General features: G+C 39.2%; 48 protein-coding genes (1 of these 48 running past the window's edge). 29 read left to right on the top strand and 19 right to left on the bottom strand.

The window, feature by feature from the left end; all coding sequences use genetic code 11:
• The first annotated feature begins 151 nt into the window (after positions 1 to 151).
• Both CAL6303_RS30515 and CAL6303_RS25015 read left to right on the top strand, forming a co-directional pair.
• Positions 152 to 298 carry a hypothetical protein gene (locus tag CAL6303_RS30515; RefSeq protein ID WP_158333184.1) on the top strand — a complete coding sequence of 49 codons (147 nt, stop codon included), beginning with the start codon at positions 152 to 154 and terminating at the stop codon, positions 296 to 298.
• Between the two features lie 96 nt (positions 299 to 394).
• Entirely contained in the window at positions 395 to 2569 is a 2175-nt protein-coding gene (locus tag CAL6303_RS25015) for a glutamine synthetase III (RefSeq protein ID WP_015200630.1), read from the top strand.
• Positions 2570 to 2671: 102 nt separating this feature from the next.
• On the opposite strand, the gene malQ is transcribed toward CAL6303_RS25015, so the two are convergent.
• A complete protein-coding gene (gene malQ / locus CAL6303_RS25010) occupies positions 2672 to 4198 on the bottom strand; it encodes a 4-alpha-glucanotransferase (protein ID WP_015200629.1) in 1527 nt (508 codons plus the stop codon).
• Between the two features lie 147 nt (positions 4199 to 4345).
• Here malQ and CAL6303_RS25005 point away from each other — a divergent pair, with 147 nt between their 5' ends.
• The 7 genes from CAL6303_RS25005 to CAL6303_RS24970 all read left to right on the top strand — a co-directional run bounded on the left by CAL6303_RS25005 (position 4346) and on the right by CAL6303_RS24970 (position 9225).
• Positions 4346 to 5365: a serine/threonine protein kinase gene (locus CAL6303_RS25005; RefSeq protein ID WP_015200628.1), complete on the top strand. Its 1020-nt coding sequence runs from the start codon at positions 4346 to 4348 to the stop codon at positions 5363 to 5365.
• A gap of 176 nt (positions 5366 to 5541) precedes the next feature.
• A complete protein-coding gene (locus tag CAL6303_RS25000) occupies positions 5542 to 6993 on the top strand; it encodes a serine/threonine-protein kinase (RefSeq protein ID WP_015200627.1) in 1452 nt (483 codons plus the stop codon).
• A 297-nt stretch (positions 6994 to 7290) separates the two neighbouring features.
• The gene (locus CAL6303_RS30920; RefSeq protein WP_203225940.1) at positions 7291 to 7791 is read left to right on the top strand and encodes a hypothetical protein; all 501 of its coding nucleotides are present in this window, start codon (positions 7291 to 7293) and stop codon (positions 7789 to 7791) included.
• Positions 7792 to 7801: 10 nt separating this feature from the next.
• Complete coding sequence (locus CAL6303_RS24985) at positions 7802 to 8251, top strand: XisH family protein (RefSeq protein WP_015200625.1); 450 nt, start codon at positions 7802 to 7804, stop codon at positions 8249 to 8251.
• Positions 8239 to 8562, top strand: a complete 324-nt coding sequence (locus CAL6303_RS24980; RefSeq protein ID WP_015200624.1) for a XisI protein — start codon at positions 8239 to 8241, stop codon at positions 8560 to 8562. The genes CAL6303_RS24985 and CAL6303_RS24980 overlap by 13 nt, the downstream gene beginning before the upstream one ends.
• 77 nt (positions 8563 to 8639) lie before the next feature.
• Complete coding sequence (locus CAL6303_RS24975; RefSeq protein ID WP_041740910.1) at positions 8640 to 8903, top strand: hypothetical protein; 264 nt, start codon at positions 8640 to 8642, stop codon at positions 8901 to 8903.
• Positions 8887 to 9225, top strand: a complete 339-nt coding sequence (locus tag CAL6303_RS24970) for a type II toxin-antitoxin system RelE/ParE family toxin (RefSeq protein ID WP_015200622.1) — start codon at positions 8887 to 8889, stop codon at positions 9223 to 9225. Before CAL6303_RS24975 ends, CAL6303_RS24970 begins: the two co-directional genes overlap by 17 nt.
• Before the next feature lie 200 nt (positions 9226 to 9425).
• Here CAL6303_RS24970 and CAL6303_RS24965 read toward each other — a convergent pair whose 3' ends face one another.
• Positions 9426 to 10037, bottom strand: a complete 612-nt coding sequence (locus tag CAL6303_RS24965; RefSeq protein ID WP_015200621.1) for a Uma2 family endonuclease — start codon at positions 10035 to 10037, stop codon at positions 9426 to 9428.
• Between the two features lie 420 nt (positions 10038 to 10457).
• On the opposite strand from CAL6303_RS24965, the gene CAL6303_RS24960 reads away from it, so the two are divergent.
• Positions 10458 to 11255, top strand: coding sequence for an endonuclease/exonuclease/phosphatase family protein (locus tag CAL6303_RS24960; protein WP_015200620.1), 798 nt, complete (start codon positions 10458 to 10460; stop codon positions 11253 to 11255).
• A gap of 19 nt (positions 11256 to 11274) precedes the next feature.
• Here the strand turns inward: CAL6303_RS24960 and CAL6303_RS24955 are convergent, their stop codons facing one another.
• The 4 genes from CAL6303_RS24955 to CAL6303_RS24940 all read right to left on the bottom strand — a co-directional run bounded on the left by CAL6303_RS24955 (position 11275) and on the right by CAL6303_RS24940 (position 17132).
• Positions 11275 to 14697: a carboxypeptidase regulatory-like domain-containing protein gene (locus CAL6303_RS24955; RefSeq protein WP_015200619.1), complete on the bottom strand. Its 3423-nt coding sequence runs from the start codon at positions 14695 to 14697 to the stop codon at positions 11275 to 11277.
• A 194-nt stretch (positions 14698 to 14891) separates the two neighbouring features.
• Complete coding sequence (locus tag CAL6303_RS24950) at positions 14892 to 15758, bottom strand: molecular chaperone (RefSeq protein ID WP_015200618.1); 867 nt, start codon at positions 15756 to 15758, stop codon at positions 14892 to 14894.
• A gap of 76 nt (positions 15759 to 15834) precedes the next feature.
• Entirely contained in the window at positions 15835 to 16389 is a 555-nt protein-coding gene (locus tag CAL6303_RS24945; RefSeq protein WP_015200617.1) for a hypothetical protein, read from the bottom strand.
• A 167-nt stretch (positions 16390 to 16556) separates the two neighbouring features.
• On the bottom strand, positions 16557 to 17132 hold the full coding sequence (locus tag CAL6303_RS24940; RefSeq protein WP_015200616.1) for a hypothetical protein: 576 nt from the start codon (positions 17130 to 17132) through the stop codon (positions 16557 to 16559).
• Between the two features lie 933 nt (positions 17133 to 18065).
• Between CAL6303_RS24940 and CAL6303_RS24935 the strand changes: the two genes are divergently transcribed.
• Complete coding sequence (locus CAL6303_RS24935; RefSeq protein ID WP_041740909.1) at positions 18066 to 19547, top strand: sensor histidine kinase; 1482 nt, start codon at positions 18066 to 18068, stop codon at positions 19545 to 19547.
• Between the two features lie 50 nt (positions 19548 to 19597).
• On the opposite strand, the gene CAL6303_RS24930 is transcribed toward CAL6303_RS24935, so the two are convergent.
• A complete protein-coding gene (locus tag CAL6303_RS24930) occupies positions 19598 to 20668 on the bottom strand; it encodes a tetratricopeptide repeat protein (RefSeq protein WP_015200614.1) in 1071 nt (356 codons plus the stop codon).
• An 85-nt stretch (positions 20669 to 20753) separates the two neighbouring features.
• On the bottom strand, positions 20754 to 21386 hold the full coding sequence (locus tag CAL6303_RS24925) for a hypothetical protein (protein ID WP_015200613.1): 633 nt from the start codon (positions 21384 to 21386) through the stop codon (positions 20754 to 20756).
• A gap of 203 nt (positions 21387 to 21589) precedes the next feature.
• On the opposite strand from CAL6303_RS24925, the gene CAL6303_RS24920 reads away from it, so the two are divergent.
• The 6 genes from CAL6303_RS24920 to CAL6303_RS24890 all read left to right on the top strand — a co-directional run bounded on the left by CAL6303_RS24920 (position 21590) and on the right by CAL6303_RS24890 (position 28112).
• Complete coding sequence (locus CAL6303_RS24920; RefSeq protein WP_015200612.1) at positions 21590 to 22186, top strand: hypothetical protein; 597 nt, start codon at positions 21590 to 21592, stop codon at positions 22184 to 22186.
• A gap of 1694 nt (positions 22187 to 23880) precedes the next feature.
• Positions 23881 to 24399 carry a phycocyanin subunit beta gene (locus CAL6303_RS24910; RefSeq protein WP_015200609.1) on the top strand — a complete coding sequence of 173 codons (519 nt, stop codon included), beginning with the start codon at positions 23881 to 23883 and terminating at the stop codon, positions 24397 to 24399.
• A gap of 95 nt (positions 24400 to 24494) precedes the next feature.
• A complete protein-coding gene (gene cpcA, locus CAL6303_RS24905) occupies positions 24495 to 24983 on the top strand; it encodes a phycocyanin subunit alpha (protein ID WP_015200608.1) in 489 nt (162 codons plus the stop codon).
• Positions 24984 to 25684: 701 nt separating this feature from the next.
• Entirely contained in the window at positions 25685 to 26455 is a 771-nt protein-coding gene (locus CAL6303_RS24900; protein WP_015200607.1) for a phycobilisome linker polypeptide, read from the top strand.
• Positions 26456 to 26667: 212 nt separating this feature from the next.
• The gene (locus CAL6303_RS24895) at positions 26668 to 27537 is read left to right on the top strand and encodes a phycobilisome linker polypeptide (protein WP_015200606.1); all 870 of its coding nucleotides are present in this window, start codon (positions 26668 to 26670) and stop codon (positions 27535 to 27537) included.
• A 323-nt stretch (positions 27538 to 27860) separates the two neighbouring features.
• The gene (locus tag CAL6303_RS24890) at positions 27861 to 28112 is read left to right on the top strand and encodes a phycobilisome linker polypeptide (protein ID WP_015200605.1); all 252 of its coding nucleotides are present in this window, start codon (positions 27861 to 27863) and stop codon (positions 28110 to 28112) included.
• Between the two features lie 122 nt (positions 28113 to 28234).
• Here the strand turns inward: CAL6303_RS24890 and CAL6303_RS24885 are convergent, their stop codons facing one another.
• The 3 genes from CAL6303_RS24885 to CAL6303_RS24875 form a co-directional block, all read right to left on the bottom strand.
• A complete protein-coding gene (locus CAL6303_RS24885; RefSeq protein WP_015200604.1) occupies positions 28235 to 30373 on the bottom strand; it encodes an Rne/Rng family ribonuclease in 2139 nt (712 codons plus the stop codon).
• Between the two features lie 1106 nt (positions 30374 to 31479).
• Positions 31480 to 34071 carry a TIGR03960 family B12-binding radical SAM protein gene (locus tag CAL6303_RS24880; protein ID WP_015200603.1) on the bottom strand — a complete coding sequence of 864 codons (2592 nt, stop codon included), beginning with the start codon at positions 34069 to 34071 and terminating at the stop codon, positions 31480 to 31482.
• A gap of 158 nt (positions 34072 to 34229) precedes the next feature.
• Complete coding sequence (locus tag CAL6303_RS24875) at positions 34230 to 34553, bottom strand: STAS domain-containing protein (protein ID WP_015200602.1); 324 nt, start codon at positions 34551 to 34553, stop codon at positions 34230 to 34232.
• 499 nt (positions 34554 to 35052) lie between these two features.
• On the opposite strand from CAL6303_RS24875, the gene CAL6303_RS24870 reads away from it, so the two are divergent.
• The 3 genes from CAL6303_RS24870 (at position 35053) to CAL6303_RS24855 (ending at position 38591) form a co-directional block, all read left to right on the top strand.
• Positions 35053 to 35247, top strand: coding sequence for a hypothetical protein (locus tag CAL6303_RS24870; protein WP_015200601.1), 195 nt, complete (start codon positions 35053 to 35055; stop codon positions 35245 to 35247).
• 411 nt (positions 35248 to 35658) lie between these two features.
• Entirely contained in the window at positions 35659 to 37287 is a 1629-nt protein-coding gene (locus CAL6303_RS24860) for a cation:proton antiporter (RefSeq protein WP_015200600.1), read from the top strand.
• 23 nt (positions 37288 to 37310) lie between these two features.
• Positions 37311 to 38591: a voltage-gated chloride channel family protein gene (locus tag CAL6303_RS24855; protein WP_015200599.1), complete on the top strand. Its 1281-nt coding sequence runs from the start codon at positions 37311 to 37313 to the stop codon at positions 38589 to 38591.
• 181 nt (positions 38592 to 38772) lie between these two features.
• Here CAL6303_RS24855 and CAL6303_RS24850 read toward each other — a convergent pair whose 3' ends face one another.
• A complete protein-coding gene (locus tag CAL6303_RS24850; protein ID WP_015200598.1) occupies positions 38773 to 40701 on the bottom strand; it encodes a transglycosylase domain-containing protein in 1929 nt (642 codons plus the stop codon).
• Between the two features lie 171 nt (positions 40702 to 40872).
• On the opposite strand from CAL6303_RS24850, the gene tyrS reads away from it, so the two are divergent.
• The 4 genes from tyrS (at position 40873) to CAL6303_RS24830 (ending at position 44135) form a co-directional block, all read left to right on the top strand.
• Entirely contained in the window at positions 40873 to 42069 is a 1197-nt protein-coding gene (tyrS, locus tag CAL6303_RS24845; RefSeq protein WP_015200597.1) for a tyrosine--tRNA ligase, read from the top strand.
• 9 nt (positions 42070 to 42078) lie between these two features.
• Positions 42079 to 42798, top strand: coding sequence for an orotidine-5'-phosphate decarboxylase (pyrF, locus tag CAL6303_RS24840; protein WP_015200596.1), 720 nt, complete (start codon positions 42079 to 42081; stop codon positions 42796 to 42798).
• Between the two features lie 84 nt (positions 42799 to 42882).
• Entirely contained in the window at positions 42883 to 43491 is a 609-nt protein-coding gene (locus CAL6303_RS24835) for a hypothetical protein (protein ID WP_238993740.1), read from the top strand.
• Positions 43492 to 43700: 209 nt separating this feature from the next.
• Entirely contained in the window at positions 43701 to 44135 is a 435-nt protein-coding gene (locus tag CAL6303_RS24830) for a hypothetical protein (protein ID WP_015200594.1), read from the top strand.
• Positions 44136 to 44351: 216 nt separating this feature from the next.
• Here the strand turns inward: CAL6303_RS24830 and CAL6303_RS24825 are convergent, their stop codons facing one another.
• Complete coding sequence (locus tag CAL6303_RS24825; RefSeq protein ID WP_015200593.1) at positions 44352 to 44741, bottom strand: RidA family protein; 390 nt, start codon at positions 44739 to 44741, stop codon at positions 44352 to 44354.
• A 187-nt stretch (positions 44742 to 44928) separates the two neighbouring features.
• Here CAL6303_RS24825 and CAL6303_RS24820 point away from each other — a divergent pair, with 187 nt between their 5' ends.
• A complete protein-coding gene (locus CAL6303_RS24820; protein ID WP_015200592.1) occupies positions 44929 to 45690 on the top strand; it encodes a hypothetical protein in 762 nt (253 codons plus the stop codon).
• A gap of 87 nt (positions 45691 to 45777) precedes the next feature.
• On the opposite strand, the gene CAL6303_RS24815 is transcribed toward CAL6303_RS24820, so the two are convergent.
• Positions 45778 to 46209 carry an NUDIX domain-containing protein gene (locus CAL6303_RS24815; RefSeq protein ID WP_015200591.1) on the bottom strand — a complete coding sequence of 144 codons (432 nt, stop codon included), beginning with the start codon at positions 46207 to 46209 and terminating at the stop codon, positions 45778 to 45780.
• Positions 46210 to 46476: 267 nt separating this feature from the next.
• On the opposite strand from CAL6303_RS24815, the gene ppk1 reads away from it, so the two are divergent.
• Positions 46477 to 48651: a polyphosphate kinase 1 gene (ppk1, locus tag CAL6303_RS24810; protein WP_015200590.1), complete on the top strand. Its 2175-nt coding sequence runs from the start codon at positions 46477 to 46479 to the stop codon at positions 48649 to 48651.
• A gap of 605 nt (positions 48652 to 49256) precedes the next feature.
• On the opposite strand, the gene CAL6303_RS24805 is transcribed toward ppk1, so the two are convergent.
• From CAL6303_RS24805 to CAL6303_RS24790, 4 genes are all read right to left on the bottom strand, one after another.
• Positions 49257 to 51788 carry a fimbria/pilus outer membrane usher protein gene (locus CAL6303_RS24805; RefSeq protein ID WP_015200589.1) on the bottom strand — a complete coding sequence of 844 codons (2532 nt, stop codon included), beginning with the start codon at positions 51786 to 51788 and terminating at the stop codon, positions 49257 to 49259.
• Positions 51789 to 52097: 309 nt separating this feature from the next.
• Positions 52098 to 52853 carry a molecular chaperone gene (locus CAL6303_RS24800; RefSeq protein WP_015200588.1) on the bottom strand — a complete coding sequence of 252 codons (756 nt, stop codon included), beginning with the start codon at positions 52851 to 52853 and terminating at the stop codon, positions 52098 to 52100.
• 39 nt (positions 52854 to 52892) lie between these two features.
• A complete protein-coding gene (locus CAL6303_RS24795) occupies positions 52893 to 53312 on the bottom strand; it encodes a hypothetical protein (protein ID WP_041739956.1) in 420 nt (139 codons plus the stop codon).
• A 308-nt stretch (positions 53313 to 53620) separates the two neighbouring features.
• Positions 53621 to 54118, bottom strand: coding sequence for a hypothetical protein (locus CAL6303_RS24790; RefSeq protein ID WP_015200586.1), 498 nt, complete (start codon positions 54116 to 54118; stop codon positions 53621 to 53623).
• 876 nt (positions 54119 to 54994) lie between these two features.
• Between CAL6303_RS24790 and CAL6303_RS24785 the strand changes: the two genes are divergently transcribed.
• Positions 54995 to 55408 (top strand): response regulator transcription factor, encoded by a 414-nt coding sequence (locus tag CAL6303_RS24785; RefSeq protein ID WP_015200585.1) that lies wholly within the window; start codon positions 54995 to 54997, stop codon positions 55406 to 55408.
• 524 nt (positions 55409 to 55932) lie between these two features.
• On the opposite strand, the gene CAL6303_RS24780 is transcribed toward CAL6303_RS24785, so the two are convergent.
• Positions 55933 to 56304: a DUF2809 domain-containing protein gene (locus tag CAL6303_RS24780; RefSeq protein WP_015200584.1), complete on the bottom strand. Its 372-nt coding sequence runs from the start codon at positions 56302 to 56304 to the stop codon at positions 55933 to 55935.
• 130 nt (positions 56305 to 56434) lie between these two features.
• Between CAL6303_RS24780 and CAL6303_RS24775 the strand changes: the two genes are divergently transcribed.
• Positions 56435 to 56671 (top strand): hypothetical protein, encoded by a 237-nt coding sequence (locus tag CAL6303_RS24775; RefSeq protein ID WP_015200583.1) that lies wholly within the window; start codon positions 56435 to 56437, stop codon positions 56669 to 56671.
• A gap of 42 nt (positions 56672 to 56713) precedes the next feature.
• Positions 56714 to 57671 carry the 5' portion of a metallophosphoesterase family protein gene (locus CAL6303_RS24770; protein WP_015200582.1) on the top strand. Its footprint extends 47 nt past the window's final position, so 958 of the gene's 1005 nt are visible here — the first part of the coding sequence; it begins with the start codon at positions 56714 to 56716; its stop codon lies beyond the right edge, outside the window.

The raw sequence follows: 57671 nt of genomic DNA, 5'->3' as shown, positions 1-57671 counted from the left end.
TTGTGTGGCTTCACCTAACAGATGCGATCGCTAAGTAGAATGTACCGAACTTAAAGACGTAATAATTACCGATGCTAATATTTTCAAAACCCTCTAGTTCAATATTGAAGCAGACGATAAAAAACTCGATCGGCTAAACTAGATTAGCCAGTTGGCTTTAAAGTGGGCAAATTTATTGGAATCTCCATATTCGCATTTTACATTGCCAAAATTTGGTAAAAATCTCCGAATTTTAGCTTGGGCAGTATTAAGCGACTATGATCTCAGCACCACAACTGCATCGCGCAAAGAGTCGTGATTTGCAGGACAAATAACTTAATCGTAGAAATTTTCTTTGTTTATCAGATTCAGATGATATCTGAATTCCATTTTTATTTACTGAGGAAAAACAACCATGAGTGGTAATGAATCGCGCTTTCAGGCAATTTGTCAAATTACCGATCGAGAAAAGCTACCGCCTAAAGTTCCCAACCGTCTAGAAGAAATGTGGGCAAGCGATGTGTTTACCCTAAACAAAATGCAAGCATGTTTGCCTAAAGATGTCTTCAAATCCTTGAAAAAGACGATTCAAACTGGTGGCAAGCTAGATGTTTCTATCGCTGGGATCGTTGCGGCAGCCATTAAGGACTGGGCAATTTCCAAAGGGGCGCTTTATTATGCCCACGTATTTTATCCAATGACCAACATTACCGCTGAGAAGCATGACGGTTTTATCTCCGTTCAAGGTGATGGCACGGCAATCACAGAATTTTCTGGCAAATTGTTAGTGCAAGGTGAACCCGATGGTTCTTCCTTCCCCAATGGTGGTATTCGCTCTACTGCTGCCGCACGGGGCTACACTGCATGGGACATCACCAGTCCGGCATACGTGATGGAGACAGATAATGGTGTCACGCTGTGCATTCCCACTGTATTTATTTCTTGGACAGGTGAAGCCCTAGATAAGAAAACCCCTTTGTTGCGTTCTAATGCGGCGATGAACAAAGCTGCAACCCGTTTGCTAAACCTGCTGGGACATTCAGAAGTTGCACCCGTAAACTCTAGCTGTGGTGCAGAACAAGAGTATTTCTTGGTGGATGCTCACTTTGCCCATAGCCGTCCAGATTTATTACTAACAGGAAGAACCCTATTTGGGCGACCTTCGGCGAAAGGACAACAGTTTGACGATCACTACTTCGGAGTGATTCCAGAGCGCGTCCAAGTCTTTATGCAAGACGTAGAAGAAAGACTTTATCGCCTGGGTATCCCCGCCAAAACCCGACATAACGAAGTTGCCCCCGGACAATTTGAGATTGCACCATTTTTTGAAGCGGCAAACGTTGCTAGCGATCATCAACAGATGACCATGACAATTCTCCGAAATACGGCAAAGAAACACGGTTTTGTTTGTTTACTACATGAAAAACCTTTTGCTGGCATCAATGGTTCTGGGAAACATGTTAACTGGTCAGTTGGTAATGCCACCCAAGGAAATCTACTCGATCCTGGCACAAACCCCCACTCAAATCTCCAATTTTTACTATTCTGTGGTGCTGTAATTCGCGGGATTCACAAATATGGTCCTCTGTTGCGGGCTGTAGTTGCCACCGCTAGTAACGATCACCGTTTGGGTGCCAATGAAGCCCCTCCAGCAATTATCTCAGTTTATCTAGGTTCTCAGCTAGAGGATGTATTTGAACAAATTAAGCGGGGAGATGTTAAAAGTTCTGCCAATGCTGGGGTAATGGATCTAGGTGTAGCCACATTACCACTATTTGAAAAAGATCCAGGCGATCGCAACCGGACTTCACCCTTTGCTTTTACAGGGAATCGCTTTGAATTCCGGGCTGTGGGTTCTGGACAATCTGTTTCTGGTCCCTTGGTGGCGATGAATACGATTTTGACGGATTCTCTCACTTGGGTAGCAGATCAGTTAGAGGCACAATTAGGAAAGGGAAATGATCTAAATACTGCTGCCTATAGTATCCTCAAATCAGTAATGGAAGATCACGGTGCAGTGGTTTTTGGTGGGAATGGATATTCTGAAGAATGGCACAAAATGGCAGTTGAAGAACGTGGGTTATTGAATCTGCGGACTACTGCTGATGCGTTGCCGATTTTGAAGGAAAAGCACATTGAAGAATTGTTTGAAAAAACAGGTGTACTTACTGCTACTGAGTTAGAAAGTCGCTTTGAAGTGTACTCAGAGCAGTACATTAATGTGATCGAAATGGAAGCTAAACTGGTAATTAGTTTGGCAAAAACAGTGATCTATCCTGCGGCAGCTCGTTACTTATCAGAACTTGCTAGTACCATTGCTAACCTCAAACAAATTGGGATGGTGTTTGAAGCAGAAACTGCTGAAACAGTTGCTTCTCAAACCAAACTGATGATTGATACCGTCAGCAAACTAAGCAATGTTTTGGATAAGCACGATTTTTCCAGCGTTGAAGAACACATGCAGCATTGTGCACAAACAATTCGTCCACTGATGGATCAAGTTCGTGAATATGCTGATGCTTTGGAAGGAAATGTTGCAGATGATTTGTGGCCCCTACCAAAATATCAGGAGATGCTATTTATTAAGTAATAAATCTTGATAATGTCTAGATTTTGGCTTAATTAGCCCGTAATTGAGCTTGTAGTTATCTTTTGGTGGTAACTACAAGCTCAATGTCTATTTGACTATTAATTAAGATTTTTCTTCAGTAGTTCGCCGACGGGGTGCGCGTCCATATATCCTAGTTAGATTCTGTAAGCGATCGCATAAACCATCGCTGAGGCTATCTGGGTGATATCTCCATTCCCAGTTACCTTCTGGTTTTCCTGGAAAATTCATTCGCGCTTCTCCACCCAAGGATAAAATATCCTGAAAGGGAATAATTGCTTGGTTGGCAATGGAACTTAATGCCATACGAATTAAATCCCAATGGACACCATCGTTACTAATGCCACCTAGATATAATTCCAAATTGTATTTTTCATGATCACTAGCTGTATTAAACCACCCAATTGTAGTGTCATTGTCATGGGTTCCAGTATAAACAACCGAATTTCGTCCATAATTAAACGGTAAAAACTCATTACCAGGATCCGAACCAAAAGCAAACTGCAAGACTTTCATCCCTGGAAACTCAAACTTATCTCGCAAAGCTTCCACATCGGGTGTAATAATCCCCAAATCTTCAGCTAAAACAGGTAGTTTTCCCAACTTATCGCGGATAGTTTCAAATAATTGATCTCCAGATGCCTTCATCCATTTACCATTTTCCGCCGTTTCTTCCCCACGGGGAACAGCCCAAAAAGCTTCAAATCCGCGAAAATGATCAATGCGAATAATATCAACATAATCCAGCATCGCCTCAAAGCGCTTCACCCACCAAGCAAAATCTTGTTTTTCCAACTCTTCCCAGTGGTAAACTGGATTTCCCCAAAGTTGACCAGTTGCACTAAAGTAGTCAGGTGGCACACCAGCCATTAATTCAACTTCACCAGTCTTTTCATTCAAACAAAATATATCTGGATTTGACCACACATCAGCACTATCGTGTGCTACATAAATAGGTATATCACCAATAATTTTAATACTATGTTCATTGGCATAATCTTTGAGTTGTGACCACTGTAAGAAAAACTCAAATTGCAGAAATTTGTAATAGAAAATATCATCACTCAGTTCCTGAGTAGCTGCCTCAATAGCTTCTGGTTTGCGCTTGGCATACTTTGTCTCCCACTGATACCAACTAGCACCTTGATGGGCATCTTTGAGCGCCATAAACAAAGCATAATCATCTAACCAATATGCCTTAGCTTCGCAAAAAACAGCAAAATCTTGGCGTTGTTCTGGTGTTGCCAGATTTTTAAAATTCTCAAAAGCCAGCTTTAACAATCTAACTTTAATAGTAATAGCTTGTTCGTAATTTACCTTTTCAATCGAAAAATCTGGTAAATTACCGAAATCCCAATCAGCCAGTAAATTTTGTTCCTTTAGCAAATCTGGGCTGATTAAAAAAGGATTTCCCGCCATCGCCGAGTAACACATATACGGAGAGTTTCCGTAACCTGTCGGTCCCAATGGCAACACCTGCCAATATTGCTGGTCACTATTTTTGAGAAAATCAATAAAACTCCGGGCTGGATAACCCAAATCCCCAATTCCGAAACGACTGGGAAAACTTGTTGGGTGTAGCAGAATACCGCTGGATCTAGGAAAAGGCATAAGTAATCAGAGGAAGCAATCTCATCGAATTTAACATGGAATAGGAAGTTAATTTTATAGGAGTGATTCCATACCGAGATTTACCAGGCTACTTCCACAGGATTACTATGTGTCAAAATAACTCTAGTTTTTGCTGGAGTTGATGGGATGGCTTGGGATAAAGATAAGCAACTACAAGGTGGGAAGTATACGATCGAAGAGGTACGCAGACGAGGACGTTTCAGTATTACCTATCTTGCCAGAAATATTCAGGGAAATTTAGTTATTATTAAAACCCTTGATGATGTGTTGATACATCAACCTGGTTTTCAGGATTTGCAAGAAAGCTTTGTCAAAGAAGCAGTGCAATTATCTAGCTGCAAACATCCCAATATTGTGAAGCTTTTAGAACTGCCATTTCTAGAGGATAAATTGCGCTGTTTGGCACTGGAATACATTGATGGGGAAGATTTACAAAGAAGATCCCAAAATCTTCTCCCAGAAGCAAAAGCACTCAAATACATCCGGCAAATTGGGTTAGCTTTGGAAGTTGTACATCAAAATAATTTGGTACATCGGGATGTCAAACCAGCGAATATTATGATTCGTGGTGGTTCCAGCGATGCAGTATTAATCGATTTTGGTTTAGCACGGGGATTTGATTACAAAAAATTAAGCGTCAGTGCCGATCAAGTGGCAGAACCCGGTTACACACCGCCAGAATTGTACTCCCAAACGGTGGAAATTGGAGCCTATACGGATATTTATTCCCTCGCAGCGACACTTTACAACCTGCTGACGGGACAAATACCAACCAATGCTAAAGAACGCTTGCAAAATAATACACCGCTAAAAGAACCGCAAGAATGGAATCCCCAAATTAGCGACAAAACCAATTCCGCGATTCTCCGAGCGATGGAAATGAAGTGCGAAAAGCGTCCTCAATCTATTCAAGCATGGTTCGATCTACTCGGATTGCAGCCTCCCTCTGTTGTAGTTGATACAGGAGGTGACAAACTCGCTAAAATACAAACAAGATACGCAATCCTAGCTTTTTGGTTGGGTGTAGCTGCATTGGTTGTTACCATAGTTGGTATTTTTACAGGGATTTTTGGGAACGAAATTAAAGAAAGATTTATCAAACCGTCACCGCAACCAACAAACACATCAGTACCAAATAAGCCTTAAACCTCGTCTATTTTGAGAATCGTAATTTGTAACTTCAGATTGTGAGATTGCTTCCTTAGGAAGACGCAAGCTACGCAATGACAAAACTCCACTTTTTATGATGGACAAAGTTTAATTTGGATTTTATCGAAGGAAAATAAAGTATAAATTCCCATAAATATAAACTCTAAAATTCTATGTATTGGCAACCAGGACACAAATTGAATAATCAAAAATACACCATTGAAATGATGTTAGGTCAAGGTGCTTTTGGTGTCACATACAAAGCTAGAAATTCTCAGATTAATTTGCCAGTGGTGATTAAAACACCGAATCCAATGCTGCAACGCGATCGCAATTATTCCCGATTTGTTGGCAAGTTTATTCAAGAAGCACAATTATTAGGACAACTTTCTACAAATCCACATCCAAATATTGTGAGAGTTATTGATTATTTTGAAGAAGGTAGTAATACACCCTGTTTGGTAATGGAGTATATTGCAGGACAGGATTTGTTTCAATTAATCGAACCGCAAAATGGTAAACTAAATCCTCTACCTGAAAATGTAGCTGTAAATTATATTCTAAAAATCGGAGATGCACTTATTTCGATGCACGAAAATTCTACAGTGCATCGGGATATTCATCCCGGCAATTTGATGATTCGCAGTAATAAACAACCGATGTTAATCGACTTTGGATTAGCTGGAGATATAACCCCCGCAACTTCATTTTCTCGCAGTTTTGGTAATCAAAATTTTGCACCCTACGAGCAATTTCAAGGCAGAAAAGAACCGACTGTAGATATTTATGGATTGGCAGCTACTTTATATTATGCTGTCACAGGTGAATATCCAGTTTCTTCATGCGATCGAAAATATTATCAAGCTGAATTAATTTCACCACAGCAAATTGTTTCGAGTTTGAGTCAATCCTGTTGTGATGCGATTTTGAAAGGGATGGCATTGGAAGCAAAAGAGCGATCGCAAACCATGCAGGAATGGGTGGATTTATTTGTTGCTCAACCAAAAATTGCACAAAGCAATAATTCTAAGGCTTTAAAGTTATTGAATAGTCATCTAGAACCTGGTCAAGCACAAATAATACAAGGTGATTATTCTAAAGCGTTAGAATTAGCGAATAATTATATAAATAAAGAGAATCTAACTTCAGAAGTAGGAGTAGATTACACAAATCTTTCTGACTTACTCAAAGCACAAAATTGGCGAGAAGCAGACGAAGAAACAGGCAGATTAATGCTGAAAGTAGCCAACCAAAAACGAGAAGGCTATCTTGGTGTTGAGTCAATTAATAACTTTCCTTGCGCTGACCTTCGCACGATTGACCAACTGTGGGTAAAATACAGCAATGGTCGTTTTGGCTTCTCTGTGCAAAAGCGCATTTATCAAAGTTTGGGTGGAACAGAGGAATACAACGATAAAATTTGGAACGCTTTTGGCGATCGCATTGGTTGGAAAAGGGGGAAAAAATGGGTGTACTACAGTGATATTACTTTTAGTCTAAGTCAGGCACCGGAAGCCCATCTCCCATGGAAGCCCATTTGGTGTGGTGTTTATGATGGAATGGTATATTATAATTGGAAATCTTTCTCTCTTCTCGCGTCCAGACTTGTAAAGTCTAGCATATAAGGGGTTACAGAACTTTATAAAGATTTGTGAACGAGTCATTTTCCACGAAGTCTTGCGGGTTATGGGTTTCCGATACCTGGCACTGGGAGTTTGGTGTTTTCTGGCTTCTTCGTTGTAGTATGTCCCCCGCGATTTTTTGGTCATAACAGTTGGCAAAAATGAATTTTGTTGCAACTTCCTCAATTTCTTCATTGTTCGTTGCTTTCCAGTCATCCCAAGGTAAACGCATTTGTCCAGGAGAAGATTTTTTTCTTTTTCACTTGGCTTTTAGTCCTCTTAGCAACTGAAATTTGAGAAGTGCGATACCAGAAAGTGGTTGCCAAGGGCATCGCTAGCATTTTGCGTCAAAATAATAAGGTATCTGATTTTCGAGGCAAGCCGATTATGGCTTTTATCTCCGATCAACGCTGGGATTTGTCTGTCGTAAGTAATGACGGTAAACTTGTCCTGGCAATCGAGGTTAAGAGTAAAACCAACACATCACCAGAATGGGCTACAAAATTTCGACGAAACATGCTTGCACATGGAATTTTACCGAATGCTCTCTATTTTTTGATGGTTTTTCCAGACAAGTTTTATCTGTGGACTCCTAGTGCGACTGATATATCGGAAAGAGAACCGGACTATACTATCGATGCACATCCTATTCTCAATCCCTATTTTGAGCGTGCGGGAATTGTATGCGATCGCGCTTCTCCCGTAGGTTGGGTGGAGGCTTTGCGTAACCCAACATTTAGACTTTCAATTTTCTCCAAATATTTCTACAATTTACTTAATGTGAAAATAAAGCCTGTTTAGGATAAATCTAGTGCCACCAAGGGATGCAATCCATGAAATTGTCAAGCAAGCATTGATTAAAGACGGTTGGATAATCAAAGAAAAAGATGACCCTTATGTAATATCCTACGGTGAGAGATTTCTCTTTGTTGACCTGGGGGCAAGTAAATCTGAGGCTGATAACATCCAAGGTAGTTTGATTGGTGCAGAAAAGAATAATAGCCGTATTGCAATAGAGATCAAGGAATTTAAAGCCAAATCGATAATTAAAGATTTAGAACAAGCGATTGGACAGTATGTTCTCTATCAATTACTTTTGCAGAAAGTAGACCCAGGACGTGATGTTTACTTGGCTATTAGCGATACTCTTTATGAAGATTTTTTTCAAGAACCAATAGGTGAACTTGTTATCAATGAGATACCATTAAAGATGATTGTTGTCAACTTAAAAAGGGTTGAAGTAAAGAAGTGGATAACTTAAATAAATATCGACAAATAATCAAAGAACTGATTGCTCAATACGCAAAATTCAAACCATCCCACGGTGATATTAGATTAGATACAATTTTCGATGAATCCCAAGATAGATATGGTTTGATGCAAGTAGGATGGGACAGAGGAAAACGAATTAGGGGTAATTTGATTTACTTAACTTTATCGGCAGGAAAAGTGACGGTTGAGTACGATGGCATGGAATCGGGAATTACTCAAGACTTAATCGATTGCGGTATCGCTGAAGAAGATATTATATTAGCGTTTATTTCTCAACAAGATAGTCGAATTCCTGCTTAAATTATCGTCTGCTTATCCTCTTCTATATCTTGCCAGGGATTAGAATAAAAGCAACCACCACCCCAAACTAATTTATGATATTAAAAACTATCGAAGGAATTTATCAAAACGGGCAAATAGAACTCACAGAGTTACCGCAAGATGTGAGCGAACACACTCAAGTTCTCGTCACATTTCTGGAAGCTGGTAAAGTCAATCCTGCTAAACTGCGTCAGCTAATCGAACAACTGGAAACCATTGCAGGTATTCAGCAAGGTTTCCAGGAATTAAACGCCGGAAAATCTCGTCCTATTGGTGATTTCGTAGCAGAAATGCAGAAGAAATATGACATTCCAAGTTGAGATTCTTCCTATTGCGGAGAAACAAATTGATCAAGCATATAGCTGGTATAGAGAACGCAATCCCGAATTTGCCGATAGATGGTTCCGAGGATTGATGAATGCTGTCGCAACTTTGCAAGAGAAACCCCTACGCTGTCCATTGACGATTGAGAATGATATTTTCTCTGAGGATGTTCGTCAATTACTTTATGGGAAATCCAAAAACATATATCGGGTGCTTTTTGCAATTCGAGATACAAAAGTACATATATTATACGTTTGTCATACTGCCCAAGCGCCCTTGACTTTAGATGAAATAAAGCAATTAGAAAGTGATATTTAGCATCAGATGTAGGTTGGGTGCAGTGAAGCGTAGCTTGCATCTCGTAGAGTAACCCAACATTTAGACTTTCAATTTTCCCAAATATTTCAATGTTGGGTTACGACGCAAATGAGATTATTAATTAAATCCAAAATTGTCATGTATCTCAAACGTCACTTGCTACAACTGAGGAAACCTCCGCAACACAGTGACTCCCCAACCTACAATTTACTGGCAGCAAAAACTTGATTTGCAGTTAGCTTGATTTCCGGAAAAATTTGGGAAACAAGTAAATCATCATTGCGGAATAACCGCTTGTGATACTCATCTTCAAGTAAAGTACAAATTATAATTGTTGGCTGTTTTGGTTTGCCAATGTACTCCCTACCACCAACACCCAAATAATCTATAATCCAATATTCTGGAACACCTAGTGCTACATAATCTTCTGATTTACGAGCATAATCATTCTGCCAGTTAGTGCTAACAACTTCGGCAACAAGTTTGATTGAACCTCCAAGAGTAATCACAGGTTCCCGTTGCCATAATGGTTCGTTGGTAAGCTGAGTTTTATCTAATACAATTACATCTGGACGAAAAGCTGTTGCTGTACCTAAAAGTTTAACTAGACATCGGTGGGGAATCAGGTAATCTGGGTATTTTTGGTCGATCTCCACATTAAATTTCCGCCCTACAAACCCTGCTACCTGTTCATGTGGACCAGTTGGTTCCATTTCGATTAATTCCCCATCAATTAATTCGTAGCGATCGCTATCGCCATACTGCGAAATGAACTCATCAACAGTTATAGACTTAGGTGGTGCTTGAACCATTGTCACGATTCCTCCTGAATTGTCACTTTTGGTGATGCACAGACATTCCGAATTCATAATTATATATTACAGCCTGATTGTAAAAGCGGTGCTTGTAGAATAAGAGCAAATACTAAAAGTATAGTTAGATAGGATAAATCTAGTGCCACCAAGGGATGCAATCAATGAAATTTTCAAGCAAGCATTCCTTAAGTGCGATACCTACGGTGGTAAACTACGCGTTTCTCCCGTAGTTTGGGTGAAGGCTTTGCGTAGCTTGCATCTCGTAGAGTAACCCAACATTTAGACTTTCAATTTCCCCAAATATTTTGATGTTGGGTTACGACGCAAATAAGATTATTAATTAACATACAAATTCTCGTGCGTCTCCGACTAACCGACGACTACCAAACGATTTCAAAGTGCGATAGGTTATATTAAATGATTAAAGTTGCAACTATCAATATCTTATTCAAGATGGAATTATGGCAGCAGCGCCAGGATTTATTAGTATCTGGATTGCAAAAAATTAACGCTGATATTATTTGTTTACAGGAAGTAAATATAGAAGCGAATACTGGCGCTTACCTTGCAGAAAAGTTGGGTATGCCATATATTTATCAAACTAATTTTAATCAATTACCCTATAAAGGTGGTTGCGAATATGGAATTTGCATTCTTAGTCGCTATCCTTTTAGTAAACAAGAATCTTTAGATCTAAAAACCCAAGGACGTTTGGCTCAATTTGTCCAGGTGGAAATTAATCATCAACCTGTAATTATTTGTAATGGTCATTATTATTGGCAACCGGGTTCCTGTCAAGAAAGGATGGAACAGTTTAAATTATTAGTTAACTGGTTAGGTGAATTATCGCCAGAATTACCGATAATTGTTGTCGGTGATTTTAATGCAACGCCGGATACTTCAGAAATCGAATTTTTGCGTAAATATTTTACATCTGCCTATGAAAAATGCCACGGTTCCGAGCCAGAATATACTTGCCCGACCCCACTAGCTAAAGCTAACAGACAATTATGGCGTGCTGTGGGTTTAAAAGTAGTTAATGCCGTTGTACATCGCACTATTAAACCTTGGCAGGGAACTCTCGATTATGTTTTTTTTAATCAACATTTACAGGTTAATGATTGTCAATTAATTCTAACGGAAGCATCTCCAGAAAATTCCTTAATTTATCCTTCTGATCATTTTGGGATTGTTGCGGATTTTGATTTTGATTAACATCAATGCGAATGATTTTCTACTTTTTCTTAGCTGCGGTGGAAATTGGTAACTGTAAATTCTGGTTATAAACAAACTCGTCACTAACTTCTACTTGACGCTTAGGGAGAGTGTCATTGGAGTTGAGTTGATCTGTTTGGGAAATCCGTAATGTGTATTTACCAACGGGAACACCATCCAGACGGTACAAACCAAATTTATCAGTCACGTTAGATATGACTCTAGCACCAGCACCGTTGAGGAGTTCGATTTTGACTTCGGCAACGGGTTGTCCTGTTGCATCAGTGATTTTTCCGGCAACACCATATTCTTGACGTACTGGGAAATCGAGTTTAGTCACAGCAGAATTGGCAACTTCCACGCTTCTAGTTGTCTTGGCAATGGAAAGCTCGATCGGTAATTCATCTGGTTCTAGTTCGACAAAATACACGCCCTCTGGTAAATTACCGACAAAGAAATTGCCTCCTTTATCAGTTCGAGCAGCACCAACCATGCGGTTACGGCTATCAATTACGCGGACATTTGAACCGCTCAAATCGAAGTTTTTCTTGCCACCAGCGACTTGGATTCTTCCAGCGATCGCGCCTCGCTCTTTGCTAATACCACCGTAGCTTGCAGGTGTCACCCGACCACCAGCAAATGATAAGTCTGATACTAGGGAAACAGTGAAACGATCATCCCCAACACCACCAAATATCCCCCTAGTGCGTGAAGGTATTCCTTGATATTCTACTCTGGCAAATAAACCCGGTAACACCCGCATACTGGCACCCGCAATTGGTGCAACTTCTCCTCCACGATAAGCTAATCCGATATTCCAACCTAACTGATCTAAACGGCTAGGATTACGACCAATACTGAAGGAATAACGCGAGTCTAAACTGCCACCAAATTCATTTCCCAAGGATAATTGATAGTCATTACCAAATTTATAACTCAAATCGGAAGTATATAAATCACCATAGGTGTTAAATGATAATCGAGTTGCCGCACTAGGTTGATAAAAAGCATTGACTAAATAGCGCCCCTCAATATCTGGTCTGCCATTAATTGATAAACTGGAAAAAGGTCTAGCTGTAAATGTTGGTAAAATGTAGCTACTGTCTCGGCTGGAATCTTTGTAATTGCGGGCTATAAAACCTAAATTGAAATTATTATTTAAGTTGTATTTGAGTTCTAAGCTGTGATTATAACGCTGACTAGCTCCGCTTGTACTTTCATATCCCCTTGGTAAAGATTGAGAATTTGCATTAATTTGTAAATTTTTAAGCTGAACATCTAAATCAGCGGTATATCCAACTTTATCACCAGAAGTTCCTACACTTCCTGATAAAATAACTGGATTTGCTAAACGCAGAACTAAACCAGCTTGACTTTGTAAATCCCCTGGTGTCGCTTGAACTGAACCTTCAAAGGTCAGATTATTTGAAAGCCCTTGTCGCATCTGGTAAAAACCAACGAATTTACCAGCATAATCAGAATCAAATTGCTGGTTAAATAAGGTATTTTGGACTAAATTCCCACTAAAGCCAATGCCACCTAGTTGAACGTTTCCTCCGGCTGGTAAAAGTAAATCTGAGGCGTTAATCCGTACTGTTCTCACAGTTATTGGAACTCTCAAATTATTCCGGTCAAAAATTGCAACTTCAACTTCGTTACTTTGACCAATTGGTAAACTGACATCAACAAATTCATATTTACCATCAAATCCTACTTGCTGTTGAGCAACAGGAACTCCACTAACTCTGAGTTGAACAAAACTTGCTGGTGGTGCATCACCGCGAAAACTTTGAATTGGTCGTGAACGTCTTGGTAAAAGTTCATTTGCACCATAACCACTGCTAAAACTTTCGGCTGGCAAATTACTATAACCTAGTTGTAAACCAGTTAGATCTATTTGACTAATTAATGGATGTAAGCCAACCTGTTGGCGACCCACTTGTAAGCGTAAACTGTTAAAACGTTTATAAAAGAAGTATTCGGAAATTTCAGGTTGATTAACAAAATCATTATCAATTCTTGCTTGGAAAGATCCACCACCGATTCGTCCTCCTAAGCGGCTAGAACTTCGCAAGCTGCTATCACCGCCCGTGGTGCTAATATCCAATTCTTGACGGAAGCTTGATAACCCATTTTTAGGAGCAAAAAATTCTGGCTTTAAATTCGGTTGACGCTGACGATATTGACCATTTGCACTTCGCCAGGGTAAATCGGTAAGTAGGGTTAAATCGGCTGTATTTAAACTAACTTTAATGCTTAATTTACTATTAATTTCATCACTGCTAATATAACTAATACCGTTAATTTGTTTTAATGAATCTGGTGATAATTGAACAGAGCCTAAAGGGGTTTTAATATCTAAATTTTTACTAGTCTTTTTAACTTCAAATCCAGCAAGATCTGAGAAGCTATCAATAGGGATGAGGAGAGTGTTTCCCTGTTGAATAATATCTAAAGTTCCTACTTCTCGACCATTAATTACTACTGCTACTAGAAAGGGTTCGTCAGGATTTCTAGCTAATTGGATCGAGTTGTCTGGGTTGCTTTGGTTTTTTGGATTTTGATTAATATTGCTATCCAGTTTCGTTGTACTGCTGGTGGTAGCTGCAATCTTTTGAGTATTTTCAGCTTGTTTCGGCTTAGATAACTGTGAGTTATTGTCAGGGTTTAAAGTCTCTAATTCGAGAGCATTACCCACAATATTATTCAGAGATGCTGATATGGAGATAGTCACTAATTCCTGGATAATTGCCAGAATTTTGGCACTATCAAAGTTTTCACCACTAGCAATAGCATTTGCCTGTGCTTCTGGTTTTTCGGTAGTTATAGGATTACTTTTGATTGCAACTTTTTGACTATTGATATCCTTTGTAGGTTCAGACTCATATGATTGTGACTGAGTTGAAGTATCTACAGGAATTATATTATTAATTGAAGCGTAAATAGAAATATTAATTAATTCTTGAACAGCAGCAAGAATTTGGGTGACAGTATCCTGAGAATTTGCGGCTATTATTTGCGATTTGCTTGATTTAATAGCACTGACGACAGCAGAATCAGTCGCATTTGGTTGATTGTTTGCAATTTTGGGCGTAGTTGCTGCTTGTTTACCCGTCGAGTTGTGCGAAATTGAGGGGGAGTTGCTGTCGCCATAGTTGTTTTTTACCCGATTCTGATGTACTTGAGGAAATTCTTTAACACTAGAAGCTTTCTGAGGTTTGCAAGCTGGATTCTCACTTACAGGAGTGGAAGCCGCTAACATTTTGTTGAATAAGCTATTAACCAGACTTGGTTTCTGAGAATTAACTTCTAATGAAAAACAAGTTTCTTCCGCATCAGTTGAAGGTTTAATCAGCTTCTGATTCGAGGTTTTGACAGTAGATTTGGGAGCCACTGTCATCACAATTGGAGGTGGTGCAGGTGGTAAAGCTAGGTAGAGCATACTTAGGCACAAAGATTCAGTAAAGGTATTGAGAATAGGCTGACTGCCAAAGTTTTGTCAGTGTCACAGAGACCTCACCCTGGCAGGGCGAGGCTTCTTCTGACTTCGTGAAGAGGCAATAACTACGCCCATGACTCTGGACTCAAAGGGGGTTTTAGAAGAAGTTTGAGAACAAAAAGATGAGAAAAAATATATTATTTTCTAGGAGTTACAGGACTAGTATTAGCAACTGGAACTGTGAACTTAATTCCTTGATCTATGGGAACACCGCTCAAATCTCCATTGATATCTAATACATAGTTTCCCGGTGGTAATTTCTGCTTGATTGGGAGAGTGAGTTGACGACGCATTGCTGGCAAAATTGGTGCAAAATCTAAATCTCCAACACTTATGACGTTTGCAGGCAGCTTAGATTTGTCTTTTGGTATAGCTTGAGTTGCTTTTAAACCTGGATAATTTGCTGCGCGCCAAATTGCATATTGTCCTTTGAGTCGGACATGGGCATTACCCGTATTAGAAACATCAAATTTCGCTTGGACAGCAGTGGATTTAGCATCAACATTAATGGAATTGATGGTTGCAACCCGTTTCACATCACCAGAGTAGGCATAGACAGCTACACCAACACGTCCTACTGCTTTCACTGCTTGAGAACCTGCATTTGCTGAGGGAACTTCTTCTAGATAAATAATTGCTCGATGTTCACCAGCAGCGGGTTTAACTTTGGGACGAATCGCAAAGCGGACATTTTGTGTACCACGGGGTGGAATGGTAAAGCGAGAAGGGGTAAAAACAATCCATTGATCTAGAGATTGTTCTGTAGAACTAATTTCTTCTATTTGATTATTTTCATTTAGCGTCCAATTTCTGACGTAAGCCTGCATTTCCACAGGTTCCGACGACATATTCACGATTTTGATGGATTGTGATTTGGTTTTGCCATCCATCTTGATTTCAAAGCGGGGTGGACTTACCCCAATCTCCATTGCAATTGCCTCTGGAACCATGAATGCGATCGCGCTTACTAAACTTAGTACTAAACTCGTAGCTCTTTTTAACATTCTTTACTCCCTGTTATCGCTCAATCACAAAATTTAAGTTAACTAGATAAAATAAAAATTCAAATTACAAACATACCTACAAACATCCACCATCACGGCTTTTAACACAAACAACTAAGTCACCTTTATGTTCTCCTGCGGTGGCTCTGGAGGAGTCAAATTCTAACGTCACGGTGCCTTCAACTATTGCTAAATTCCGTGCATCATCCCGAAAAATAATACTGCTTTGAGAGTTTTTAAAAACAACATCCAAAATTGATGTGGAGTTTTGATTGTTGTTAAAGCGGTTTGATTGTCCACTTTTATCTTGCAACTTATAAGTTACTTGTAATGGTGATTCTAAGCGATCCATTTGTACCCGCTTTTTCCAAGTAATGTCACGGGAAATCTTTTGATAAGTTGGATTACTCAACAATTCTTGTAAATTGTTTGCCGTACCAGTTTCTTTTGATAAGATCTCATTCGCCCTCAGGGGGTCAATAGTTACTTGTTTGGTTGAGATATCATCCACTGACGTTTGATTTTCTTGAGTTTGAGCCACAACGCTTGGCTGGGGTGAAACGATAATTGTGACGGCTAGAGCTAAGAAATATCTAAGTTGCTGTCGATAGCTGATTTTGTTAACTACCATTGATGTTTCCTAATCCACAAAAATGACTGTGATGACCAACAATAAACTACTCAATTAAATAATTAATTTCACAATTTATTGTTAATAAAAAATGCTGCTGATTGTTGGTGATGAAATAAATAGATATTGGCAGCAGGCGATTAGCCTGCACCAGAAGTTATGGTGATTTAAATTTGGCTAGCATCAACCTTGATCTGACCACCAGTATAATCACCAGCAACAGCATTAGCATCTGCACCAGTATCATCTTGGAAGCTAATATTTAACTTGATGCCACCAACAAAAGGAGTTTTGTTATTTGGTTTTTTCTGGCTATCACCAATTGATTCTCCAACTGTAATTTCGGCTAGGTTACCGTCTGGTCCAGCAAGTATATTTTTACCTGTTACTGGTGTAACTACAACTTTAACGTCATTTGGTGTATTACCCCAAACAGCATAAAGCTCTGTGATATCTTTGCTTATGGTTGTTGCGACAGTGGTGCCAAAATCAGGTTTAGTTCTATCAATTAGTGTTGATCCAGTTGTGGTTGCATTTATAGTATCGAAATCACCACTTTTACCACTCAATTCACTTTGATTTACTTTTAATTTGACATCTTTGAAAGTACGCAAGTAAATAAAAGGCTCAACATTGACTGATACATCAACAGTTTGTTCTACAGCTTGTGCAGGAACTGCAATAATCGCGCTACCCAAAGCCGCAACACCAGCTGCAATTATTCCAAAAATTTTCTTATTCATGTCAAAAGTTTTCCTTCTCGTAAGTCGTATTTTTTCAATTTGCTTGATACTGAATCTCTTCAACCTTGCAGATGAATTTGATTTAGCTATTAACTGTTTAATACAGATTCCCTGGTTAGCCCTAGAGTTGATACTCTTCTCAAATCTGTCACCATTAAGATTGTCTTTTATACTTAGGTAGATAGTTTTATGCCCTTAGAATCACCCCCTCAACAAATAATCAAAATTTTTATATACTCATTTCGTTGATTTCTCATAATTACAGATTGATTTTTGGAGATTTAAATCAGAACCTATAATTATTTGATTTCTCTGGAGATATTAAAATGTCACTAGTATGAAGCGATATATCATTAGAGAAGTCCCGAAACTACGAAATGATCTAAAATCTATCAAGTCTCAAATCTCTAATTACCTATGGATATTTGCCGTAAATACGCTGATGGCATATTTTCTTAGTTATTAAGCTCACCATTTTAACTTTCCTGTTAGGTAACTGTACTGACTTTCGTCGGTGTAAATTGGAAACTAATCGAGACACTAAGCTGAAAATTAGATTACTTACTTATCTTTACAAACAGAATTTAACCCGTCTAGATAGGATACACCTTCAGTAAGAATATGGAATTATGCAACATGAATAACAAAATAATGTAAGTAATACCACTTAAATAGTTTAGGATGTAGTGAGGTAAAAGATGATTAAAAGGTCAAATATCTGATTAGTTTTTTACCAATAATGTATGAAAATAGTGATTAGATATTTTTTTGAGAAAATATTTAGAGTCTGAAAGTATTGCGGAGTAAGTTTTATAAAATTTTGCTAAAAAAGTATTTTCCGAATCAATTGACTAGATGAAGCTTTCGCAGTATCCGGAAAATATTTTTAAATTTATCCTAAATTTTTCTTCACCATTACCTGTATTTCTTCTCATGTTTCAAGCTACTCGCCGTCGTCTGGCTATTTGGTACACTTCGATTACTGCTTTACTTTTGCTGCTATTCGCTATCGGAGTTTACTTATATGTTCGGAGTACACTGATTGAGCGGGTAGACGATACCTTAAATCACGTAGTGGAGATTGTTGAGCGCTGTTTAACCAACAATCGTTGTGCATCTACGCTGGTAATTGAACCTGGTGCTTCAAATACTGGTGTGTATCGAATTAATCTTGAAGCTAGTTTTGGCAACAATGCTGATAATGTTGAAGACGATCACATTGATTTGGAATGGTTTAGTCCCACAGGTGAATTAATTTGGTCTACTTTTTCTGTTCCTTTAGATATTCCAATTCATCCCAATCGTACTGGTGAAACTGTACATATTTTTAAGGAAGAATTAGGTAATCAAAAATTAGAATTGGCAGAAAATATTAAAAGTTATTTTGATACTTCTAGTACTTCTTATCGTTTGCGGCAAATCACGCAACGTGTACAGCGAGGAAGACAGGTATTAGGATATTTACGGGTAAGTCATCCCTGGTTTGAAGTTACTAAACCCAGTATTGAGTTGATTGTTGATTTAGGTTTGGGAATTGGGATAATGGTGATTTCTGTAGCGGCTAGTGGTTGGTTTCTTTCGGGAAAGGCTATGGAACCAGTTCATGAATCTTATCTACGCTTGAAGCAGTTTACAGCGGATGCTTCACACGAATTACGTAGTCCAATTGCGTTGATTCAAACTAATGTGCAAATTGCTTTAACTGATTTGGAAATTAGCGAAAATGAAGCTGTGATGGTTTCCCAATATCGTCAACAGTTATTAGTTGTGGAAAGATTAACTAAGCGTTTGGGCAAGTTAGTTAGTGATTTATTATTTTTAGCACGCCAAGATGGGGGTGTTCGCACAGAAAGTTTTTCCCCTTGTCCAATTGATGCTTTGTTAATGGAGGTGGTGGAAGAACAAAAATTATTTGCGGCGGAAAAAAATATATCTTTAACTCTCAAATTAGCCGATCCTCCAGAATCGGAAATTGATCCTGAATTATTAGAAAATTGGTTTACACCGCTGGGTGATTGGGATCAGTTGGTGAGATTATTTACAAACTTGATTGGAAATGCTCTCAGATACACTCCATCCGGAGGCAAAGTCAAGGTGGAGTTAGCTCGCCCAGAAGTGCTTAACCGGGTTTCGGGATTACGTTACGGAAATAGTCAGTTACAGATTCGTATAGAGGATTCTGGTATAGGTATTCCTGCGGAGGCAATACCATTATTATTTAATCGTTTTTACCGAGTAGATCCAGCACGTACCCATAGCGGGGGAAATCAAGCTACAGAAAAAGCAACTGGCTCTGGTTTGGGTTTAGCGATCGCATCCGCAATTGTAGACAATCACCACGGTCAAATTCAAGTGGAAAGTACTCTGGGTGTGGGGACGGTTTTTACGGTTATTTTGCCTTTGATGCAGGAGTAGGAGGGAGAGAGGGAGGGAAGCAGATTTTACTGTTCCCTGTTCACTGCTCCCTATTTCTTCCGAATTTGCGTCAATCTATCCAACAACAAAACTTCTTTCTTACTATCTTCCAAACTACGGGAAACTATAATTGCACGTTCGTAGAAATTACGAGCGGTTTTGTAGTTTCCCTGTTTCTCGTAAAATAAAGCGTAGGACTCAAAGGTTTGCAGTTGTTCTTGGGGGTTTTGCAGTTCTTGGGCAAGTGATAAACGTTCTCCTAGTAGTTCATAGGAACGCTCATAGCGTCCAACTGAGTTATGTGCTGTAACTAACCCATCAATAGCACGAAATTGATTTACGCGATCGCGTGATGCTTTCGCTAGCCTTAATCCCACTCCAAAGGCTCCAATTGTATTTTGATAATCACCAATCTCCTGATATGCTTCCCCTAGGTGGTTGTAAGTATTTGCCTCAGCTACGGGGTTGCCAAGTTGACGGCGATATGTTAATGCAGTTTCATACAACTTGATAGCTTTGTTATAGTCTCCTAATCTAGCTGTAGCTAATCCCAGATTACTAAGTGAGAGTCCCTCTCCTTCGATATTTTTCAAACTCCGGGCAATTTCCGCAGCTTCTGCAAAACAAGTTTCAGCATCGCTAAATTCACCCTTTTGTAACAGCAAACTACCAACGTTATTTAAGGCAAATACCTGAGTGCCTAAGTCTCGGTTGTTGCGTGCGATCGCTAAATGACGACGAACCGCATCTTCGGCTTCTTTATATTGTCCCAGTTCTAAGTATGCTCTGCCCAACAAATCGTATGTCAAGCCCTGCGCTCTCATATCACCCAGATAATGGTAAGTTTCTAATGCTGCCAAAAATTGTTGCACAGCTTTATGTGGAGTTCCTTGCTGAAGTTGCCGCTCACCAATTTGAAATAGTGTGTCAGCTTCATTTCTAGCTTGACGCGGTACAAATTTAGATGTTGGATTGTGCAACTGTTCTGTAATATCAGCCGCATGTGCCGTTACCGGAGAAAACAAAGCTACAAGTATTAATAAACAAAACGTGTAAGCTGGTCGATTTTGATAATATTCCCAACGTCTGCGTGTTAGTACTCTTATTTTTTTTTGTTTCATAAAAATTTCCCGTGGAATTTCGGGTTTAAGTAAAATGCTTAGAAAAGTTGTTTTTACACCTTGAGAACCACGAGAAATAGTATTTTCACGTAGCCATATTCGAGATAGTCTGCTCTCCAAAGTATATGGTGCGGATATCTGTTGGCAATTTGTCCTCAAGCATACGATAGCCTTCCTGGAGAAAATTGGCTACATCATTTGAGGTAATTGCCTCACCTTCTGCTTGTAAATAAGCAGCAATTCGGGTTTCACTCCAGTGAAAAGTTTGTGCCATCAACACCATCAGCCGTAAAACTGGTGTTAGCTGTTCCAATGCTTGTTCGACATAACACCATAATGGTGGTGAAGTTGCTTTCAGGGAGTAGTGAATTGCTTCTGTAGGTGGTAGCTCAATATCATTGATACAGTAAGCTGTCATATTAATCAGCCAATTTTGCAAAGTCAGATTTTCACCAGCTGTCTGACTAAAATCCAAACCCGTAAGTTCTTGATGGATATGTCTCCAAGTTAAGGCAAATAGGTACTCGGCTTGAACAGGCGATCGCGCTGAATGACGAATCAATGTGTATACAATTGGACTGTAGCGACAAAATAACGCCGTAAAGTATTTACCAGAATCTGAATGCTGTTGTAGCAAAGTTAATAACTCGCGATCGCTATGATGGAATAACGATTTGACTAATGGATGGTTAGCTTCGGGGAAATGGGGAATTTGCACAATCTTTCAAACGCCAATGTTGCTAAAATTAACTTAAGGATTATGTAGGCTTATGCCGATTTGATCATATTTTCATGAAGGTCTATTTAAGACTGGTCTTCAGTCCTGCTTATACTTGATACACTATACTCAATCAGACTTAATCTAAGTCATATTCAACTAAAACTCTCATTGACTTTCCTATACAAAAACTTGACATTTACATGTTTATAGCAGCTAGTGTGACATCGTTCCTGCTTCCGTCTCTGACTTTAGGCTCATTTTTGCCTTCCCTACCCCTTGATAGTTTATTCTCCACCCAAGGCATCATGGTAATGCTGCTAGCAGCTTACGCAGGTGCAATGTGGATGTTCCTCAGTAGCGCACCCAAAGTTTTTACGGTGATGGTATCTGATCTTGAGGTTGCCCGACAATTGTATGAGGGTTTACTAGACTTACCTTCTGCGGAAGTCCCTTTACACTACTATTACAATTACGAACAAACCATCGGTGCAGCTGGTGTGGATCCTCTTTATTTGTCAACAAGTCCAAACTTCTCCAGCAACAGAATGACAAGTGCTAGTGAAGGACTTTGGTATCAACTCAAGAAAAATACGCAGCTACATGTGATTACAGGGGCAACCATTGGCGCAAAAAGCCAGCAGCGTCACGTCTGCTTTGATAATGAATGCTTAGAAATGATTTTAATGCGGGTCGAAGCACGCGGTTTAAAATTTAAAATTCGTAGTCGCAAACCTCTCAACTTCTTGGTTAAAGATTATGAGGGTCGGGTTTTAGAAATGTCAGAAGTAGCAAATTAGACTGGTACAGCAGAGGCGAAATCAATACAATTTTCTTTTATCGTAGTTGCGTGCAACTACGAAACAGCAAAAATTTTGACTTCTACGCAGGTGCTATGTTGGGAGCGTACCACTTTTTGAATCAATATCCTGGAAGGGTATCGCTATACGAACATAGCCCCATAGCGGCTTCCCTCCGGTTAGCCTGCCACTAGGCTGTTGACTCTGTGCTTTTTCGGAGTTCAAAGTTCATGCAATAAGCTTGGACGCATCTAAATGACATGTTTTGAAGGCTGAAAGCCTTGCTGTAAGGTTTTCAGGTTTACAAATTAAATGCGTTTTAGCTTATCTGTGATATGGCTTGTTCCTTGTCTTTGGCAAGGAACAAGTCGATGACGCAAAAACTCTATGAATAAAAAGCGTGAAAATCATATCAAAGTTTACAGCCAGCCTGCGACTCAAAGAGAAGCCGCGATCGCCTCTATCACAGGCTGAGAAAGAATTTTAGCCGGAGGCAGGCTTGGTTTTTGTAGCCCCAGGCTTCTAGCCTGGGGGAAAGAATGCAAAACTGAGATGCTCCCGCTATGTTGAACTTAAAATAATAATTCAGCATTTACACTTAATAGTAAAACTTTCAAATATCCTCTAAATAAACCTTGCAATACCTGTATCTTTACTCATAATCCCGGTAATGATTAACCACCAAAACCGAGCTTCTTAATTTCACAAAAAACTTGATTACTTACTTCAGTGCGAAAACTTGTTCAGCTAAAACTACAGAATTTAAAAGCAAGGGACAATTTTTAAAATCAAAGTATCCACAAAACGTCAAAAAACAACAGCTAACAAGTTTATTTTCCTTGAAAAATAACCTGTACAAATCCACCAATGTTTGACGACTTGCAAAACCTGGTTCCTCTAATCCTAAAACCAGCATACCCGCAACTGTGAAAATAATCAGAACTATAGCCCCTAAAAACAGCCCTAATATTCACAAAAAATAGTTATTATCAACGTTTCCTGTTGCCTGTTTCCTCTTTCCTGCCCTCATTAGAAGACTTTTGCAGCTAACCTTGCGGTACGCGTTTCTTGGATGCCCGAAAGGGCTATACAGCAAGCCCTAATTATCTGACGGGCTTTACCATTGCTTTGTCGAAAATATAAAGTTGTGTAAACAATTGAAACTACATCATAATAATTTTTAATAAAAATCATGGCAAAGACATTGTATAAACTTTTTTAGAACCTGAAAATATAAACTCATGTTAGCTAAAGGTTGACTTGCCAATATTTTCAGGATTTAAAACTAAAATTTAAGTTTTGTTAAGAACTTTTAATCTAGAAGCCTAGATGCCATTAAAATTTAGTTTAGTAGATTCAGTTGTGTTGCAGTTTCGTACCCGAAAAGGTACTTTATCCAAGGCTATATTCTTTTGAATAACAGGAAAATTAGGTATATCTTAATTACTTCCTAAAGCCGATATACATCTTGTATTGCTGCTGCAATTAGACATCTAGTAGACAACAAAAAGTTAACAACTTAAACTTTTTTAGTTTTTAACGAGATTTGCGAAATTCGTCGTATCGTGGCACGAGTTCACGAAAAAAGTGCAAATTCTCGCTCATACTTCCAGCACAAATTGCCCCATCACTCTTTAGGGTGGGTTAGTTCATGCAGAGTAAATTTAAAATCCAACAAATAGGAGATTAAACCAATGTTAGATGCGTTTGCCAAAGTAGTTTCCCAAGCTGATGCTCGTGGTGAGTACCTCAGCACTTCTCAATTGGATGCTTTATTGAACATGGTTCGCGATGGAAACAAGCGGATGGATTCGGTAAACCGTATTACCAGCAATGCATCAACAATTGTTGCTAACGCGGCTCGTTCTTTATTTGCAGAACAACCCCAATTGATCGCTCCTGGCGGTAATGCTTACACAAGCCGTCGTATGGCTGCTTGCTTGCGTGATATGGAAATCATCTTGCGCTATGTAACTTATGCAGTATTTTCAGGTGATGCAAGTGTTCTTGACGACCGTTGCTTAAACGGATTACGCGAAACCTACTTGGCATTGGGAACACCTGGATCCTCTGTTTCAGTTGGCGTTCAAAAAATGAAAGAAGCAGCATTGGCTATTGCTGGCGACCCTAACGGTGTCACCAGAGGCGATTGCAGCGCTCTCATGTCTGAAATTGCTAGCTATTTTGATCGCGCAGCATCTGCTGTTGCATAATTATTTCGCTCTTAAAGCATGATTAACTGAGATTTTGATCAGTTAAACAAACCCATTATCAAACAAAAACTTTGTAAAACGGAGATACCTAACTCATGAAAACTCCTCTAACCGAAGCTGTATCAGCTGCTGATTCTCAAGGACGTTTCTTAAGCAGCACAGAAGTACAAGTAGCTTTTGGTCGCTTCCGTCAAGCTACCGCTAGCTTAGAAGCTGCTAAAGGTTTAACTTCAAAAGCTCAAAGCTTGGCAGATGGTGCAGCAAATGCTGTGTATCAAAAATTTCCATACACCACCCAAATGCAAGGTAACAACTTTGCTTCCAGTTCTACTGGTAAAGCTAAGTGTGCTCGTGATATCGGCTACTACTTACGCATGATTACTTACTGCTTGGTTGTCGGTGGTACTGGTCCAATGGATGACTACCTAATCGCTGGTTTAGCTGAAATCAACAAGACCTTTGATTTGTCTCCTAGCTGGTATATTGAAGCTTTGAAATATATCAAAGCAAACCATGGTTTGAGCGGCGATCCTGCTGTTGAAGCTAATTCTTATATTGATTATGCAATCAATACCCTGAGCTAAATTCAGGTTTTGCCCAGAAAACTGAGCAGCTAACTGGCAGATTAGCTAGGAGTTGTTTATCTTTCTGGGCATGTTTTGTTTTTTGAAAATAAATTTTCGGAAAATATTGAGTCGAACAGTTCATACTAAATCTACTTTCTAATTTCCAGGACTTATGCAACGATGTGATTGCGAAGAGGTGCAGCAGGTTTCCGGAGGGTGTGCTGTAGACTAGTACCAGATCTAGATCTGAAAGGCTAGCTTAGACGTGCCAAAGGGACAAGTTGAAAACCAATATTACAATTGCGCGATTCCTAATTTCTATAAATTTCTTTGTTTGGGTAATTCAAAATCTAAAGTACTAATTCACTATTTCCTTAAAAATCAGGTTTTTTGAACGTGGTTCTGTTTTTAAAAATTCAATTCTGGTTTTCAATTCTGCGATTCAATTCTGCGCTTCAATAAAAATGTGATTTTTTTGATATCGACTTGAATTAATGAATTGGTATTGTAGGTATCGAAGATTTTTTTAGATAGAAAGTAAAAAATGCCTATAAAAGTAAAGGATCGATTTTAGGCATGATTTGGTGTTAGAGAGACCTTACCGTGGGATGAGGAACTTCCTCTAACTTAACTTAGTAATAGTATGCAATTAGCAGCTAATTGCTACAGCAACTTAATATTTTCTCTTCAGAGTCCACCTTCGTGAGAGAAATAATTCAATGGAAGCGATGGAAACTTTAGAACTACGTTCCGACCGCAACGATACAGACGTTGAAATCGTGATTCGTGCTGTTTATCGTCAGATATTAGGCAATTCTTATTTGATGGAAAGCGATCGCTTATTAAGCGCAGAGTCCTTTTTAAAGCAAGGACAGCTTTCAGTGAGAGAATTTGTGCGGGCAATCGGGAAATCAGAACTTTATAGTCAGAAATTTTTTCAAAGCAACTCGCAGGTTCGCTTTATCGAACTGAATTACAAGCACTTTCTCGGACGCGCTCCGGAAGACGAATCTGAAATAGCATACCATGTGGACTTGTACAACACACAAGGCTACGATGCTGAAATAGATTCATACATTGACTCGCTTGAATATCAGCAAAATTTCGGTGAGAGCATTGTTCCTAACCATCGTGGATTCAAAAGCCAGGTTGGACAAAAGAACGTTGGTTTTAGCCGTATGTTCCAGCTGTATCGAGGTTATGCTAATAGTGACAGCAGCCAAGGATGCAAGCAGGGACGCTTAACTTGGGAAGTAGCAAAAAATACTGCATCCCCCATTCATGCGGCTTCCTCATCTGCATTAGCAGGTGCTACAAGCGGCAAGCGAGGAGATGTTTACCGACTTCGAGTTATGCAAGCAGCGTCATCAAAAACAGCAGTTGTACGTCGGATAACGACAGAGATTCTCGTACCATTTGAGCAGCTTTCGAGCAAGTTACAGCAATTGAACCGTAAAGGTAACAAGGTAATGAGCATTACTTTGGCATAAGCTCAACCTGGAAGTTAGAAGACAATTTAACAGGTCGTCTGCACAGGAGTGAGAATTCGGAGATTCTAGTTTTTTAACTTATGTTAATTGTTAATTAAGTAGTAATTTTTGAATTCTCACTCACGGTTAATTAATGCTCAAGCTTCGCCCAAAAACTCATCTTCTGTCTTAATTGACATAATTCCTCACTATTTTTTTAGGAGAATCAAAAAATGGCAATAACAACCGCAGCATCACGTCTGGGAACTGAGGCTTTTAGTAATTCATCGCCGCTAGAATTGCGAACCCGTGCCACAAAAGAAGAAGTAGAAATAGTTATTTCGGCTGTTTATCGTCAGATTTTGGGTAACGATCATTTGATGAAGTCTGAGCGTCTGATTAGCGCCGAATCGCTTCTACGGGACGGTAAAATTACAGTACGCGACTTCGTTAGTCAAGTTGCAAAATCAGAACTTTACAAAAACAAATTCTTTTACAACAGCTTCCAAACTCGTGTAATCGAACTCAATTATAAGCACTTATTGGGACGCGCACCTTACGATGAGTCAGAGGTAATTTACCACCTCGATTTATATCAAGAGGAAGGTTACGATGCTGATATTGATTCCTATATTTATTCCTCAGAGTATGAAGCAAACTTTGGCGAAAATATAGTTCCTTACTATCGCGGTTTCCAAACTCAAACTGGACAAAAAACTGTTGGATTTAGCCGGATGTTCCAACTATATCGTGGTTACGCCAATAGCGATCGCGCTCAACTCAAAGGTACAAGTTCGCACCTTGCTGCTGAACTTGGACGTAACAGTTCATCTACCGTAGTTACACCTTCTGGTAGTGGTGAAGGTTTTGCCTATGTAGCTCAACAAAGAGGTGTCACCCCCAACAGTACTTTTGGTGGTGCAGCAACTTTTGGTAAAGAAGGTAGAATGTTCCGCGTTGAAGTTGCGAAGGTGTTTGGTGCTGGTTATCCTAGCACTCGCAAAGTTAATCAAGCTGTAGTCATTCCCTATGAAGAACTATCGTCCTACATGCAAAGAGTGCAAAAACAAGGCGGTAGAATTGCTAGTATTACTCCGCTTTAGTTGATCAAAGTGGCTAATAGTTAATACGCTTTGGGGAGTTGACTATTAGCCATTTTAAAAATCCAGTTATTAACGGTTACAAGTATAGTGATTGATACTTACTTAAACCTCTTCTAAGTTAAGAATTGGAATTGTTCAAAAGGCAACAGTAACAGTTTAGTTAAGCAGGAAAAAGTTAAGAATAATGCTTCCCATCCTCGATACACTATTGATTCTAAAAGCTAGTAGCTAATAGTGATTTTTCCTTAGCTAAACCGTGTTGACTTACTAACAACTAACAATTCACCACTGAACAATTAATCAACAAATATTAAATTAAAACTATGCTAGGTCAAATTGCTAACAAAGCTGCATCTACGAGTCGCTATTTCCGCTATGAAGTTGTCGGGTTGCACCAAAACGAAGAAACTGATCGAACAGATTATCAACTGCGTTCCAGCGCTAGTACTTTTGTCGTAGTTCCTTACAACCGAATGAATGCAGAAATGCAACGAATTAACCGCATGGGAGGCAAAATAGTTGCGATTGAGCCTTTGCACACAGAGACTCAATCGGAGAATGACGCAAATAACTAATTCTTTTGCTGGTTAATGAGAATCATTGAGATAATTCTGAAATTTTGCTAGAGACTTTATATGTTGCATATAAAGTCTCTATTTTTTTATACCAGATTTATTAGCAGTGGGGAGATAATTTGCTAATCTGAGCCATTGGCGGATGAGCGTTTGCGACGGCGACGACCATTAGTAGGATCAGTAACCGGAGTAACAGTTTCTACCTCTTCTTCCTCTGATATTTGTGCAACCTTCAGTACTGGTTCTGGCAATGGTTCTGGTTCTGGTTCTGGTTCCGAAATTACTATCGGTGAAGGTTTTGGCTCAGGAGGGGCTATTTCCTTTCGCGGTGTCGGCAAAACTCTTGGTGATTCAGAGTTGGTTTCGATGGGGTTAGTGCTAGCTTGTTGACCAGGTGCTACCACATTGATAATCACAGATTTAGTATTTTTGACCTCACGATCGAGTTTTAACAATGGGGTGACACCCATGAGTGCATAAACATCTTGCTCCTCAGTTGTCATTTCCACCGTTCTGATTTCTGGTGGTTCAACAATGGGTTTGACTGGTTCAATTTTAGTCTTTCCCCGTTCAACGCGATCGCGTAACGGCTCTCTGGAGATATCGCGTAACCCATCCCTAGGATTATCATTCCAAGGAACTTTATTCAGGTTTGGTATTGGTAGTTCAGATGGGCTAATAACATCAAGATCGCCATCTAAATCTAGCTCTCCATCACTGACGAAACCTGGAGAAGGACTACCAATTCTTGTCGGTTCCTCTTTGCCATTAATTCCGTTGACACCGATACGTTGCTGACGACGACGAACACGGCGATTTTTATTATCACCCATCTCCTGATAACTGGGATGGTTGACTAAATTCAGTGGTGTATATTCAGAATCAGGTTCGTTGGTTTCGCCAAATCCATCATAGATTTCCTTTGGCTCAATCACTCGTACATTATTGGGACGAGGTTCACGATTTGGCAGAGGTGAGAAGCGCTCCGGTATTTCTGGAGATGTGTTGGGCATTCTGGATTCTACTTCGCCAGGTAAGTGGACGGTATGACCTAAGCCACCACAGCTTTGGCAAGTTCGTCCAAACAGTTCATAAATATTCTGACCTTGGCGTTTTCTAGTTAACTCAACTAATCCTAACTCCGTAAGTTGAGCAATTTGGGGTCGAGCTTTATCAGCTTTTAGGGCTTTATTAAAGTGTTCTAGTACTTGGAGTTGGTCGCGTCTCGATTCCATATCAATGAAATCTACTACAATTACACCAGCAATATTACGTAGACGTAATTGTCGAGCGATTTCGGTGGCTGCTTCACAGTTTGTCCACAGGACGGTTTCACGGGCAGTTGCGGAACGGGTGAAGGAACCGGAGTTAACGTCAATTACTGTCAGCGCTTCGGTTGGTTCAATAATGATGTAGCCGCCTGAAGGTAAATCCACCCTCGGTTTGAGTGCTTCCTTAATAGCAGCATTGATGCGGAAGTACTCTAAAATTGGAGCGCGATCGCGGTGATGATCAATTAGTAGTCCCTGTGGGGTTTGTCCGCCGCTCCAGTTTTGTAAATATTGCTTAACACGTTTTAACCCGGTGCTGGAATCAACCACAATTCGATTTACATCCGCACCATACATATCCCGTAATACGCGCTGGATAAAGTCATCGTCACGATTGAGCAATGCTGGTGCGCGGGAAGATTGAGCTTCTTGTTGAATAATTTCCCACTGCCGTTGTAGGGCTTCCAAATCTTCAATAATCGCTTCTTCTGGTTTACCTTCAGCTTCTGTGCGAACTAGTAAACCCATTCCCGCAGGTTTAATTAAAATTGCTAATGCTCTTAAGCGATTACGTTCATTTTCGTTTCTAATGCGGCGTGACAAGTTTACACCCCTACCGTAGGGCATCAACACCACATAACGACCGGGTAAAGTAATGTTACCTGTAAGTCTTGGTCCTTTTGTCCCGGTTGGCTCCTTCATTACCTGAACTAACACTTTTTGTTGCGGTGTTAGGAGTTCGGTAATAGCAGCTGCACTACGTTTAAGTTTTAAAGGTCCTAAATCTGTGACATGAATAAAACCATTACGCTCAGGATCACCGATGTTGACAAAAGCTGCATCGATTCCGGGTAGTACGTTTTCAACTACACCTAAATAGACATCCCCAATTTGATGGTGTCCTGTGGCAACTACTAGTTCTTGGATTTGATCTTCAGAAAATACAGCTGCGATTTGGTGCTGCTCTGCGATAATAATTTGCTTTGGCATTCAATTTCCTCAAAAAATTGGTAGCACAATTAGTTTTGAAGGCTGGTTATCCATAAGTAAACTTACAAGCCTCAAAAGTGCTGATGTTAATAAAAAATCTGATTTTTTGCTCTGACAGTTAGAGCCAATTCTACTCATATTGCGCTGATACGCTGATTTGCTCATGAACGGCTATAAACCGCTTCATTCATGTTAATTGTTTGGTGCAATGCTTTTTCGAGAACAGTCTGATTTTTCGTTGGGGTACTTTTATAGAAGTTTTAACTTTAGTTGGTAGTATGTAACGGAATATAAAGTCCCTGGAATTGGCTTGTAGTAGCGCTACTAGGAACAGTGATTTATTTCCACTTACATAGTTTGAGAAAGTTAGTAGTGAGTAGGAAAATCCCTAACACCTAACAGCTTTTTCATTTGTTTTGGCGTATATCAGTTCATGATGGCTACTTAATTGATTTGAAAGTTACCGAATCAAGGAGGATTGAATGAGTCGCAAGTTTTTTTAGTAAGTTAGGACGTTTGTCCCAGTATGAAAATCGAGAATGGAGTTTGAAGCTATACGTCTCCCATAGCTTGCTTCCCGCAGTTTATGCACACTATACATCACTTAAAGTTTTGCACTTTTTTGATCCATTTCCCTTTGATTCAAGCTGCTTTTGGAAATCATTATTCCTCGGTTTTGCTATAGGAATTTAACCTAGGGACGAAAACCAGCACACATGATGATCAAGCAGATTGAGTGTGTTTTTGGCATACCTGTTGGTAGCCTACTCCATAGCGCCTTACAACATAATACTGTCGTTAAAGGTGAGCATTAAGAATTGGGAAAAAATACAGATAGAGAAGCCAACGGAGCTTATTTTGAATGGATGATTCACCATTAGCTGTCAAGGGGTTACTTTCTAGCCTGCGCGACTCTGGGATAAGACTTGAAAACTTGCACTCTAATCTCCTTTTTTCGCGCCCTGATATATCAGGGTAGTGAATCGACTCACTCAATGCAGCGCCAGAAAATTTCTCTTCACTTAATTCTAACGCAACCTTACCAAAAATCAATTCCTGACATCACAACTGTGAGATAACGAGTACAAGATGTTATCTTCAATTATTTAAGTTCCCAAAACCATCTGGTTGCGGTGAACGTGCAGCAGATGAAATTCTCTGGCTGCGACTTGTTCTAGCATAAACAGAATTTGTTCGGGGCGCAACTGGGTACCATCGTTACGACAGCTACCAATATATCGGCAAATGGCTGTTGATGCCTCTGCATTGGTATTTGTGGACATCAGTTCCAGATCAACTAAGCGATCGCATAAGTTCACCAACTGTTGTTTTCCGGACTTTGTGGTGTGTTCCAACCAAATTTCTGAGGTTGATTTGATGGCATCTATCCAAGTTTGCCATTCCTTGGAGTTGACATCCGTACTAGTTGCTATTGTGATTAAATACTCGGCAGCGGAGAGGATTTGAGTCGCGGCGGGTGCTTTGATGTCCACTTCCACCACTTCATATATAGGAATATCACTAGGTAAAGTTTCCATTAGTTTTCTTTGAAATTCCCTAGGTTCGATTACCTCGGTTAGTTCAAAGTCTAGAATTTCACCACTACTGGTGGCACCTAGGGGTAAGGCGTTGGCGGCGGAGATACGCGGGCTGGGATGAAATCCTCCTGTAAAAGCCACTGGCAATCCAGAACGCCTCGCAATTCGATCAAACAATCGCATTAAATCAAGATGACCCACTAGTGCCATGTCACCAAGTTTACCAAATTTTACTCGTAGCCGTTGCACCTTTGTTGTATTAGGTACAAAGTCACCAGCGAATTCTGGAATTATTGGTGCTGTCATCACCACATTACTACCAAAGTCGGTACCGCAGACACCGCAGTGTGAGCAGGCATCAAAGGAGCAATCAGGTACAGTTGCGGCTTGGAGAGCAAGTTCTAGGTCTTTCTTCAGCCAGTGTTTATCTATACCAGAATCTATGTGATCCCAAGGTAAAGGTACATCTAAGCGGCTATCACCGCTACTACCTTCCATCACATTCCACTCACCGTTTTCCACTTGACGGTATTTCCAGTCTAGTCCAGCTTCAGCGATCGCGTTTTCCCAAGCGGCGAAGGCTTGATCTAAGCCATCGTACCAAGAGTCCATCCCTGCACCCAATTGCCAAGCTCTTAATAGAACTTTACCTAAAGTGCGATCGCCTCTACCAATAAAGTCTTCCATTGCTGAAAGTCGAATATCAGTATAATTGACTTTGACTCCTCGCATTCCCCGAAATTCCTGCCGCAGAAGTTGTTGCTTGCGCTTAAATTCAGATGTGGCGACTGAGTGCCACTGAAAGGGGGTATGGGGTTTGGGGGTAAAGTTAGAAATTGTTAAGTTAAAATTCAGCGGCTTACGACCTTTGGCGTGGCATTGGTTTTTTAACCAGCGGACGGTTTCCACGATACCCACAACATCAGCATCGGTTTCGCCTGGTAAACCAATCATAAAATAAAGCTTGATTTTGTCCCAGCCCTGTTCCCAAGCTGTCTTTACACCGCGTAATAGTTCTGTGTTGGTTAAACCCTTATTCACGATGTCGCGCATTCGCTGGGTTCCGGCTTCAGGTGCAAAAGTCAGTCCACTTTGTCTGGTACCACCAAGGATATTGGCGATGTTTTCGTCGAATCTATCGACTCGCTGGCTGGGAAGCGACAGGGTAATATTCTCGTTTTTTAGCCGATTTTTAATTTCCATACCCACTGCGGGTAAGGATAAATAATCTGAGCAGGAAAGAGAAAGTAATGAGAATTCATTATAACCTGTTGCCCGCATTCCTGCTTCAATTGTTTTGACAACTTGATCTGGTTCGACATCGCGGGCTGGACGAGTCAACATTCCTGGCTGACAAAAGCGGCACCCACGGGTACAACCGCGTCGAATTTCAATCGTTAAGCGGTCGTGAACTGTCTCTACATAGGGTACAAGTCCAATTGAGTAAGCTGGAATTGGGCTTGCTACTCTTCGTAAAACTCGCTTTGGAACATCTGGGTGATTGGGATGAACTGAGCCATCCACTACCATGTCATAAAACTGAGGTACATACACCCCTGGAACTTGTGCTAAGTCCAGTAATGTTTGTTTTCGGTTTAAACCAGTGTTTTTTGCTTCTTCTAAGACTAAACCAATTTCTGGTAGTAGTTCTTCTCCATCCCCTAAAGCAATAAAGTCAAAAAAGTCAGAATATGGTTCTGGATTTGATGTTGCTGTTTGTCCGCCTGCAAAAATTAATGGGTAATTGCTGCCAACTCGCTCCTGCCATGTGAGCGGGATGTTTGCCAAGTCTAACATTTCTAAGATGTTAGTGGCACCGAGTTCGTAGCTCAAACTAAATCCTAGGATATCGAATTCTAAGAGCGATCGCTTGGACTCCACAGCAAACAGAGGTGTTTGGGTGGCGCGTAATTTTCCAGCTAAATCACTTGCTGGTAGATAAGCGCGATCGCATAACTGCCGGGGTTGGGCATTCAGAACATTATAGAGAATAATATGCCCTAAGTTCGATGCCCCAACCTCATAAATTTCTGGATAGGTCAATACCCAGCGTATTACAGCCTCTTGCCAAGGCTTATGTACTGCTCCTAGCTCGTTACCCAGATACCGAGCCGGCTTGAGGATATCGGATGTGATTAATTCTTCTACTGCAACTGCCACTATGCTATCTTTGAGCTACTTTAATTACAGCTACTCATTTATAACACTACCATTAATCCAGCATCTAAATTCAATTTTGCCTCTAAACTCTAAATCAAAAATATAAAGCTACTCATCTGCCCCACCAGACATACATAGGATACGCTTGTATCTAATGTCTAAAATTTAACTACGTGAGAATCTAAGATCTCAAATACTTGATCCAGTTGTGTCAACTCAAAGATAATTTTGATTGCGGGAGGCACTGAGCAAAGACTCATAACGCATCCTAACTTGTGTGCCAGCTTCAGTGATGATACTAATGCCATCAAACCAGCACTATCCAATGACTCTATTTGTCCTAAGTTAACTATTAAAGCTTGAGTGTGTGAATCTTGAAGCGCTGTTGTTAAATCCTGTTGAAATTCGGCGGCATTAGCTGCATTTAAACTCCCTTGGGGGAAAATTGTAGTGGTCTTGGGGTAGCTAAGTGTCGCAGGCATAATTATTTACTTCCTATGTGAATTTTCTAAAAAAACTGCATACAGATTCATTTGACCATAAACTTTTTACTTAAGCATCGACCATTCGTCTGACATTTCTTTGCTGAATCTTTATATGTTATCCATATATGTTTAAAGATTGTCATAACCCTATGGAGAATAGTGTTTAAGGATACTTTTTACGGTTGCATCAATCTCACCTTTAAAGGTAGTCTGTAATCAACACAGGTAAGAGAGACCTCACAGTGAAACGACGAGGAATCTCCTCTGATTTCTTAATAGTTCTCTCAATTCTTATACAAATCAGGAATAGCAAACAGTTCGTAAATTATTGTGCTGTTTGTCGTCAATGCCTCTACCACCACTGCCTCAGGTTTCTAGCGGACTTAAGTCCTAGCTGATAGTGTTTTAAATCACATATCTGCTAGTCTATCGATCACGCTTTATACATAGCAATACCTGTGATAATTGGTATTAAATATAATGGGTATATTATTTTATGAAAGCTAAATACGCAATACGTCATTTGGTAGAAAGAGCTTTGGATATTAAGAAATTAACTCCAGAAATAGAGAATGAAATTAACTATGAACTGACGCAAACAGGTTATATTTCTGACATTGACTACGAAGCGTTGGAATTACTAATGTCAGAAATGGATGCTGGTAGAATTCAGCTAATTGCAAGTTTTTAGAATCAATTCCCAAAAAATAAAATATTCGTTCAAATAAAATAAAATATTGAGTATAAACCACATCCACTTTGAAATCAGTAGATTTTTCTTAATTAAGTCGGCATAAATAAACACAACTTCTTGAAAACTATTTGGGAGGCGAAGCCCCCCAACTGTTTCCACTATGTAACAAAGTGTAAATTAAATTCAAATCCTGACCACTATTCGCTACTCACTCCCCACAACGATAATTTTTCCCACCCACCTAATTGGGTTTTAGCAGAGGGAAATGCTCCCGGAAAGGTTTCACATTTTGTTACACAATACAAACATTTGGGGTGCGTCTGCATAGCCTGGACATTTTGTGCTATTTACATTGCATGACTCTTTTGTTAACAAGTCTCTCCACAACAACAATTTTGAGAGTCGCGTATGTTAGAAAGTATAATTTGGATTTTGCTAGCAGGCTTTTTTATTGGTCAAATTGCGGAACGATTGAGCGCTCCACCTCTAATTGGAATGATATTAGGGGGCATTTTACTAGGTCCTGAAGTAGCAAATGTTATCCATTCAGATGTTCTCACTTCTGCTGATCTTTTCCGAACAGTAGCCGTGATGGTTATTTTGATGAAAGCTGGATTAGGATTAGATCGAGAAAAACTTCTCCAACAGGGTACAGTGGCACTGAGGTTAGGATTTGTGCCAGCTAGTTTGGAAGTAATAGCGATCGCGCTTGTGGCAATACCGCTATTTCACTTTAATTTTCCCACAGGTTTACTACTAGGCTGTATTATTGGGGCGGAATCACCAGCAGTGATTGTACCAGCAATGTTACGACTCAAAAGCCTGGGATGGGGAGTTACTAAAGGTATTCCCGATGCCATTTTAACTGGAAGCGCCCTTTCTGATGTACTACTACTTTTAGTCTTCGGTTTGTTAGTAGACTTTCTCGCACCAGGTAATACAGAGAAAATTACTCAAGTTGGAGGATTAACATTAACACCATGGCAACTGCTGCCATTCCAAGTTCTCCGAGATATTATTTTCGGGCTAGTAATTGGCTACTTGGCATCTCGTCTACTAGTGTGGTTACTTGGACAGAAAAAGTGGACGCAAAATACCGTCCAAGACATTCTGATTGTAGCCTGTACAGCTTTATTTTTGGTTATTTTACCTCAATATTGGGCTTACTATTCTGGATATTTAGCAGTCATGGCAATGGGGTTTTTTCTAATTGAATTAGATACCCCTTTAGCGCGAAAATTACGAGTTGGATTTAATACTTTATGGGTGATTGCGGAAATCTTTTTATTTGTCTTGTTAGGGGCAAGTATTCGATTAAATGTATTAGGTAATATTCTCTTGCCAGGAATTTTAATTTTGGCAGTAGGTACATTAATTGGTCGAATGTTGGGTTGGTATATTTCGACATTAGGAAGTAATTGGAATTGGCGGGAACGGTTGTTTTTGTTGCCGGGAAACTCAGCCAAAGCCACAGTCCAAGCTGCTATTGGTGCAATCCCTTTAGCTCGTGGTATTGAGGGAGGGGATACAATTTTAGCAGTAGCAGCCCTGTCAATTTTAGTTACTGCTCCTTTAGGGGCTTGGGCAATACCTATCTCTGCACCAAAGTTATTACAACGTGGTGAAATCGATCCCACCAAGGTGACAGTATCTACCCGTGTCGTATTATTAGCTGCGGTTGATACCTCTGATATATCTACCCAAGTGTTAACAAAAACCGCCGCCCTCGCTCGTCGTAGCGATGCTGAGGTAATTGTTTTACATGTGATTAATGTTGCTTCCCCTGACACTGTTCAAGAATTACAAAAGAAAACTGAGCGATTACTTGCAGATATTCGCTATAAATTTGTGACGCTCACTGGTTCTGTTCCCGAACAAATTGTGCAAACTGCTATTGATTATCAAGTATCAGAAATAGTCATCGGAAAACGGGGTCATCAGTCTTGGGAACAGATGCTGATTGGCTCGGTTTCTCAAGCGGTGATTGAATCTAGTTTCGTTCCTGTAGTTGTACTTGAAGATTCTCAAATTCATTAAAACTAAATTTTTCGGATATTGAGATGAAAAGATGGTGTCAGTTAGAACAGTTAGTTATTTTACCTCAACTTCTTAAATGGTTAGTTATTTCCTTTGCTGTTGGTATTTTTTCTGGAATAGGTTCTGCTGCTCTTTTGACATCTTTAGAATGGTCAACTAATTGGCGAGAATCTCATCTGTGGATAATTGCCTTGTTACCAGTAGGTGGATTCTTCAGCGGTTGGATTTATCATCAGTTTGGTAGACAAGTAGAAGCAGGAAATAATCTTTTATTGGAAGAAATTCATCAACCCAAAAAAATTATCCCTTTACGAATGGCTCCTCTAGTATTATTAGGAACAAACCTCACACATTTATTTGGAGGTTCCGCAGGTCGTGAAGGTACAGCTTTACAAATTGCGGCTTCACTTGCAGATCAGTTGACTAAGATATTCCGCTTTGAACATGCAGATAGGCGAATTGTATTAATGTCTGGTTTAAGCGGGGGATTTGCTTCAGTTTTTGGAACTCCCCTAGCTGGAACTGTTTTTGGGTTGGAAGTTTTAGCAATTGGTACAATTCAGCATGATGCGCTGTTTCCCTGTTTAGTGGCGGCGGTGGTAGGCGATCGCGTAACTTTAATATTAGGGTTACACCATACTGCCTATCGTCATGCACCTGTTGTCCCCACAATCACGGTGACGGGAATAATTTCGGCAATTGTTGCAGGAATAATCTTTGGAATCATAGCAATGATTTTTGCCAAACTAACTCACCGCATCAACCATATTTTTAAAAATAAAATTTCCTACGCTCCCCTGCGTCCTGCTGTTGGTGGTGTAATTGTTGCATTAGCTGTTGGGGCAATTGGAACAACAAAATACATTGGGTTGGGTATCCCGACAATTGTTGATGCTTTTAATATTCAATTACCACCATGGGATTTTGCAGCAAAAATCGCTTTCACCGCTTTGACTTTAGGATCAGGCTTTAAAGGAGGGGAAGTAACCCCATTATTTTATATTGGTGCCACACTAGGTAATGCTTTGTCACCTATTTTGGCTTTACCCACACCATTACTTGCAGGAATGGGATTTGTAGCTGTCTTTGGTGGTGCTGCAAATACACCGATTGCCTCAACCTTGATGGGAATTGAGCTTTTTGGTGTGGAATCGGGCGTATTTATTAGTATCGCCTGTGTGGTGAGTTATCTTTTTTCAGGTGATAGTGGTATTTATAAAGCCCAGCGCATTGGTATAGGTAAATCTCATTTCCTGCCTGGGAAAAAGGCAGAAGCTAAAGGAAAGAAAGCGGAAGGTGATTAGTTAGGAATTGTTAAAAACTCTAAAATTGGGGATTCTGACTATTGGCTTAACTGTCTTAAGCTGTTAAGCGCCTACTTTGTATATTTAAAGCGGGCAAGATGCCCGCACCACAAAGGTTATAATTTCTGAATTTATAGGATTTAGCTGCGTAGCAGCTTATCCCCAATCAAACTTATACCAATTAATTATCCCCAGACTTCGGACGAGTGAACTGAGAAGGCGATTTAAAGTTTTCTGACGGGACATCTTTGAGAGCGCGTGACATAAAGTCTCGCCAAATTGGTGCCACCATCACACCACCCGTTGCACCCCGTGCTAATTGTTTGTTGTCGTCTCTACCAACCCAGACAGCAGTCGCCAACTGCGGTACAGTTCCCACAAACCAAATATCTTTTTCTGAGGAAGTAGTACCAGTTTTACCGGCTGCTGGACGACCAATTGAGGCATTTTTACCTGTTCCTTCAGTAATTACTGAACGCATACTATCAATAATAGAAGCCGATGCCCAAGGATCAAGTACCAATTGGGGTTTAGGTGTGTTGTCGAGTAGCACATTTCCGCTACTATCGGTAATTCTCACAATCACAGTTGTGGGAGACTGCCACCCGTAGTTAGCAAAGGTGGCGTAAGCACTAGCCATTTCTAATGGTGTCACACCGATAGCACCCAAAGGCAAGGAAGTGACTGGTTCCATCGGACTCATAATCCCTAAAGTCCGAGAGGTTTCCACAACCTTATTCATGCCGATAGCTTTACCAAGTTTAATTACTGGAATATTTCGAGATTGTGCTAAGGCGTAGCGAATCGACATCGAACCACCGAAGCTACTGTCGTAGTTTTTGGGATAATACCAACCATCACCATCTCGATAACCTACAGGTGCATCAACAACGTTGGAACTGGGTGAATACCTTCCTGTGGCAAATGCAGCGTAATATACAAAAGGTTTAAAGGCAGAACCAGGTTGACGCAAAGCTTGTGTTGCCCGGTTAAACTCACTAGTTTTGGCATCTACACCACCAACCAGTGCCTTAATATAGTGGGTGCGAGGATCGATGGCAACCAAAGCCATTTGGTTTTTATATAAACCTTGACCTAATAGCCGTTCATGCCATTTGGCGACGGTTTCCTCTGCCATCCGTTGAAAATTAGCATCAACGGTAGTTTGCACGCGCATACCGCCTTTTAAGAGGGATTCCCGTCCAAATTTTTTGGCGATTTCTGCTGATACTGCGTTAGTGACATAAGGTAAAGCGCTACCTTGGAAAGAGCGGATTTTACCTAATTTAATTTTTTCATTCAGGGCAACATCATACTCACTTTGAGTAATCCAACCTAATCCCTTCATCCGATCTAAAACAATCTTCTGCTGTTCCTTCGCTTTTTTCATGTTGGCGAAGGGACTGTATTCTTCCGGTGCTTGGATTAAGCTTGCCATCATTGCTGACTCAGCCAAAGTTAAGTTGTCAGCGGATTTGTTAAAGTAGCTACGTGCCGCAGTTTGGACACCGTAGTTATTGTGACCCCAATACACCTGATTGAGGTACATTTCTAAGACTTGATCTTTGGTAAGAATTTGCTCTAGTCTAATTGCCAATACTGCTTCGGCAATTTTGCGAGTAAATTCCCGTCGATGGGATAGGAAGAGGTTTTTTACCAATTGCATGGTGACAGTTGAACCACCTTCGCGGACACCACCCCCTTTTAAGTTGGAGAATACAGCCCGTCCTACGCCTTTGGGGTTAATGCCGTGGTGAAAGTAAAAATCACTATCTTCACTAGCCAGTACAGCCCTTTTTAGTTCTGGAGAAATTCGATCTAGGGGTACAACCTCACGATTCGCTTCCCCGTGAATGCTGGTGAGCAGTTTTCCCTTGACATCATAAACGTAAGTGGTTTCTGAGGGGAAAAAATTACGTAATTGCCTGACATCTGGGAGATTGCGAAAGCTAATTGCCAAGCCAACTAAGCCTCCGGCAACTACAGAGCTTGTTAACATGGTGATGGCTAGCAGCGTGCCGCCAGCAACTTGACCCACTCCTTTGATGAATTCAAAGCCGGATGTAGGCTGACGTGGGGTTTGTTTATCTTCAAAAGTCCTAGACGACACGGCGGTTCCACTTCCTCACATGTATATGTAAATGTAATCTATCTAGATGCAGCAAGGCGGTTAATTTTTTGTAATTATATTAGTCTGGCAGACAAATGTTTAGATCAATTAATAGTGATTACAAATAACCCTACTTCTAAAGTGCAAAGCATAGCAAATAATGAGTCTCCTATGATGACGCAGAATTTCTCTTGGTTGCGTCGTGGTACTGTAGAAATTTTCCCACAACCCACCGATTTTGACAGTGAAAGCGAGAGTTTGGAAAAATTGTTGACAAATAGTCAACGCCCTTTAAGGGTGAAATTGGGGATTGATCCCACTGGCACAGATATTCATCTCGGTCATAGCATACCTGTGCGAAAATTACGAGCTTTTCAGGATGCGGGTCATACTGCTGTGTTGATTATCGGTGATTTTACTGCCCGAATTGGCGATCCTACGGGAAAATCGGATGTGCGTCGTCAGCTTACACAGGCTGATGTGATGGAAAATGCCAAAACATACTTAGACCAAGTACGACCAATTCTAGATTTTGATACACCGGGAAGATTAGAGATTCGGTATAACTCCGAGTGGTTATCAAAGCTGGATTTGAGCAAAATTTTGGATTTGCTGTCAACGATGACGGTGGGACAGATGTTGGAGAAAGAAGGCTTTGATTTGCGCTACAAGCAGCAAAGTCCGATTTTTTTGCATGAGTTTTTATATCCGTTGATGCAGGGTTATGATTCGGTGGCGATTGAAGCAGACGTGGAGTTGGGTGGTACTGACCAAAAATTTAACATCGCCGTAGGGCGGGATTTACAGAGACATTTTGGGCAGAAACCTCAATATGGACTACTTTCACCAATTTTGATTGGTACTGATGGTATACAAAAGATGTCAAAGTCATTGGGGAATTACATCGGATTACAGGATCATCCCAACTTAAAGTACCAGAAGTTACAAGCTATTCCTGATAATTTGTTGGGACAGTATTTTGAATTGTTGACGGATTTATCTTTAGAAAGTTTGCCAGAGGTGGCTAGAGATAAACAAAAATTATTAGCTGGGGAAATTGTGACTCAGTACCATGGGGAAGCTGCTGCACAGGAGGCAAGGAAAGCGGCTGAATCTGGAGGACAGGAAGGGAATATTCCCGAATTTTCCTTGTCTGGGGTGGAATTCCCGGCAAGGTTGGCAACAATTTTAAATGTCAGCGGGTTGTGTAAAAGCGGCGGTGAAGGGAGAAGAAAAATCCAAGAAGGTGGGGTACGCTTAGATAGCGATCGCATTACGGATGGAGAGGCGGTTTTTGCTGAGGCTCAACAGTTACATGGTAAAGTCCTCCAACTAGGGAAAAAGAATTTCGTTAGGTTAATTCCATAGGTGGTACAAATGAACCCTAAAGAAAAGATAATTGTACCGCTAGATGTACCTTCCTTTGAAGATGCGATCGCGCTTTTGGACAAACTGCCAGAAGTTACCTTTTGGAAAGTTGGTTTGGAGTTATTCACCAGCAGCGGATCACAAATTTTAGAGGTACTCAAATCCCGCGAAAAACGCATTTTCCTGGATCTCAAATTCCACGATATCCCCAACACAGTTGCTGGGGCTTGTCGTAGTGCTGCCCGCTATGGTGTAGACTTACTGACAATTCACGCTACCAACGGACGAGATGGGCTAAAGGCAGCAGCCGAAGCGGTACAACAGGGTGCAAACCAAACAGGAGTTACACCACCTAAAGTTATTGCTATCACCTTATTAACTAGTATTTCTTCTCGTCAACTAGCTTTTGATTTGCGGGTACCTCTAGAATTGCCCGAATACACTTTAGAAATGGCGTTAATGGCAAAATCATCGGGTTTAGATGGGGCAGTATGTTCACCCCAAGAAGCAAAACAACTACGCGAAAGCTGTGGGGATGATTTTCTCTTGGTGTGTCCGGGAGTTCGTCCTGATTGGGCTGAAAAAGGTGATCAAAAACGAACATTTACCCCCACTGAAGCGGTGAAATCTGGTGCTAACTATTTAGTCATTGGCAGACCAATTACCGCAGCCAAAGAGCCACAATTAGCTTGGGAGAAAATATGTGAAGAATTATCCAATTTTGGTTGATTAATCCTGCGTTTAAAGTCCCCTTTTTCTTTGCGAAGTTACTCTCAAAGAAATGAGGGGACTTAGGGGAGATTATCAAAATCTTTGCGTCCAAATTTACGGCTGTATTATAAAGAGATGTTGTTATTCAATAAAACTCGGATTTGGATCGCCATCATTATTTATTTTTCGTTATTATTCACCCATTGGCAACAAGTTAATGCTGGTCAGAAAATCGCACCCAAGTCAATTTGTTCTCAGCAGAATCTCGAAACTTTAACTACAAATCTCTTGCGTGATTTACCAAATTATGCAAACCGCACAAGTCAACGCGCTCGTCGTTTAAGTCGAAAAGTTGATGTTTATAGCTACATTATCTTTGCAGGGAAACCGGATTTTACGCCTCTACCTCTCAATCCTTATGGAATGAGTACTAACCCAGTTCGGACTGTGGATGATAAAATTGATCAGGTTTTTTTTACTACCTTAGAACGGCAATATACCGCAGGTAAAGCCATTGAATTACAGCAATTTCATCGACTATTATTAACTCAAACTAATAGTGGTTGGCGAAAGGTGATGATGTTCACTAAAACAGGTGCATATCCAGCTAATCAACTCTCAACTCCACTCAGAGAAAGTAGTGATGGGGCAATTGGGAAAGCTGTAGATATTTGGTTAAGGGATTGTGAAGCTGGAAGCACTAACAGGTAAATATAAATTTGCTGGGTGAAGCTCTAATAACAAGTAATAAGTAATAAGTAATAAGTAATAAGTAATAAGTGACGACACAAAACAGCATAAACTTGGCGGTATCGGTTTCTGTCCCGCCAAAGTTTGTCAGAATGCTGCTTACTGGTTGCAGGGGAATTAAACCCCCAATATTGTTAAATAAATTTTTTAAATAAGTTTTTAAATAAAGTATGTGTGACTTTACCAAAGGCTTTATCCTATGCAGTTGCAAAAAAGAAAAAGAAATTGTTCACAACAAAAATTCAAGGCGATATAAAAAAGCGCAAGCGGATACTCCACAAGTATACCGTTGGTATTTATCAGAATTTCAAGAAACATATGAGTCGCTGAAGGAAGGGGAATGCTCCTTACCTACCTCTGATATTGGGCAAGGACTAAATGAGGAGTGGGTTTTGCTCAATTTAAATCAGGGAAGTTGTTTTGATTTTAAATACACCCCTAAAGAAGGTGATAATCTCGTGATGAATTCATCTAACAGCAAGAGTTTTTATTTGTCCTTTATTTTCCAAAATAGAGAGTGGAAAACTGGGTTTTACAGTACATTTAGTACCATTTTAAAGTTGAAAATAGATGGAGAAATTCAGCAAATAAAAGAAGATGAATAAATATCAATATTGCTAAGTCAATTTTGTTAAGTAGGTGGGTGTTGAAAATTGTGGTTATGACAGGGCAATTTACCATAATGTGAAGAATATTAAATATTTGGTGCGTTACGACGTTCCGTCTTTTATTGGATGCCGTCAGGCTATACGCACCCTACTACTAAATTTTTAAGCGTAAACTACGCCAATAGAAATCAAACCTGATTCCTCAAATTACTTCTAAATCACAGCAATACACTCAATTTCAACTAATACATCCTTCGGTAAACGTGACACCTCGACACATGCACGGGCTGGTGCAGTATCCGCTGGAAAATACTGAGCATAAATTCCATTTACAGTTGCAAAGTCGTTCATATCTTTGAGAAAAATGCTGACTTTGACAACATTTTCCCACTTGGCATTAGCTGCTTCTAAAACTGCTTCCAGATTTGTCATTACTTGCTTAGTTTGAATTGTGACATCTCCAGTACCAACTATCTCACTAGTGTTAGGATCTAAAGCAATTTGTCCAGAGACAAAAATCATTTGTCCAGAGGCTGAAATAGCTTGGTTATATGGTCCTACGGGTGCGGGTGCGTGATTGGTACAAATTACTTGACGATTCATAGATATTATGTATTGAGATGTATGTAGCTGGTTTCTCCATTAGGAATTATCCCACCTCGTTTGTCAAGCAATCTAATTTTTCTGGCACTTCTTGATTTTGCGACTAAATTCAGGAATATTAGTTGTATCTTGTGTAGACCAAACAAATACCTACAACCCTACTAAAAATTAAACTCACTGGAATTCTATGTTGAAGCGGTTACTATTAATTTTTGGTTTGTTTTCTGTGAGTGTTGGAGGTATTTTATTTTACCTCTGGAACAAAACAACCTACGCTCCAGCTTGGTATACACAGACAAATCCGACAGATGAGGTGATTTCAGCAGCGAATACTGAATCTGGGATTCCGGAGTGGATGAAAGTAAATGACAAGGTTGTTGAAAGTTTGCGAAAACAGAGAAACCAAGGAAAGGGAAAGATTGAATTAAGCGCAGATGAGGTAAATACTCTGGTTGCATATGGTTTTGATACTGCTGCTTTGGATGACGCGATCGCAGATAATCAGAAACAGGTAAAAAAGATTGTGTTGGGAACAAATACAAAGTTCCAAGATGAGAAGATGGTGATTGGGGCAATGGTTGATTTAAAACAACTTGTGCAGCATTTATCATCAAAAGGTGGTGAGGGTGCTGGTGCTGCTCAAGCAATACTGAGTTTACCATTTGTTAGCGATCGCGCTGTGTACATAGAGATGGAGGGTAAACCAATAGCGAAAGAAGGAAATATCACTTTAGAACCAGATGCACGGGTGACGATTGCTGGTTTTAACTCAACTTTGCCAGATTTAGCGAAAAATTTGAAAATTCCGGTGACTGTTTTGGAAGATAGAATTGTCAAACGTGCTATTTCTTTACCTATGAAGGTTGAGGCTATAGATATAGTAGGCGATAACTACGGCGGTAAACAACGCTTAGTTATTAAAGGTACTGCAACTAGCACGTCAAGGTAGTAGTAGGCAGTAGGGGAAAGCCGTTTATTACTGCATCTTTCATCGTCAAATAATGGTCTAGTTATTTACGCCATGCTGTACTAGTTTCTAATATCCTAATCTGGGACGGATTCCATAATGACGATGTTGCCAATAATCCCGTAAAATGCGATCGTGATCAAAACATAAGTTATTGGGAACACACCAGGGTTCAAATATTTTTAAACCTTTGGCATCATCCCCTGCTTGAGGTTCACCTGTAGCAGTGGCAATAAAAACTATACTGATTGTGTGTTTTCGTGCATCCCGACTAGGATCAGAATAAACTAAAAATTGCTCGATTAATTCCACTTCTAAAGCTGTTTCTTCCAGCGCTTCCCGTTTTGCGGCTACTTCCACAGACTCCCCATAATCCACAAAACCACCGGGAATTGCCCAACCTAATGGCTCAAAATGCCTTTCAATTAATACTATTGGTCGATGGGGACGATCGATTAATTCAATAATTATATCAACCGTTGGTGCTGGATTTCGGTACATGTGTCTTTGAGAAATCTAATAATATTAACTACTTTACCTTGGAAAGCAAGAAGGCTCACCAGTTAAGCAAAATTTATCCTAATGACTTGCTTAAACCTCTAAACAAAATCAACGTGATTGCCTAATTTCCGATAACATGAAATTATTGCTGGATTTATTCTAGCGCGATGCCTAAAACCCTTGTGTAGTGAGGTATTTACATTAAGCGCTGGTTAAGTTCTGGTTAATTGAAACCATATCAACTTAGCAAATTAATTTGAGCGCATCATGGCAAAATCGAAAAAAAACGGCGAAACTATTGAAAATGTCGAAAGTATCAACTTTCAAGATCCAAAATACTATCTTAATCGTGAGTTAAGTTGGTTAGAATTCAATAACCGTGTTTTGCATGAAGCTTTAGATCCTCGAACACCACTTTTAGAAAGGCTGAAATTTATGGCAATTTTCAGTTCAAATCTAGATGAATTTTTTATGGTGCGGGTATCAGGATTAAAGCAGCAAGTTGAAGCAAAGGTCAGTAAACTAGCATTTAATGGTCGTACACCTCAAGAACAGCTAGAAGATATCAGTAAGTCTTTACGTCCCCAAGTTATTAAACAACATCAGCAGTTTGAAAAAGTCTTATTACCCCAATTAATTAGTCATGGGATTCATCTTCTCAGTTACATTGATTTAGACTCTGAGCAGCGTACATATTTAGATAAGTATTTTAAAGAACAAATATTTCCAGTAATTACACCATTGGCAGTAGATCCAAGCCACCCATTTCCCTATATTTCTAATTTGAGTTTAAATTTAGCGGTTTTGGTAAAAAATCCCGAAACCGAAGAAGAATTTTTTGCCAGAGTCAAGGTTCCCAAGGTTTTACCCAGATTTTTACCTTTACCTCCAGAATTACGAGTTCAAGATCGTGGTGAGCCTTCTGCTTGGACAGGCATACCATTAGAACAAGCGATCGCACACAACTTAGAATCCCTATTCCCAGGAATGAATATTCAGGAATATCATTCTTTCCGCATTACTCGTGATGCTGATTTAGGATTGGAAGAAGATGAAGCTGATGACTTATTATTGGCAATCGAACAGGAATTACGCAAACGTCGTGTTGGGGGAAATCCCGTCAGATTAGAGATTCAATCTAATACTCCCCCAGGAGTGCGATCGCGTCTACTGCAAGATTTAGATTTATCAGAAAACGATGTCTATGAAGTTGATGGTTTATTAGGTTTAAGGGACATGATGTATTTTATGTCACTACCTCTAGAACAGTACAAAGATCGACCTTGGCAATCTGTTGTGCCTCCCCGTCTCCAACGTCTGCGGGAACCTAACGCTGTCAATCCTCAAACACTAGAAGTGGAAGAGGGTAGAGATATTTTTACTGTAATTCGAGAAAAGGATGTCCTTGTTCATCATCCTTATCAATCCTTCACTGCATCTGTTGTCAAATTTATTACCTATGCTGCATACGACCCGGATGTTTTAGCAATCAAAGTAACCCTATACCGCACTTCTGGGGATTCCCCAATTGTCAACGCTTTAATTGCTGCTGCCGAAAATGGCAAACAAGTATCAGTATTAGTAGAATTAAAAGCCCGCTTTGATGAAGAGAATAACATCTATTGGGCGCGACGCTTAGAAAGTGTTGGTGTCCATGTCGTATATGGTTTGGTTGGTTTAAAAACCCACAGCAAACTGGTGATGGTGGTGCGTCGGGAAAAAGAACACATCAAACGTTATGTCCATATCGGCACAGGAAATTACAACCCGAAGACAGCCAGACTTTATACAGATTTCGGCTTATTTAGCTGTCGGGAAGAACTTGGTGCCGACCTCACTGATATCTTTAATTACCTAACTGGATATTCTCGGCAAAAAGAATACCGTCAGTTATTAGTAGCCCCCGTTAACATGCGCGATCGCTTCCTCAGTCTAATCAACCGTGAAATCGAAAACGCCAAGAATGGTGGTTCTGGACGCATTGTCGCCAAAATGAACGCCCTTGTTGATTTACAAATCATCTCAACTTTATACATAGCTTCCCGTGCTGGAGTCAAAATTGATTTAATTATTCGTGGTATCTGTTGCCTACGTCCCGGCATCAAAGATATTAGCGACAATATTAATGTTATTAGTATCGTTGGACGCTTTTTAGAACATTCCCGAATTTTCTACTTTCACAACAATGGCAAAGAAGAAATATTTATTGGTAGTGCCGATTGGATGCCACGTAATTTAGATCGTCGTGTCGAAGCAATTACCCCAATTCTTGATGCAGATATTGCTAAAGATTTGCAAGAAGTATTAGGAATTATGCTAGCCGATAACCGCCACGCTTGGGAATTACAGTCTGATGGTAGTTATATCCAACGCCGACCAGGCGAAAATTGTCCTGAAGCTAGTTCACAGCAAATGCTCATGGCAATGGCAGCCAAATTATAGTCTACCAAGTAGAGACGCGGCATACCGCGTCTCCAATCATCTGTTGCTCATCAAGTAGCTATATTTGTCATATCTAATCCTAAAAGCCATATAACTGATTTACTTAATAATATTTCCATCGACATCACATACTTGAAAAAGAAATGAGTATTATATTTCCCTGGATATACCCAAGTTCAATCTTAATTACTGTGTATTCTTTTATAGCCGACAGCATTCGGATTTGATCACGGTAAATAGAAATATGAATTATGAGATTGCATCTAAATAACTTAACAATGTTATTGGGAAATATACGGAAACTGGGAATTGGAAATTTAGGCACTTAAGGCTTTAATTCCTTTTCGACTCGAGAGTCAAAAACTATACTATAAATACTTTCAAACTTGACATAAAGCATGTCTACTACTATCTATAAGATAAGTAGTTAAACAAAATTAATTACACAATCTTAAGGCATGAAACTTTTACCCAGACTAGATCCTTGTGTGTAAATAATTCTGCGCGATTACTTACAAGGTTGGATGCAGCGCTAGCGTAGCCCAAAATTAATGAAATGATAAATCTATCTGTAGTGTTATTTTTTCAAATTGCTATTACCTTTGCTAGTTAGATGAGACGGAAGAGAAAGTTAATGTACCAATATCATATAAACCAGCAGTATTTTTAGGAATTTCAAAACTAACTTTTTGTAATGATTCTTCATTGAAACGGATTTCATAACGTCCAGGTTTTAATCCTGTTAAGGCAAATTTACCTGCTTTATTGGTAAACAAAGTTATTGGCTGCCACTTTGTATCTAAAAGTGATACGACTTGAGCAGTTTTTTGAGAAAGTGGTTTACCATCTGCGAGGATTAATTTACCTTTGATAAAAACAGTTGCATCTGTGCCAACATGTATAACAACACCACTTTTATAACTAGGCAATATATTATAATTTTCTTTACCCAAATCGTATCCTAAGGGTAACTGAGAACTATCAATTTTGATACTCGAAACATTATAAGGTTGAAAACTAGGAAGCACAGCTGAACCCAAACCATCAATCTGAGCAAAATAACTCTCTCCAACTGGATTGACACCAATTTTTTTTCCTCTTAAATTTTGATGAGGAACTACAATCGCAAAGCTGTTATCAATAGGACGTGATAAACCAAAATTACCATCAGCAAAAACAACAGCAGTACCAAAATTTAAGCGTGTTCGATGACTGTCAGTATTAATCCCATTACCTAATCTTGTAAAATCATGAGATAGTTCAAGATTACCTCGAAATCCTGGATAAGCTAATTTAGTATTTAACTGATAATCACCTGACTTTTGTACTCCTTCTACTGAACCTCGAAGATTACCAAATGGTTCTAAAGGATTAGAATTCCAACTAAAACGATTACTAAAACTATCCTCGCTACTAAATTCTGATGTTGTGCGTAATGATTGAGATGGTAGTTGCTTTAACCATGACAAACTCATATAAACACGTTGTTCATTATCGCCATTATTATTACGGTTTTGGCTCAGATTTAAGTTCACACCCAAGCCATTTCTGAGGTATTTAGATAAACCAAGATTAATAGAATGTGTATCTGGTGTCTCATCTCTACCTAATTGATATCTCAGGCTCAAATTAGCATTTATATCACTCAATAATTTTTGATTATATGCAGCAGTAATTCCCAAACTATACTTATTTTTGGGATTTTCATCATCAAACTGCATAAAATTTGCACCACGATGTTCAAGTGAGAGATTGAAAGTACGTTGAGAGGGATTATTTTTACCAACTTTTAAAAAATCATAACGTAATTTCATTGCATAACTGCTACCAAGATTACTAGCATTACTCAAAGCAACATCCCATCCTAAATTACCAATAGATGTTGCAAATATCCCTTCTAATCCGGCTACTTGTTGTTGAGTATTGCCTTGGAAATATCCTCCAACTGTTAATTTTTTGTTAGCACCAAAGTGATGGGATAAAGAAAGAATTGGTTTTTCCCAGTTATAACTATAAACCCCATTCTTTTGTTCAGCAGCAAACCCAATTCCATAAGCAAATTTTTGTAATCCTGGTGCAAGTAATTCGCTAGCTAAAGCACTGGAAAAATTAAGTTGAGAAACACGACCCAAATCATCTGTAATTGTCAATTGAACATCATTAGTACCAACACTGAGAGGTAAATCACGAACATCTTGTTTTCCCGCAGGTAACTGTAATGTTTCAACCAAACGATTATTAACAAATACTTCTACTTTTGAAGGTCTTTCTAAGAAAAACTCATATTGACTAATGGGTCTTGTGACACGGTATGGTTGTAATGTAAAGTTTTTCGCTGCCGTAAATCCAATGATTGGTGTGCTTCTTTGATAGCCTGTGGTTGGGGTTGAAACATCACCTACAACATAACGTACAGAACTTTTTGGATCATCTCGTACCAAACGTAGATCACTCCGTCTCCAAGAATTATCTGTTCCTTCGTTGAAATTACCCCCTCCTTCTAATACCCATCCATTAACATTAACTGCACCATCAAATTGCAAGTTCAGAGGTTGTCGTCCTAGATTTGTGGATGAAGTACCAGACCAAACAAAATCTTGCCCACCCCGTAAATTGAGATAGGCACTAACTTTGCTTGGTTTGACTGCATTTTCGGCTTCTGGAGGTACACCATTGCCTCGAAGATCAGAAATCTTTGTTTTTCGTTGTGCAGGAGGTATTTGGATGCGTAATTCTAAAGTGCGATCGCTAAATGTTGCTTCAAGCCCATTTTGTTGTAAAGCTTCTAATGTAAGATTGCCTTCTTTATCTATTTCCCCTTGAATTTGTTGATAAATATCAGGACGGATAAGTTCCACCATTTCTTGGAGAAATGCGGTTGCTTGAAAACGGAGATTTGGAACATTTCCAGGAGTTAAGATAAGTGTTGTTTCACCCCTTTGTTGTCCATCAACAAAAAAAGGAGCTACAACAGATTGAAGATTATTTTGTCTTCTACCAAAAACTTTTTCAAAAAGCTTATCTTCATTTTCTTTTTCGGTATTAATATCTGCCGGTATCTGAGTATATGCTGATGTATTAGTAAAAACTAATAGAAGAAGACTGCTAATTAAGAGAAGAATACGTCTAGATAGCATTTTAATATTTATTTTTTAAATAAATTTTGAACAAACTGATATTAGTCAGATTAGTTAAGATAGTTCTTTAATAATTATTGGTAAATCATAGATAATCAGGAATGTAAATTTCATAAAATATAGAAACTTACTTCTTTTATTCCTTTCTCCGTTTGCAGAGAGGGGCACACAGCGAAGAAAGATTCCACACATATTAATTTGCTACTATTAATTTGACTTTATTGGGATATGAAGTATTTTGCTTTCATTCACAAACATACTAGAATACCCCACCAACTAGAGCGGTGAGGAGTAAATAATTACCTGTAATTATTCTTTAAATTTAAATTCTCCAGAAATTTCCCCATTTGCTAAATTACTAGGTTTAGGAATTACAAAACGACGCTTATTACCAGCTAAAATAACAGTATTATTGATGGGTTTAAGCTGTTCCGAATTGAGCGCAATAGGTGTGTTGCTTGCAGAAGTTTTCACACTTAGTTTTGGTTCTTTTAAGATTGCACGTCCGCTACCTTGATTCTGTAAAATAATAACTAATTCTTCTTGCCCCTTATTATTATTTTGTTGTTTAATACTTTCTAATACAACTTTCTGTTTAATATTTACTGGACGAACAAATATTGAACCCATGTAACGCATCAATATTTTAACTTGTCCAGATGTGGTTGCTTGATTATTTTGAGAAGCATTTAATTCAACAGGTACTTGTTGAGCAACTAAGCGAAATGTTTGTTCTTGAGATAAATTAGCTTCACCTAACCAAGTTACACGTACAGTTTGTTTCTCACCAGGTTTAAGTAGAATTTGAGGTGGATAAATCAGAAAGTTATCATCAGCATCGGAGTAAGTTTCAACTCCATCAATATCCATCTTTCGTTGCACAATAGATACTTCCACAGCTAATGCTTCTTTTTTGTCATTAACAATTTGATAAGATTGAGTCGCACCTGTACCACTTGGTGTGAAAGTACGAGACATTGGTAGTAGTTGAAATGCTAGTGCTGGCTGTACACCCAGCATTAAGATAATTGTTGAAAATAAAATTTTGGGAAATGTGAGCTTCATAATGGTAAATAATGAAAATATCGAGATTAATAACTATAACTATGGATTATCTGCAACGCTAAGATTAATATTGGCACCATAATTACCTGGATCTTGAACGGATGTGGGATTGTATTTGATGTATAAATCAAGTGCAGATATGGTGCTAGAAAACACATAGGGAGATCCAGATGAAGTAGTAAAATCCCCTACTGTTGGTTGAGAATTGTTAGAAGGAACTGTAGTAACTTGAAAAGGAATTGGAGTTGGATTATCTGGATTATTATTGGATTTGGCAATATTTCCAGATGTAATAGTTAGGGTATAACCATTGGCTCCAATATTAGAAATATTGATAGTTCCTACTTTTATAATACGTGTTGTATTAGTAGTATTAGTAGTTAATTCAAGAGTAGTAGCAAATGATGTGGAAGTAGCTGTAATTGAAGGTTCGGCTAGCGTTGCTTCTATGCTAGTCAAAAGCAGTGAGAAGATAAGCAACGTTTTTTGAATTACAAACCTCATAATATTGGTGACTCTATAAGTTCTATTTAGTTTTGTGCTAAAGATTGCTGCTAAAAAATAAGTGTTTTTTTATTGAGACATCTAATATTCAAATATTTTTTATTTTCACAGCTACACTATGATGTTTTGACAGGTCATAAAAGATACTTATGAACCTCCCATAACACTTCTCCCATGATGGGAGAAGTGTTATGTTTAGAATTACAAGCGTGCCATGAAATATTCTAGGTTTTTAGGCACAAGTTCAGAGAATACTTAATTGTTTAGTTGTCTACAACACTGAGACCGATTGTTCCAGTATAAGCTCCAGTATCTAGTGCAGCAGCAGGAGTATATTGGATGTACAAATCTTGAGGAGTATCGGTATTGTTACTCGAGCTAGTGGTAGCAGTCGCAGTAAAGGTGGTTGGGGCTGTTGCATTGTCACCAACAACTGCAACTTGGTAAGAAATAGGTGTTGTACCACCAGTCGTATTTAATTCAGAATTACTACCTGGTGTAACAGTCAATGTGTAACCTGTCGCGTTGTTTGTAACAATAGCAAGATCGGCAACTTTAACGGTTTGTTGTACACCTGGAGTTAAAGTAAGCGCACCAGCTGCTCCTGTGGCAGTTGCGGTGATATCAAGTGTACTGACAACAGTACCAGCAAGAGGTACGTCTGCTGTGTCAGCAGCAAATGCAGCAGGAGCGCTAATTGCAGCAGCACCAAGAACTAAAGCAGAAGCGAATAAAGATGCGGAACGAGATAGTAAATTCATGGTATTTAATCCTTTTTTTTGGTAATGTTTAGTGAGTTGAAATTGATTGTTTGCAAATTGTTATTTTGCGGTGAGAGTCTATATTAATTGGAAGCTGTGTATATGCAATATATACTTATAAATTCAAGCTACTTACCTCAACAAAAAACTTTTTAGAGAATATTTGTTATCTGTAAAATACTCTCATTAAATTCAGATAAATATCTGAAAAACACATTTGTATTTTGTTGAGACTAGAGCGTTTTCTTGACTCTTGAACCTATTCTGTTTTACTGCCTCATGATTTGTGATCAGTGAAAATACTTCGTTTTTAAAATTATTCGTGTTAATCAAAACAAGTTAAACATTATCTACATAAAAGATACATTTTTGAAAATTTAAAACAATCAAATATAAATTTTAACAAAGTCTGGGAGTTTGATTCTGCTGCCTATACAGACAGCATGTTTTGTGACGGGGATTTTACCTCGACACAAAAATTACTTGCGAGTTGTAACTTGTTTATAGATCTATTTATTGATCAGATAGAATTAATTACAATGGTAATTCGTTGATAGGCAAAAATTTCATCTTGGATTTTGTGTAATTAATTACGTGCCACTACTTAATCCTGGAGTTGGCAGAATTGACGCGATCATGGGTAGTTTACATCCAGGCAAGTTGAAGATTCTAGCTTATTGCCGGAAGAGTACCACAGGATCATTCAGCTTCTTAAAGTAAAGTTATTATCTTTATCTATATGTAGAATTTCTACACAATTATAGATGTAACCGCTCTAATAATCCTGAATTATTCAACCGCTAGATAGAGTTAAATAGGGATGCTATGCCCATAAACTATAAACATGATCATTAATTAGCCCATTTCTAAAGTCAAATGCTAACCTTATCCTGTCACTCATCCAAGCTCAAAGTTTTAGTTGTAGATGACCACGAACTGACCCGTTTAACCCTCAAGCTTGCTTTTGCCTCCCAGGAAAATATCCAGGTTGTTGGTTTAGCCAGCAATGGAAAGGAAGCTGTGGAAATGGTACAGTCCCACCAACCCAACGTCATCGTCCTAGACTTACAAATGCCAATTATGGATGGCTGGACAGCATCGGGTAAAATCAAGCAAATCGCTCCAGAGACTCAAATCATCGCCTACTCTTCCGTTGAAGACTCCAAAATTAGAGAGTACGACGGCAAAGGCAACTGGGATATTTTCTGTAAAAAAGACATCCCTACTAAAGAACTTGTAGCCATAGTTCGACAGTTAGGAACTGAAGTTGGAAGCCATTCAGTCGGCTAATAAAGAATATATTCCTATTTGTTGTTATTTTTACTCACACAGAATCAAGCTACCAAGCTGTTTAACTCTATATAAATTTACTTAAGTTTGTAGTGGTTTTCATGCAATCTAAGTACACCTTTACTACTATTTTTCCCTTTCTCTAAGAAACTGGGCAGTTTTAGGACTTACGCATTGACAGAAAAATCAAAATAGCAGGTATGGTTTTCAGCGCTTAGAGCTTATTTTTTGGTTCTCCACCAAGCGATATAAACCAAGAAAGGGTAATTTGGAAAAGGCTAAAACAACGTATTCACGTTGATACACAATATAGTCATTTTGTACAGTGCGTAAGTCCTAAGTTTGTTGCACCACTTTTCCCATCAAATTCAGCGCAATACTCTACAAGGATATTGCCACATCGACAAAGCCTGCTTAAGTAGTCTTTGTCTAGATGCCCCAGTATTTAGCCTGTGGCTATCTAGTTACAGGCTTCTAATATTTTGGTTGGTTGCACGATTAAAGGCAATTTGCTGTAACTCTATTTAACTTCTATATTTTTTATTTTCCAACCAAATCACTAACACAACACCGATTGTATAAGCAATTATATCTTTCCAATCAAATACGCTTCCTAAGGCAACAGATAAAATTTTATTATTTTGTAATCCCAACACTTTAACAAAGTTAAAATACTGGAGAACTTCAATAATATAGGAAAACCCTAAGACAGATAAAGCGACAGTCAAAGGACGTGCATTCGAGAATGCTCTGACAAAGCAATAAAGTAATATGACTACTAAAACATCACCGATAAAAGGACGGATAAAATTATCATCGATGAAAACGGCAATAAACACCTCTACTATAAATAATAAGACTGTGAGATAGAAATACTTTTTCTTGAACGTGAACATGAGAAAATATAGTGTTCAATAAACATCTATTTGACTATGGCATACAAAATTTATTATTCACCCGTAAAAGGTAATTTTCACACTGCAATGTTTACAATTTTTGTTTGCTATTAATTTTTCTCTAAAACTAATGACGCAGTTGTTAGCATTACTGATTTCTTGGGCAATTGAAATACATGTAGTGCTAATTATTTTAGCAAAAATACAGCCATTTCCCCGTAGAGATGTTTATTATACATCGGTTGTAGCCTTTGCGGCAACCCTCTTCACCTATCCGCTAGCTTGGGAAAGTAGCCAAATACTAATTATTTATTCTGTTGACTTTCCATACCGAAAGCAACTTTTATCTAAATATTACAATAAGTAGTATATATATGCTACGGTAAGAATATTCGATTTAAATTGAGCTATGCGAACAATTGTAGTTGGCGATATTCATGGTTGCTATGGAGAACTTATGCAGCTATTAGCCAAAGTAGAAATTACAAAGGAAGATTGTTTAGTCTCCCTGGGGGATATTGTGGATCGGGGGACTGATTCAGTCAAGGTGTATGATTTTCTCAAAAATCGCCCTAACACCATAGTGTTGATGGGTAATCACGAACGTAAACACCTCAGACAAACTCTTTCCTATTCCCAAGAAATTGTCAAATTACAATTTGGCGACAGTTATGACGAATTCTTAGAATGGATTAGACATCTACCCTATTATCATGAAACTGAATCGGCAATTTTTGTTCATGCTGCGGTGGAAGATGGTATACCCATTGAAGAACAAAAAGAAGAGGTTTTGTGTGGTTGTACTGCGGGTGAAAAATATTTGGAAAAACGTTATCAAAGTAGCTATTGGAGTCAGTTATATAGTGGTGTGAAACCAGTCATTTTTGGTCATCGCGTTGTTGGCGATTATCCAATAATAATTGCACGAAAAGTTTATGGTATCGACACTGGAGCCTGTCATGGTGGGAAATTAACTGCCCTGATTTTACCAAGTTTTGAAATTGTTCAAGTGGAAGCAGCTAAAGACTATTGGCAAGAAGAGATAGTTAAGTGGCAGTTGCCAGTGATGAAGGCTAAACCCTGGAATAGTTATAAGTGGGAAAAAATTCAGGTAATTTGTGATGAGTTTAGAAATTCTCCAAATTCAGAATTATCTGCTTTTATTACCGAGAAGGAACAGTGGATGCATGATTTACTTGCTGTTACTCCCAGAATAATTCTGAAAGTAGAGGAAAAACTAGCAGAATTAATTTCTATTCATGGTGTGGATGGATTTAAAAAGCCGGCTCGTTGTTTTAGCTATGCCAGCTTATTATATAAAGCTAATGCTAGTAATCTTAGTGCCGAATTTATCCAGCAAACCTTGC

It is taken from the genome of Calothrix sp. PCC 6303 (assembly GCF_000317435.1).
Lineage (GTDB): Bacteria > Cyanobacteriota > Cyanobacteriia > Cyanobacteriales > Nostocaceae > PCC-6303.
The sequence above is the reverse complement of the archived record's forward strand: the minus strand, read 5'-3'. Positions and strand labels throughout refer to the sequence as shown.

Bases quoted from the DNA above. Each gene is read 5' to 3' on its own strand.
- CAL6303_RS24945 (WP_015200617.1), bottom strand. From the start codon at position 16,389: ATGGTAGTTAACAAAATCAGCTATCGACAGCAACTTAGATATTTCTTA.
- CAL6303_RS24965 (WP_015200621.1), bottom strand. From the start codon at position 10,037: ATGGTTCAAGCACCACCTAAGTCTATAACTGTTGATGAGTTCATTTCG.
- CAL6303_RS24935 (WP_041740909.1), top strand. From the start codon at position 18,066: ATGTTTCAAGCTACTCGCCGTCGTCTGGCTATTTGGTACACTTCGATT.
- ppk1 (WP_015200590.1), top strand. From the start codon at position 46,477: ATGGCAAAATCGAAAAAAAACGGCGAAACTATTGAAAATGTCGAAAGT.
- CAL6303_RS24885 (WP_015200604.1), bottom strand. From the start codon at position 30,373: ATGCCAAAGCAAATTATTATCGCAGAGCAGCACCAAATCGCAGCTGTA.
- CAL6303_RS24930 (WP_015200614.1), bottom strand. From the start codon at position 20,668: ATGAAACAAAAAAAAATAAGAGTACTAACACGCAGACGTTGGGAATAT.
- CAL6303_RS24970 (WP_015200622.1), top strand. From the start codon at position 8,887: ATGACATTCCAAGTTGAGATTCTTCCTATTGCGGAGAAACAAATTGAT.
- CAL6303_RS24955 (WP_015200619.1), bottom strand. From the start codon at position 14,697: ATGCTCTACCTAGCTTTACCACCTGCACCACCTCCAATTGTGATGACA.
- CAL6303_RS24920 (WP_015200612.1), top strand. From the start codon at position 21,590: ATGTTTATAGCAGCTAGTGTGACATCGTTCCTGCTTCCGTCTCTGACT.
- CAL6303_RS25000 (WP_015200627.1), top strand. From the start codon at position 5,542: ATGTATTGGCAACCAGGACACAAATTGAATAATCAAAAATACACCATT.
- CAL6303_RS24860 (WP_015200600.1), top strand. From the start codon at position 35,659: ATGTTAGAAAGTATAATTTGGATTTTGCTAGCAGGCTTTTTTATTGGT.
- CAL6303_RS24890 (WP_015200605.1), top strand. From the start codon at position 27,861: ATGCTAGGTCAAATTGCTAACAAAGCTGCATCTACGAGTCGCTATTTC.
- malQ (WP_015200629.1), bottom strand. From the start codon at position 4,198: ATGCCTTTTCCTAGATCCAGCGGTATTCTGCTACACCCAACAAGTTTT.
- CAL6303_RS24790 (WP_015200586.1), bottom strand. From the start codon at position 54,118: ATGAATTTACTATCTCGTTCCGCATCTTTATTCGCTTCTGCTTTAGTT.
- CAL6303_RS24870 (WP_015200601.1), top strand. From the start codon at position 35,053: ATGAAAGCTAAATACGCAATACGTCATTTGGTAGAAAGAGCTTTGGAT.
- cpcA (WP_015200608.1), top strand. From the start codon at position 24,495: ATGAAAACTCCTCTAACCGAAGCTGTATCAGCTGCTGATTCTCAAGGA.
- CAL6303_RS24805 (WP_015200589.1), bottom strand. From the start codon at position 51,788: ATGCTATCTAGACGTATTCTTCTCTTAATTAGCAGTCTTCTTCTATTA.
- CAL6303_RS24775 (WP_015200583.1), top strand. From the start codon at position 56,435: ATGACGCAGTTGTTAGCATTACTGATTTCTTGGGCAATTGAAATACAT.
- CAL6303_RS24780 (WP_015200584.1), bottom strand. From the start codon at position 56,304: ATGTTCACGTTCAAGAAAAAGTATTTCTATCTCACAGTCTTATTATTT.
- tyrS (WP_015200597.1), top strand. From the start codon at position 40,873: ATGATGACGCAGAATTTCTCTTGGTTGCGTCGTGGTACTGTAGAAATT.
- CAL6303_RS24815 (WP_015200591.1), bottom strand. From the start codon at position 46,209: ATGTACCGAAATCCAGCACCAACGGTTGATATAATTATTGAATTAATC.
- CAL6303_RS24825 (WP_015200593.1), bottom strand. From the start codon at position 44,741: ATGAATCGTCAAGTAATTTGTACCAATCACGCACCCGCACCCGTAGGA.
- CAL6303_RS24900 (WP_015200607.1), top strand. From the start codon at position 25,685: ATGGAAGCGATGGAAACTTTAGAACTACGTTCCGACCGCAACGATACA.
- CAL6303_RS24940 (WP_015200616.1), bottom strand. From the start codon at position 17,132: ATGAATAAGAAAATTTTTGGAATAATTGCAGCTGGTGTTGCGGCTTTG.
- CAL6303_RS25005 (WP_015200628.1), top strand. From the start codon at position 4,346: ATGGCTTGGGATAAAGATAAGCAACTACAAGGTGGGAAGTATACGATC.
- CAL6303_RS24855 (WP_015200599.1), top strand. From the start codon at position 37,311: ATGAAAAGATGGTGTCAGTTAGAACAGTTAGTTATTTTACCTCAACTT.
- CAL6303_RS24800 (WP_015200588.1), bottom strand. From the start codon at position 52,853: ATGAAGCTCACATTTCCCAAAATTTTATTTTCAACAATTATCTTAATG.
- CAL6303_RS24830 (WP_015200594.1), top strand. From the start codon at position 43,701: ATGTGTGACTTTACCAAAGGCTTTATCCTATGCAGTTGCAAAAAAGAA.
- CAL6303_RS24785 (WP_015200585.1), top strand. From the start codon at position 54,995: ATGCTAACCTTATCCTGTCACTCATCCAAGCTCAAAGTTTTAGTTGTA.
- CAL6303_RS24820 (WP_015200592.1), top strand. From the start codon at position 44,929: ATGTTGAAGCGGTTACTATTAATTTTTGGTTTGTTTTCTGTGAGTGTT.
- CAL6303_RS25015 (WP_015200630.1), top strand. From the start codon at position 395: ATGAGTGGTAATGAATCGCGCTTTCAGGCAATTTGTCAAATTACCGAT.
- CAL6303_RS24960 (WP_015200620.1), top strand. From the start codon at position 10,458: ATGATTAAAGTTGCAACTATCAATATCTTATTCAAGATGGAATTATGG.
- CAL6303_RS24895 (WP_015200606.1), top strand. From the start codon at position 26,668: ATGGCAATAACAACCGCAGCATCACGTCTGGGAACTGAGGCTTTTAGT.
- CAL6303_RS24875 (WP_015200602.1), bottom strand. From the start codon at position 34,553: ATGCCTGCGACACTTAGCTACCCCAAGACCACTACAATTTTCCCCCAA.
- pyrF (WP_015200596.1), top strand. From the start codon at position 42,079: ATGAACCCTAAAGAAAAGATAATTGTACCGCTAGATGTACCTTCCTTT.
- CAL6303_RS24910 (WP_015200609.1), top strand. From the start codon at position 23,881: ATGTTAGATGCGTTTGCCAAAGTAGTTTCCCAAGCTGATGCTCGTGGT.
- CAL6303_RS24950 (WP_015200618.1), bottom strand. From the start codon at position 15,758: ATGTTAAAAAGAGCTACGAGTTTAGTACTAAGTTTAGTAAGCGCGATC.